The organism is Domibacillus epiphyticus, from assembly GCF_001975785.1.
In the GTDB taxonomy this organism is placed as follows: Bacteria; Bacillota; Bacilli; order Bacillales; family Domibacillaceae; genus Domibacillus; species Domibacillus epiphyticus.
Genome location: NZ_MSFI01000013.1, coordinates 1 through 47,107, shown reverse-complemented (window position 1 = coordinate 47,107; position 47,107 = coordinate 1). Strand labels below are relative to the sequence as shown.

The following is a 47,107-nucleotide window of genomic DNA, read 5'->3' as shown; positions in this document are numbered from 1 at the left end:
CTCCAATTGTCAGATGGTGTCTAACAATTGGGGTGCAGTTCAATTTATAAAAAATCGAAGGGGTTTTTATATTTATTCTTTTATATTAGCAGCACAATACTCTCTTACAAGTTCAATTTCATCATCTTCAAGTTCAAAATCAAGAACACTGTCATCCCCGCGGTTATGGAGAAATAAACCAGCAATTTTTTGTTCAGTTTCTGTTATGACATACAGCACACGAATGTAAAAACCTTCCAGCGAATATAAATCATCTTCTTCATCCACTGTTGCATAGAGATGGCATTCATACCGGTCTCCTTCTAAAATCCCAAATGGGTCTTTAATTTTTTCTGCTTTATGATCGGTTATTTTCATATTGTAACCTCCTTTTTTACTTGGATAGTGCAATTATCAATTTCTTCATTCTCTTTATGCCTTCGTCAAATTGGGCAGGTCCTGCGAATCCATATGAAAGACGGATCGAGCGTGAAGCCCCCCCTGTATAAATACTGCCAGGATGAAATAAAATTCCTTCATTTGCTGCTTCCGCGTATAATTCTTTAATCGAAATGTCTTGTTTTAAACGGAGCCATATGAAAAAGCCTCCGTTTGGTATGTGCCAATCAGCAAGGTTAGATAGATGACGCTGAAGAGAAGACGCTGCATGATTGCGCCGTTTTAAAAGCTCTTTTCGAACATATTTAAAATGTTGCTCATATAAACCCTCCCCAAGCCATTCAGCTGCGACACGCTGCGACAGCGAACTCGTTCCGTAATCTGCTTGCATTTTTATTTCAGAAAGCCGCTCGATAACAGGTTCTGCTCCGGCTATCCAGCCAATCCGCAAACCAGGACTTAGCGTTTTGGATAAGCTGCCTATATACAGAACGTTACCATACACGTCCATTGATTTTATTGAAGGTGGAGGAGGTGAGTCAAGCCAGAGCTCACGATAAATATCATCTTCAATAATTGGCAGCCGGTGAGCTGCACAAAATGAAAGAACTTCTTTTCGTCTTGTTTCACTCATCAGCACACCGGTAGGATTATGAAAACACGGAATCGTATATAGTGCACCCGGCTTTTTTGAATGCCATTTTGTCTCCAAATCAGCTGTAAGCAGCCCTTCTTTATCCATTGCTATTCCTGCAAGTGACATCCCTCGCGATTGAAATGTTTGAATGGAATAAAGATAGGACGGTTCTTCTAAAAAGATGGAAGAACCGTGTTCTAGTAGTCCAGATGCAATTAATTGAAGCCCCTGCATTGCACCTGAAACAATTAAGATTGACGATGGAGAAACGGGTGTACCCTGTCTTGTCATATAACCGGCAACTGCTTCACGGAGCGGTTCATATCCAGTACGTTCTTCGTAGCCGAGTGAATTGATATTTCCTGACAGCCGTCCAATAACATCGTTTAAATAGCCGTCTGGAAATACATCTTCTGCCAGTTCACCTTTACTTAAATCAATGATTCCTGAATCAGCCGGTAGTACAGGCGGTGTTTCTTTTATGCGCGGCAGGGAGGCTAGAAGGGACCATGTATCATTGGCGACAATTGTGCCTTTTCCCATTTCGGCTTTAATTATGCCGTCGGCTTTTAACTGTTCAAGTGCAGCAATGACTGTGCTTCTGTTGACGGAAAAATCATCCGCCAGTACCCGCTGGCTGGGAATTTTTTCACCTGGTGTCCATTTTCCGAGCTTTATTTGTTCTTTAATCCAGTCCACGACAATGTTGGTTTTCGTTCCTGTTTTCATTTAATCTCTTTCCAGTACTGTTGAATAAATTCATCGCGTCCGGATTGTTTCCTGTCAGCTTCGTATTCCTCTTTATGATGCTTATAAAAGTCCTGATGATACGCTTCGGCTGGATAAAACGTGGATACAGGTAAAATTGGTGTAACGATCGGTTTACTAAATCTTCCGCTTTCGTCAAGTTGCTTCCTGGACTTTTCAGCAGTCTCTTTTTGCTGATCATTTGAGTAAAAAATAGCAGTGCGGTAAGAATGGCCTCGATCCTGAAATTGCCCGCCGTCATCCGTTGGGTCAATTTGCTGCCAGTATATGTCCAATAACTGTTCATACGAAAATACGTCAGAATCATATGTGATTTCTACCGCTTCCATATGGCCTGTATCACCACGCTTTACTTGCTCATAGGAAGGATGTTTAACGTGACCCCCTGTATAGCCGGAAATAACCGCTTCGATTCCTTCCCATTGATCAAATGGCTTCACCATACACCAGAAACAGCCTCCGGCAAAAATGGCTTTTTGTTTGTTCATAACTGGACTCCGCTCCTTTCCGGCAAAGCCACCCGCTTCCTAAAGTCTGTATCAGGATAGTAAGCATGTTTGACTAAAATATTTGGTCCGAGGCATCGGACGGACGAACAGTGGCATCCTGTTTCTTTCGCTAGTGTGGAGGTATTCCAAGCTTCATATGCTTCCTGAAATGAATTAGTTTGTATATTACCGAGAGAAGTGGCATCAGCAAAATCCGTCACGATTATATCACCAGAGAAAATATTCACATTTAATCTCGACCGGCCATCCGGATCATTTCGGACTGTAACGAGCTGCTCTTTTTGCAGGCGATAGACAAGATCACGGTCACGTTGGTCTCCGCTGCAAGCGAAAAATGGAAGTGTTCCAAACAACATCCACACATTTGGGTCTCTTACATCGAGCAAATGATGGATAGCTGCACGCATTTCATCAAGTGACAGCGACTCCAATGCACTAGCAAAATTACTCGGATACATCGGGTGTACTTCATGGCGTGCACATTTCATTTCATCGACAATTTGCCGATGAATGGTCTCTAAGTAGGGCAATGTCCGTTTGTTTAACATCGTTTCTGCTGATACCATCACCCCTGAATCAGCGAGAATGCGGCTGTTTTCAATCATACGTGTAAATAATTGTTCGCGCTGTTTGTATGACGGCTTACGCTCCATATTGGCGAATCCAGCTTCGACAAACTCGTCAACAGTTCCCCAGTTATGAGAGATGTGAAGAACGTCAAGATACGGGGAAATGGATTCATACCGTCCTGCCTCAATTGTTAAATTTGAATTCATCTGCGTATAAACGCCTCGTTCATGCGCATAACGGAGAAGGGGGAGTACATAATTTTGTACTGATTTTTTTGACAACATTGGCTCTCCGCCAGTAATACTTAAGGCCCGTAACGAGGGAATTTCATCGAGCTTTGATAAAAGAAGTGAGAGCGGCAGTGCATCAGGATCTTTTGTCTGCAATGTATATCCTACCGCACAATGCTCACAGCGCATATTACATAATGTGGTCGTCGTTAGTTCAATGTTTGAGAGCAGCATTGATTCAGATTCATCAATATCCATATATGGTTCCCAGGGATCAAATGATGGCGTTATATTTCTTTTCATTCGTAAGACACCTCTTTTTCTTTCAACCTCTTATTATACCTGTTTTTTAATTAAATGAAAAAGATTCTATATTTAACAAATACATAAATGAACATTCACATTATCTTTATATTTACTGAGTACAATGAGGAAGGGGGGACTGAGCCAAAATGATGGGTTCGTCGCGGATTATTCGAACGGCACTTTTTTCACCGGTCAAACGCTCATCAGGAGAATCGTTTAGCCTCAATTAACCATTTTCCGTTTACTGTCTTTAGAACGAGTGACACCGAAAATCAGGAAATTTTATGATGCATCAGGATAAAATGAGTTATGACAGATTACCCTATAAAAGGGCTATATACACCGTTAAATTGGGAGAATAGTTCATTTATTCGATAATTTTCAGCATATTGCTTTTCATTAATGGAAAAAACAAGTATGATTTGAGGTAACAACACATGAGGAGGAATTACATAATGAATAAAGCAACTGGTTTTATTGGTGCTGCACTTCTTTCAGGAAGCATTCTTGCCGGATGCTCAGCAGATTCTGAAAATGCGACTCCGGAGGAAAATACAACAAACGAAGTAACAACGCCAGAGGAAACAGACCAAACGGTTGAAAATACCGATCAAGAGCTGGATGATGCGAATCAGGAGTTGCAAGAAACAGGTGATGCTGTTGAGCAGCAGGCGGACACTGTTGAGGATGGTGCATCTGACGTAAAGGAAAACAGCGATAATGCAACAGAGGAAGCAACTGAAGAAGGTCAGGAAGCAACCGGAACATTTAACGGAATTGCCGATCCTCATACAGTGGAAATCGAGGTAAACGGGGAACCTGCTGCATATCAAGTAGATCCTGAAGGCGACATCATGCCTCAGTTTGAACAATTAACGGAAGGCGACAGTGTCACGTTTGTCTATGTTCAAAATGGAGAACAACTCGTTATTAAAGAATTGAAATAATAATAAAGCGCATCTTTTTTAGATGTGCTTTTTCGTTTAAATTAAAATGAACAAGGGAATTGTTAAAGAAATTATACGGGAATAGGGGGCCAGTACATGAACACTTCGGGAATGCTTCGTGGCTATTTAGCAAAAGTAATGGATCAGGAGAGTTTCTTTTTCCATGTCATTAACTGCATGGAAAAACAGCTTGTCGATTGGGGATGTGACACACTTTTGTTATTTAACTGGGGAAAAACATCAACGGTCGTATCCGGTCTTTTTATTATTAATGGTTTTTCGTATCGGTTTGCGTTTGAAAAAGAACAGTTATCATCACAGCAACTGTCACCTTACGCACTTGACCGTATGATCTGGGAAGAGTTGATTGCAGGCGGGTTTATTCTGAAAGAAAGCAATTACATTGACAAGGCATTCATGTAAAAAAGCGTCAGGGCAAATCCTGACGCTTTTTCTTACTTTCTGATTTGGCCATTCCCACGCACGAGCGATTTTACAGTAGTAATTGCTTTTAAACCCATTGGTCCTCTTGCATGAAGCTTTTGTGTACTAATCCCGATCTCTGCACCGTATCCAAACTGTTCTCCATCAGTGAATCTGGTTGAAGCGTTCCGATATAGAACAGCGGCATCAATTCCACGGTAAAATAAATTTGCATTGTCATCATTTTCAGTGATGATTGCTTCTGAATGTTTTGTTCCGTATTGATTGATGTGGGATACAGCCTCTTGCGTATTGTGAACGGTTTTAGCAGACAATGTCATCGCTAAAAATTCCTGACCCCAGTCATCATCGTTGGCCGGTGTAATAAAGGCGTAATTTTCAGTTAATGTTTCATCTCCCCGCACTTCAACATTTGCCTGTTTCAGCGCCTCAAATAGTTCGTTTTTATACGGCCAGTCTTTATGTACAAGAAGACTTTCGGCTGCGTTGCATACAGATGGACGGTGTGTTTTCGCATTCAGGGCAATTTCAATGGCCATGTCCTTTTGAGCGGATTCATCAATATATACGTGACAGTTTCCGACACCCGTTTCAAGAACTGGAACAGTAGCCTGATTTATAACCGATTGTATAAGGCCTGCTCCGCCCCGTGGTATTAGGACGTCTAAGTATTCATTTAATTTAAACATTTCACCCGCTGTTTCACGGCTTGTGTCTTCTAACAGCTGCAAAGCATCAGCTGGAAGTGGAGACAACTCAAGTGCTTCTTTCATGACAGAAACAAGTGCTTTATTTGAATGAAGAGCGGATGTACTTCCGCGAAGAAGAACAGCATTGCCGGCTTTTAAACAAAGAGTGGCAGCATCAACTGTTACGTTTGGGCGCGCCTCATACACCATACCGACAACGCCAAGCGGCACACGAATCGTTTCAATATTCAGGCCATGTTCTGTTGTCCACGATTCTACTGTTTCACCAACAGGATCAGCAAGCTCTGTTAACTGGCGGACTGCACCGGCTATTTGAGCTAGGCGATCTTCAGTTAGTTGAAGCCGGTCAAGAAGAGAATCGGTAAAGCCAGCTTGACGTCCTGATTCCATATCTTTTTCATTCTCAGCTAAAATAAAAGCAGTTTTCTCGATTAACGCATCCGCAATTAATAATAACGCCTGATTTTTTTCTTCTGTCGATTTCATTGCCATCTCAAATGAGGCCTGTTTTAGTAGCGCAGCTTTTTGTACTAATTCACTCATTTAAAGTCACTCCTTAATGATCAAATTTTAATGTTACCCAATTATCACGATGAATCACTTCGGCTCGCTCATTGATTGAATAAGCTTTTGTCTCCAGACTTGGGAGGCCTTTTATTTTTTCGAGGTCAACGGATGAGTAGAAAACCTGTCCACGCCCAAGAAGCTCACCTTTTTCATTTACAACATCGACGACATCAAGGGCATCAAACAAGCCATCTATTGATTTTACACCAGCAGGAAGCAAACTTTTCCCGCCTTTTATCACAGCTTTTTCTGCTCCTGAATCGACCGTAATAGAACCAGCTGGTTTTGCATGGTGTGCAAGCCACTGCTTTTTCCTTTGCATGTGAGGCTGCATAGGCGAACCGATATACGTTCCATCACCTTTTCCTTCTAAAATATCAAGCAATTTGCACTCACCTTTGCCGGTTCCAATGAATACGGAAACACCTAGCGACTGCGCTTTTTCGGCCGCGAGCAGCTTTGACTTCATCCCACCGGTGCCGACAGCTGATCCGCTGCCGCCTGCCATCGATAGCATTTCTTCTGTTATAGAAGGGACAAAATTGAATCGTTTCGCATCTGGATTCGTTTTTGGATTGCTGTCATAAAGCCCGTTTATATCGGTTAGAATGACAAGTGCATCTGCCTGCAAAAAGCCGCTCACGAGTGCAGAAAGCATGTCATTATCACCGTACGTTAATTCCTCGATTGATATCAAATCATTTTCATTAATGATCGGCACTGCATCATGATGTAAAAGTTCCATCATTGCTGTATAAAAATTTTGAAACCGGCCTTTTGAATAAAAATCACTTTTCGTTAAAAGAACTTGAGCAGCCGTTATCCCCTTTGGTGAAAGGTGAGAGATATACCGTTGGATCAATAAGCTTTGACCAACGGCTGCTGAAGCTTGACGCGCCGCCATTAATTTTGGACGGGTGGCATATCCTAGTGACTTGAACCCTGCGGCCACTGCGCCGGATGAAACGACAATCACTTCATGGCCCTGTTCTTTCACTGCAGCGATGGCAGATGTATGATCCGCAACTTTTTCGTCCACAATATTTCCCATGTCATCTGTTAACGAACTGCTGCCTATTTTAACGACAATACGCTGTTTTTTCATCAAATATCATTCCTTTTCAATAAAAAAAAGCACACCTCACCATCCAATAAAGGACGGGGTCTGCTTTCCGTGGTACCACCTTTTTTGACGCTGAAATGCGCCCGCTTTACATCCATAACGCGGAAGTGTCGGCTTATGTTTTCATAAGCATGTGTGTACAGGGCAGGTTCAATGGTGTTTGCCGTGGAGTTTTTCAGCCGATGAACTCCTTCTCTTATCCGGTTGGATGCCATTTACTAATCCCATCATTTTATCTATATATTCCTTTTTATTATCGTATATTCTGACTATTTGTCAAGCACGTCAGGCCGGTCTCGTATTATATCTAAAAAATGTTTCAGAATGCGGGCGGTCAAGCCCCAGATGATTTTGTCTTCATAAAAATAAAAATATTCTTCCATTGATTTTGTCTGCCAGTTATAGTCTTTTCCGCGGGCAATTAAGTGGTATGGAAAGTTTTCTTCTGGTTCTGGCCGGAGACGGACGTAATGAAGAGAGGGTTCCGTATTCAATAAAAAATCCAGCGGTACTGTGAAAATGTTATCCACTTCGGCTTCGTTTAAATTCATTTCTTTTACATCAATGAGGCCGACATAACTGTAAATGATCGTCCCGAATGGCGACAGCATAAAATCCAGTGGAAATAACAAATGAATATCATTTTCTTGAATCCCTAGTTCTTCTTGTGTTTCTCGGACAGCGGCATGATCAGGCCCGTTATCATCTGGATCGATTTTTCCCCCTGGGAAACAAACTTCACCTGGCTGCCGGCGCATGGTAAGTGAACGAACTTCAAACAATACGTGAAGGCCATCCTGTTTTTGTACAAGAGGCAGTAATAATGAAAACTTCACTAGCTTTTCGCTGCCGAGAATATCTGGTGTCCGGTTCTCAAAAATCGTTTTTAATTCATTAACATTCATACAAGCAACCCCAGATCATTTTCTTCTATTATAAAGGAATCGTATGGTATAGTGAAAAAAATTGAATTAATAGTGTAAAAATATTCGAAAAAATTGTAAAATGGTATAAGTACATACATCAGCAAAGCGCTGACGAATTTTTTACAATGAGGAGTCCTGAAAGATGACACAACAAATTACCGTACAATTAGCTGAGACGAAACGAGAAAAACCAGACCAAACGAATCTTGGGTTTGGGCGCGTTTTTACAGATCATATGTTTATGATGGATTATACGGAAGGGACTGGATGGCATGATGCACGAATTGTCCCGTACCAGCCACTTACACTCGATCCGTCGGCTATGGTGTTCCATTACGGACAGACGGTGTTTGAAGGAATGAAAGCATATTTGACAGAAGAAGGGCGCGTCTTTTTATTCCGTCCGGAAAAAAATATGGAGCGTTTAAATTGTTCAAATGAACGGCTGTGCATCCCGCAAATTGATGGAGATTTTATTATTGAAGGATTAAAGCAGCTAATTGAAGTGGATCAGGATTGGATTCCGACAGCAGAAGGCACATCGCTTTATATTCGTCCATTTATCATCGCAACTGAGCCATTCTTAGGCGTCGCACCAGCGAAAAACTACACGTTGATGATCATTATGTCGCCAGTTGGTTTATATTATAAAGAGGGTATTGCTCCTGTTAAGATTTTAGTGGAAAACGACTTTGTACGTGCGGTAAAAGGTGGTACAGGGGAAGCAAAAACAGGCGGAAACTATGCGTCAAGTTTAAAAGCACAGGAGATCGCTAGCGGAAAAGAGTACTCACAAGTTCTATGGCTTGACGGTGTTGAAAAGAAATACATTGAAGAAGTTGGCAGTATGAACGTTTTCTTTAAAATTGATGGAGAAGTGGTTACACCTGCTTTAAACGGCAGTATTTTGCATGGAGTTACACGTGATTCCGTCATTCAATTACTGAAACATTGGAATGTACCTGTATCAGAACGCCGCTTGTCTATAGATGAAATTGCACAGGCTTACCGCGACGGCAAGCTGGAAGAAGCATTCGGTACCGGTACAGCAGCGGTTATTTCACCGATTGGTGAGTTTCTCTGGGGTGAAGAAAAAATAGTTCTTAATAACGGGGAAACAGGTGAGCTGTCGAAAAAAATCTATGATACCATCACAGGAATTCAAAAAGGAAAACTGGAAGATCCATTTGATTGGATCACCGAAGTGCCAGTTTCTGCTGCAAAATAAATTTTTTAAGACGAACTGCCATACGGCTGTTCGTCTATTTTTAAAAAGGGGTGCCTTAAAATGGGAGCGGTTTCATTAGGTTATGATATTTTTTTGGTGGATCTACACGATTCTGGTTTTTCGAAGCGAACGGGATCCTACATATTTCATGAATCAAAAAAAGCCATCATCGAAACGAGCGCAAGTCCTTCAATTCCGTATTTGCTAAAAGGTTTAAAAGAACTCGAAATCGACCCGGATGAGATTGAGTATATCATTGTAACACATATTCACCTTGACCATTCGGGCGGTGCGGGATTGTTTTTAACCTATTGTCCGAACGCAAAAATTATTGTCCATCCAAAAGGGGCTCGTCATCTTTCGGATCCAACCCGGTTAATAGCAAGTGCAAAAACAGTTTATGGCGAAAATTTTACTGAATTGTTTGATCCAATTTTGCCAGTACCGGCTGATCGAATTATTGAAATGGAAGATGGTGGAACAATCGATCTCGGAGGGCGTATATTATCGTTTATCCATACGCCAGGTCACGCCAATCATCATTTTTCCATATATGATGAAAAATCAAACGGGATTTTTACAGGAGATACAGCAGGCATTCGTTATGCCCAGCTGGCAGATGAGGGAGAAGCATTTTACTTACCGACCACATCACCAAATCAGTTTAATCCTGACGAAATGAAAAAGTCGATTAAAACAATGATGTCTTATCACCCAGATAGAATTTACTTTGGGCATTACGGAATGAGTGATGAGCCTGAAGAGGCGATGGCGATGGTGTTAGAATGGCTTGATTTTTTTATGGACACTGCCGAAAATACAGAATCAGTTGAAGAGCTCTCAGAAACACTGTTAGAAAAAATCAAACAATTTTTAACGAAAAAAGAAATTCCATTACATCACCCAGTGTATGACATTCTCAAAGTCGATATGGATATCTGTTCACAGGGAATAATGCTCTATTTAAAAAAATAACACCCGAATCGGGTGTTATTTTTTTTGCATCGAGATGGGGTATTACCCATTTTTTTCGATTTCGATGCACGAGAGAGCGAATCTCAAGCGCGCTTAAAAACGTACATTTTTCAAATGGTCATGCATTCGGTCCTCCTGAATTCGTTCAAGGTATAAATTTCCACCGATATATCATCATGTCCTGCTAAATCTTTTACAACAGCTAACGGAACATCCTGTTCAAGCAGTGATGTTACAAACGTATGGCGAAACCAGTGCGGGCTTAACTTTACCATAAATATATTATGTATAGTAAAGATAATTAATACTTATCTAAACAAAAAAACTGAAACCTTAAAATATCAGGGGTTTCAGCATGTTTTTTTCGTTATATTAATTTTTAGGTGACTGAAAGGGGACCAACGCGAAAAAAACGTTAAAAAATGCCCGATAATTTCGCGACAGCTTCCTGCTCGTTTTCCTTGGTCAAATGTGAATACGTGTCCATTGTCAGCGTAATGCTGCTATGTCCCAATCGTTCTTGTATAACCTTTATATTTACACCCCTCGATAATAAGAGGGAAGCATGGGAATGCCGAAGATCATGAAAACGAATCCTCTTCAGACCATGACGTGTAGTAAATTCTATGAAATATTTTAAATACGCCTGGGGGATGTGTGGATATCCGTCTGCTCGGCAAAATATTAAATCCATACCTTCAATTCCCCGCCATTCAGATCCAAATGCCATCCGGCTTTTTTTCACTTCATTTATATATTTCCGCAATTCAACTATATATTCTTCGGGCATAGGGATAACGCGTGTCTTTTTGTTTTTAGGTGGACCTAATATAAAAGAATCGTCTTTTGCATTATGAATCAATGTTTGCTTTACCGTGATCGTATTCTCTATGAAATTGACGCTGTCTATGGTCATGCCTGTTATTTCACCTAACCGCATGCCGGACAGGATAGCTGTTTTAATCACAAGCCGGTGCTTTGGCAGGGCATCATCTAGCAATTGGAGCAACTGCTTTACTTCCTGCTCATTATAAAACTGCATTTCTTTTTTCTTCTTTTTTTGTTTCTTCACCGCACCAGCGACATTCTCGTTAAGTAAATCCCAATCAACCATCTTTTGAAGCATTACTCGGTTTACTCGCATTTTATATTCAGGTGATTTTTCATCAATAGCGGTTAAATGGTTCATAAACTCCACAATATGAATCTTCTTTATATCTTTCAGCTTCATTTCTCCAAAAAACTCTAATGCTGGCCTGATATTTTGTTCATAGGCTTTTTGTGAATGATGGGTGAGGTGGGACACATGATTTTCAAGCCACAATGCAACGGCTTCACGGTATGTAAGGTTGTTCGTATCTCTCGGTCCACTGGCAGCGACTTCGATTTCAAACTCTGTAATCGCCTTTTTAATTGCACGAGGGGAGAGGGTTTTGAGTGCAACAGTCTTTTTGCGCCGGATCCGTTTGCCGCGCTCGTCATAGCCTAATTCAACTGTTATCTTGATGCGTGGAAGTTCCGTTTTGTCATCGGGATTCTTCTTGTCTAATACGATATAACTCGACATAAGGCACGCTCCTTTCTTTTTGATTCTTGTTAGTTTTATTTTACCTTATTACGAAGGGAATTCCGTCATAAATCCAAATGTTCCAGAATGAACAAAAGAAACACTTTCAAAGTGTTCTTTTGTTCATTAGATAATTCAGCAATGATTAAAACTAACGCATTTTGCTTAGAGTCTCTAACCTATCATTTAAGCTTGATCCGCTATTTGGTCTTGTATTTTAGTTAATTCATTATAACTATGGGAAGTTTCTTGGACTAGGTAATCAGTTGGGAGTTTATCAGTTATTTTTTGTACTTCTCTAAATTATTTATATTTTTATTAGACTTATCAATTTGTAGAGTCATTTGATCATCAATACAATAAAAATCTCCAATATTGTCAATAACCTCATATGTCAAATCCATTTTTTCTACTTCTTTTTCATATTTTTAAATGATTTTTTCTTGTTTTACTGCAATCTTTTCACTGTCTGATTGTGCATGAGCCTCACCATAACCGGTAAGGATAATAAAGATGATTAATAAAACCCCTAAGATTTATTACGTAAAAAATACCTCCTCATATTTTTTTACCATAAAAGCATAACGTAAATTATAGGATAAATTCCTGAAATTTTGTTTTTTTTCTAATATTAAAAGAGCAGCATGTAATGTGTAGGGGGAAAAATGAAATTCTCTATAGAAAACAAATACTTTATAATTTAGAGGGTAAAGTATTCCATAAATAAGACGAGTTAATCTACTAATGATAAAGGAGAATTATTAATGAAATATAACAACATCGTTCTTTTTTCAACTCTTTTCTCTATTTTGATGATTGTATCTGCTTGCCAGTCAACACAAAATCTCTCTGAAAAAGCGACTCAACAAGAAATACCTAATACAAAAAATGGTGTTATTTTAACAACTGAAAAAGAAGAATATAAACTGTCTACCGAAGAAATTACCATAAAAATTGAAAATAAAGGAACGTTTGATTTTGAAAGTGATATTTCTGTGTCTTTACAAAAGAAAGTAGATGGTATTTGGTATGAAATTCCTCATAAAGAACAAGGATTTAGTGAAGTTGGAATAGGCATTATACCAGGGGAAACAGACACTCTAGAGGTAAAGTTAGACGATTATAAGTATAAATTTAATCCAGGTGAATATCGTGTAGTTCAAGACGGTCTTGCTGCTCCTTTTGAAATAACTAATTCATAAATATATTTTTACTTAAAAAGAGCTGTGCATGATTTGCACAGCTCAGCTTGTAGACAAAATTCTTCGTATTAAAGACGAAGTTTACAGGCTTTTTTTTGCCTGTTTTCGTAAATATTGTGGAACAAATGTACGGGAGGTTTCCAATGCGGGAAGCTGTGTATCAAACTTACTTTGATTTGCCAATTGATTAAAAGAAAAAGTTTACTGTGGTTCAACAGCAGTCGTCCGTCACGGAAAGTACCGTGGTCAGTCAACGTTATAAATGATGGGCTCACAACTGCATTTGAAATTGAAAGTGTATTAGGGGATTATATTGAGGCATCCAGCATTTTATGTACTGATACATCTACTAATTACAAGAAATTCGCCAAAATGAAGAAACTGCGGCACGAAACTATAAACACAAGTAAGGGTATCTATGTGAGATAGGTTTCAAGGAGTATCTAGACGATGGTTGGATAATTATCTATATTGGTTCCATTTCCTCCAAATTAACAAGAAGTTGCCATATGGGGAGCAAATTACTTCGCATCTATTGGGATGTTGCAGGAAATTGAATTATACAACTATTGAAGGACTTAGAGTTGCATAAATTACACTTCTGTCAGCTGTTACTTATACATAAAAAAACAGTTTCGCTTTAAGGAAACTGTTTTAATGCTTTTATAGTTTTGCCATTAAAACCTTCGTTAACTGAATAATAATTTTACAGAGTTATCTGTTGTTTATCGCTTCTAGGATTCCTCCTTTAATTTATCTGTGCTTTTCTCGCTTCTTAATGAATTCTCAACTTTAGTCCATCCAACAATGTATTGTAAATGTTCATCTTTCTTAAATAATTCTTCATTCTTTGAATAAATAGGTCTAAACCATTCTGTTCCATTTAGCAATTCAATGTTACGATTAACTTTTTCATCTAAAGGGAGCATCACGATCACTTACAGAAAACTACACTATTAAAAGATAGGTGAAGTCAGTTTTAAAAAGATAAAAATTAGAACAGTTAAAAAGGTCCGTCATTAAATTAATAAATTGGCTAGATAAATTATATGCTTAAAAACACGGATCAAAAACACTGTGCAGGTCATATAATGAAGTTAAAAGTAGAAATATCTGCATCGTTGGTATCGCCTTCTAATCCTAGTTTAGAAAGGAAAGCCTTTACATGATAAAGTTTTTAATGCTTGCGTGGCTAATAATTAGTGAATTTTTTTTAGTTGTTTCGCTAATCTGGTGGGGTATGGCATGGGTATTTGCAACCGAAATGACCTCTTCTTTTTTAATTTTTGTCTCAACCTATCCACTTTTTCTTATTCTTTCAATAATAATTAGCTGGGTTACTTTTTTTAAGAAAAGATACATGAAATCGTTTTTATGGAGTTTATTTCCCTTATTATGGTTTTTTATATTATCCATTTGGATCACAGTATAACAACCTTACTAATTAGAGCTTGCAGTAAAAGCCGTATCAGTCATTACACTGGAACGGCTTTTTACTTTATAAATATTTTTTCTTTTTAAGTTTAAAAGAAAACTCCATCTCATAAAAGAGAGGAGTTGGTTGACATTTGGATTTTACTGATTAAGATTTTTCGCAAGCCCATCCATCTTTATCACGGTCGTGTTTCGCGTCATAAGCTGGGTGGCCTTTTTTCACGCCATCTGGATACTTCTTGCGCAGTTCAGTGCAGTTTTTAAATGACTCTTTCTTAGGTGGAGCTGGCTTAGGCGCCGGTTTCGGAGAAGGAGCAGGTGCCGGCTTTTTCACCGGTGCACACCCGCCATTGGCAGCATTGGTACTCGACCAGATACCGACTTTATTTTTCTTCGCCTTTGCTTCAACAGCCTTCAGTTTCTCTAAATATTTTGTATTCGGTTCGAAAACTGTAATTTTAGCCAATCCATTTTGAAGTAATAGCTCATTAAACATTGTTTCATTCACATAAACATAGGCAAGAAGGCGGCCATATTGATCACGAGAATCTTTATCTAATTCAATACTGACAGTCTTTTTCTTGTCCAATAGATATTTTTTTGTATAAGCCGTAGCTTCAGGGCCATATAACTGTACACATTTATCAGGATGTTTTGTTTCTGGTGTATCGATCAGAATCATGCGGACAGTTTCTTTCTTACCTTTGTATGTAACTTTTATCGTGTCGCCATCTACAACCTCGTTAACCGTCACTTTGGCTGCTGTTTTTGGAAGTGCAGCTTCGGCTGTTTGGTTTGATTCATTGTTAAATGCGGGAGTAAAGGAACCAGCAAGCAACGTAAAGGATAGAAGGGAGGCAGCAAGGGGCTTAAATAATTTCTTCTTCATTATGATTATTCTCCTTTATCAATAAGTAACAGGTTAAATCCTATTTTCTTATGACAAAGGGAAGGTGCCTATCTTTTTCGTTCGACAAATATCGACAATAATTAGAATTGAATGCGATTGTATGTTCTTTTTCATTTTAAAATAAAACATAAAAGAGAACTGGAATTATACATAACGCCATCATTTAATCTCGTAAAGTGCAAGCTGTTCTTCTGCAAAGGAATATTCAACTCCAAAAATATGAGCCACTTCATTGCTTGCGAAAGGGAAGATCCACACAAAAGTGAATAGCAAACGTTTTGCCTTACCATTCCTGCAATTGAATAAAGGGGAAAGATGGTTCCTTGTCTCTTGGAAATTAGCTCTATATCTAGCTGTAAGCAAGGAAATTTTCCGGCTGCACCACCCAATTAATCGTTTAAAATAAGGGCATTTTATTCCGGCATAAATGGAGAGAGTTAACTCGGTATTGACAATTGAATTAGACATTAGTTTTTCATTATAAGCACAGACTACAAATAATCCCTGTTCACAGATCATCCGATTTGCTTCATTTTCAGTTAAACCTTCTCCATGGTCACTCCATTCAGAATATGCCTAGATTCGAAAGGTAACCTTCTTCTCATAGAAAAGAATCGAAATGTGTAGTATTTGTATAGTGTTATGAAGCAATTTGCAAAAGAGTGTATGGGGAAAAATTAATTACTTAATTTATCAATAAACCCTTGTTAAATGTTTAAATGTAGTCTGTTTTACCTAATTGTTAAAGGAAAGTTAAAAAGTTTCATATAGAGGAATTTTTAAGTTGGCTCAAAGAATTGATTTCATTATGGTAGTAATATATTTATGAATACGCTTACAAAAAGGGGAGATCAATCGTGCGAAAAGTAAATGCAGCAGATGTAATGGCTCAAAGTAAGTTTAATCGTTTTCATTTATTAGTTTTTCTCTGGTGTGTTTTTGCCATTGCATTTGATGGATATGACATTGCGATGTATGGTGTCGGACTTCCGATCATGATGGAAGATTTCGGATTGACGGCTGTGGAAGCTGGGGCTGTCGGCAGCTATACGCTTATTGGCATGATGGTGGGCGCATTTGTTTTTGGACCGCTTGCAGATATAGTAGGCCGAAAGAAAGTGCTTGCAATCTGTATGTTTTTATTTAGTGTCTTTACCCTTTTAGCCGGACTTGCACCAACAATCACAATATTCACGATTATGCGTTTTATCGCAGCGCTTGGCATGGGAGGGTTAATGCCCAATGTGATCTCCTTAATGACGGAATATTCACCGAAAAAGAACCGCGCACTCATCGTGGCGACTATGTATTGCGGCTATTCAATTGGAGGTATACTGGCTTCTCTCATTGGAATGTTTGTTATGGAAGAATTCGGGTGGAGAATCTTGTATTGGATTGGCATCATCCCGCTCTTCACATTGCCATTTTTTATGAAAAAATTTCCTGAATCATTATCGTATTATATTGTTCGGAATAAAGGGGAACAGTTAGCAACTATTTTAAATCAAGTGGATCCCGGCGGAAACTATCAAGCAACGGACGATTACGAGTTTGCCAGTGCGAAAGAAAGTGCAAAAGGTTTTCCAGTGAAAAAATTGTTCGCCCAAAATCGCATGATCAGTACATTTGCTTTTTGGACTGCGGTATTCAGCTGCCTGCTAATGGTATATGGACTAAATACGTGGCTTCCAAAAATTATGCAGGCATCGGGCTACGGCTTAACATCCAGCCTTTCGTTTAATCTGATTCTCAGTGTAGGTCAAATAGGGGGATCATTGCTTGGCGGTTATCTTGTGGACCGGATCGGCCACCGGAAAGTTCTTGTTGCCATGTACTTCATTGGGGCTGTCACGTTTGTCGCACTTAGCATGACATCTAATTTGCTATTATTATACATTTTAATTGCCATCGGCGGAGCATGTACAGTGGGTACACAAAACCTGGCGAATCCATACATCTCTGAATTTTATCCGAAAGAAGTGCGCGCAACAGGTATTGGCATTGCACTTGGTTTCGGGCGGATCGGAGCCATATTAGCTCCTGTTCTTGTTGGTCTGCTGCTTGCAGCCAATCTTGCACCGCAAAACGCATTTATGGCTTTTGCCGTGCCAAGTGTCCTGGGCGGCATTGCACTTCTGTTTGTCCAAGAGAAATACGGCAGTTTCGATAAATTAGACATGAAGCCGAAAGAAAACGTCGTTTACAATCAATCGGCTGTCAAGTGATGAAAAGAATCCCTGAAAAAAGGGGTTCTTTTTTAATTTATTAATCCATCAAAAGGATCCTAATAAAAATGAGCATTCCCAACGAATTGTGAATGGTGGCAAATTAGGAGGATTGCTCTTCGATAGCCATTGCCTCACTTAGAAGCTGGATATCATTCTGAATTTGCTCTTTTACAACCAAATCGTCACATCTATAGAAGTCGTCTATTAAACGCCCTAGTTCATTAAAAAGAAAAACCAACTCGTCCAAAAAAAACTCTCCTTTAGGTAATTTATAACACTACAAATGAATTATATACTGTAAATATAATTTTGAAAGAGTTTCGACAAAAGTCCTAAAGAAAAGGGATTGTAATCAAAAATAAGACACATTTCAGCAAAAAAAGTGTCTTCAAATAAACCTTGTTTTTAGGAAACTAGGCTTCAGTGTGGCTATACCAAATTGGTTATGCGGCTCCTAGCAGGTTAATTGGTCAATGTTGAGAAGGACAGGAGTGGAGTTTGAGATGGGGGTCATCCTGTCAGTTTTGGATCATATTTGAAGCAATTCCGTCCGTGGGTCAATGCCGGAATATATTTGGAAAGAGAAGCGAGAGGTAATAACTTTAGGTATTCGGAGAAAACGTTATGGGATAGATTAGAAAACAGCCGGTACTGCTGCATACTGAAATCATGATCTTAAAAAGTCATCTATTCTGGCTAACTAAATTATAAATTGAACTAGCTCATGAATCCTTCTGCTATTTATTTAAAATAGACATAATTAAAATCAGAAAAAAACCTGCTATCACGAACCAATTTTTTTTCTTGTCTTTCTGTGTCATTAGAAAAACCTCCCTTTTACGTATATATTAACATAACAGAAAAGGTGAAAATATAGGGATAATAAAAAAAGCCAGGGGATTCCCCGGCAAACAAAAAACAAAGGAGTATGGTTCATACAACATCAGTTTTGTCCGTTCCAGAAAAAATTTATACATAGAAGGGAAAATATTTTGGAACAAACTTAGTGTTTTATCAGTCAATCTAAACCACAAGCCGGTTGGATTGAGGGAAATTGTCGCGAAACGATGTAGCAAACGCTGCTGCAGGAAGTGACTAGTGTATGAAAAGATATTTCCTCCTTCTCAAATAGATCATAGGAGACAACAAAAAAAGAAGCCCGCAGGCTCCTTATTGAAGATTGATTAATTGAGTATTCGTTCCAAACATGCCGTCTTGTACTTGTACTTGAAGATCTGTAGCATCTGCAATTTCAGGCGCTACGTCAAATACGACTTTACCCGTTACTTCAGATCCCGGGTTAACTTGTTCAAGGAATAAGCTGTTTTGAATAGATCCATCTTCATTTTGGTTAGCGCTCATACTTGCAGCTGCATCTGCTTCAAACGTTTTTTCTCCTTGTTTCAGTTTGAAGAAAGAACTATCAAGTGTGAGAGCTTCATTTGAGTTGTTCTTAACGGTTGCGTTGATCACAACGTATTTGCCGCTTGCTTGTTCCGGTAAAACAGACGGACCAACTTGTGCAGCACTTGTTTTTTCAAGAATTGTAAACATCATATTACCTACTTCAACAGCTTTACCAATGCCATGGATTTTTTCAGCAGGTTTTTCGTCTGAAGCTGGTGCTGACGTTTCTTTCTTATCTGACGCTGTATCCGCTCCAGTATCGGTAGACTCTTCACCGCCGCCAATTGCAGCCAGGATAGCTACTAAAACAATAAGTGCAATAATACCTAAACAACCGAACTTAAAGAATTTTTTCATATGGATATCACCTCCTATTTCTATTAAAGAATACCTTGCAAAGGTTGTTATTTCAAATATAACTTTTAGGAAAAAAAGTTAAGAAATTCAAATAAAAAAGAAGCACACCGGCTCCTTATTTAAACGGAATTTCAACCAATACTATAAACTGCTCTGTTACATGTTTCAGAAGGAGATTATATTAAAAAAAGCGGTAAATTTATTAATAGAATTTAAGATTTACTTTGCACTTGGTATTGAAAAATCAACTTGTCCAGTTCCTGGCTATATTTAAGAGTCTCAACGCTATTAAGACCTTTTTCCATTCCGGTGTAAACCATCAATTCACGGAGGTCATTAATTTGTGAAAGTAGGTTGTTAGAGTTTATTTGACCTTGCTCCATGTGTTCCTCCTATTAGTTTGAACTTGAGATAATATTAGTAAATTATAGGACATATTTATGTAAAAATAAAGGGTTTTTTGTCGGAAGTTGTAAGTTTTTTCAACAAACAAAAAAACACTGGGGTGTGAATGTAACTTAGATTTTTAAGGAGATTAATCTTGGATTATAAAACTTAAAAATAAGTTTGAATTAAAAATAGATTACGAGAGGTTCTTTTTTCTTTGCTCTAATAATTGTATGATTAAAGTGAAAGGAGTGAAGAAATGGATCATAATTTCTTATTATTTATCCCTGCTATAAACGGAATGGCCTTGAATCAAATCATATTATTCGGAATGATTGTTTTTTCCATGATAATAGTTGGAACTATTTTAAAAATTTTTAAGGTGCCAGGAAAAATTATAAATATTGTCATCACAATAGTTGGTTTAGGTTTTGGCTATTACTGGCTCACCACTTTAGACAAGTAGTCACTCATTTGAGTGGCTTTTTTTTGTAAAAGATAATCCCAGAGGTGAGGGAGATGTGACGTGGCGAACTGGAATGATAACAGGTCAGAATGAGCTATATTATCTGAAAAAAATGGCATAAAACTCGGCACATCGAAAAGCCTAAAGCACGTGATTCGGGAAAAAGGAACAACTTAAAGAAGTAATCCGAACGAGACAGTTGAAAACCTTGCTGCATCAGGGGAATTAACTGATAAACAAGGTTTTATTGCATGGAGTCAACAATCGCAGCATTAAAGCGGAGATTTAGGATCAAACGTTGATTTCAATGAATGAATAGCTGCTGATAGGGAAGAGAAAGTATATCCGTCAAACTTAAAAATAAATGGGCTACGGTCTAATGGAAACAGGCGTTCCAATAGGGATTGTTCTAGCAAGCTCTTCTACGTCTTTGTTATACATGCGGACACAGCCTCTTGACACATATTTCCCAATAGAAGAGGGATCATTTGTGCCGTGTATGCCATATCCTTTTTTGGATAAACTCATCCACATTGTTCCATAAGGTCCACCTGGATTGGGGGCTTTATTAATAATAATATAATTCCCTGTAGGCGTTTCATGAAGCATCCGGCCAACTCCGATCGGATATACTTTCCTCCTCTGTCCTTGATATAGCAAAGTCAGTGTTCTATTTGAGATGGAAATACGAATGGAGTAAGGGATAGAAGCGGAGGGTGGAAAGCCTGGAATAAGGATACTCTGCCCTACATAAATCAAATACGGAGTTATTCCGGGATTTGCTGCAATAAGCGACGCTAATGATTTGCGGTAATCTCCAGCAATAGACACCAGCGTTTCTCCTGCTTTAACAGTATGGATTATCATGTTAAACCTCCTTTTTGCACTCTTACTCCATTTTATTCAATCCCCCTACTAATGAAGAGTAAGGTCTAGAGGTTGAATTAACGAATTATTACTCTCCCTATTTGGTTTATGTTCGCTTTTAAAGTATTTTCGTACTTGAATCCACGAATTATGTGCGTTATTATGAAGGAAATAACGTATATTTAGGGGTGTGGAGAATGAGTGGATTGCAGGCAAAAAAGATCATGTTGTTAGGTTCAGGAGAACTCGGCAAAGAAGTTGTGTTGGAAGCGCAGCGTCTAGGGGTGAAAACAGTAGCTGTTGATCGTTATGAACATGCACCAGCTATGCAGGTCGCTCACCAGTCTTACGCGCTGGATATGCTTGATGGAGCAGCATTGCGCGCCATTGTCGAACAGGAAAAACCAGATTATATCATACCTGAGATCGAAGCAATTGCAACGGAGACATTGATTGTACTTGAGAAAGAAGGCTATCATGTTATACCTACCGCGAAAGCAGCGAACTTAACAATGGACCGGGAAGGAATTCGCCGGCTTGCAAATGAAACGCTAGGTCTGCCGACGGCGAAATATGAATTTGCTGATACGCTTACAGAATTATCAGAAGCCGTGCGGAAAATTGGTACACCTTGTGTGATAAAACCAATTATGAGTTCCTCCGGTAAAGGCCAAAGCATCTGCCGCTCCATTGATGACGTGGAAAAGTCTTGGGACGAAGCAATAGAGGGCGGCCGCGCGAAAAAAACACGAGTAATTGTCGAAGAGTTTATTACATTTGAATCAGAAATTACACTGCTCACGGTTCGTTCTGTATCCGGTACTGCATACTGTGCGCCGATCGGCCATATCCAGCAGGATGGCGACTACATTGAATCTTGGCAGCCGCATAATATGACGGACGCACAAATTTCTGAAGCGGAAGACATTGCGAAGAAAATTACCGATGCACTCGGCGGCTACGGATTGTTTGGTGTGGAACTGTTTATTACAGATAATGGCGTTGTGTTCAGCGAGGTCTCGCCGCGCCCGCATGATACAGGGATGGTGACCATGGTGACGCAGGATCTATCCGAGTTTGCGCTCCACATCCGTGCGATTTTAGGCTATCCAATCCCAGCAATCCGCCTCATTTCACCTGGTGCAAGCCGCACCATTAAAGCATGGGAAGAACACACTTCTTACAGCATAAAGGGTGTCGAAAAAGCACTGGAGACACCAGATACACAAGTGCGCTTGTTCGGCAAGCCGGAAACAAAGATCGGACGCCGCATGGCGGTTGTACTGAATACAGCTGATACGGTTGAGAAAGCGCGTGAACAAGCTGAAAAAGCTGCTTCACATATTTCACTAGACTATAATGAATGATTCAAATGGGATCTGGAGGCCTATTTGAAAAAAAGATGCCCGGCTTCATCGCCGGACATCCTTTTTTTATGATGCATTTGAGGTGAGTTCTTTTAATATGGCTTTCGTTTCCGCAATTTTTTGCTCATTTCTTTCCTCCATATATTCATGAAGCACGCTCAAAAAATAATCGATTTCTTTGTATTGCATTTCTTTTGTTAACATCACTGTTTTGGTTTTATTCTCCTGCGTTCTGCTTGCAAAGCGGATCGTGCTATTTAACAATAGCAAAATGTCTTCATCAATCACTTTTGCGTAAATCATTTCCATGGTATCCTTATGGCGTATAAAAGTAAATTGATTATTCGCTTTCGCATGATACACATTTAAAATCATGGTACCCCGGTCGAACCCCCAAAAAATTAAGTAATGCTTCTGGGACATTTCATGGACCATACTCTTTAACTGCTCCTTTGAAACATGAAGAGACAAGTTCTTATGCTCAATCATAATCCCACCTCTTTCATATAAAGTAAGCGTTTTCGCATGTTTATTATATGATGGAACTTGCAGTTAGTTCAACGGTCGGACACCTTTTCACCAGTCCGACCGCTCCTTTTCTTGAATGTCTTCAGCTGCCGTTTGTAAATCGTACATGGTAATTGAAACAAGTGAGTAATTATCCGATTCTACCCGTTTATCAGCTGCCGATTTTATAAACTTTGGCGAACCTTCTTTTTCCTCATCATAGACTAGCAGCAGTGCATCTGTATGATCAAGAGCAAATTCATCTCGTGCTTTAAACTGCCAAGGCGCAATGTACGGTTTTTTTGACACAGCATCTACAAAATCCGCCTGATCAATAATCGTATGATAATACTCTTGACGTTCCTCTTTCCAGTTCTTTTCCTGTTCCAAAAAGGGCATTAACACTCCGAGTTTCAAATCGGGATACTCATCTTTCAATTCAAGCACAACTTCAGCACCCCATAATTCGACACCAGGCTGTCCACCGATGATCACCCATTCAAGTCCTTCTTCTATCAAAGAACGCAATTGCTTTTCGATAGCTGTTTTAATAATGAAAATTCCGGGGTTTTTCTGATCCCAAATGCCGAGTTCATGGCTTTTATACCCGGATAGTAATATCGTTTTATACATTGAAACCACCTCTTAACTGATTATACAGGGAAGTCAGTTAAAATTCTTTGTTGGGTTTTAACCATTGGATGAATATTGTAAAGGTTCTCCTTTTTTTCATCAGTCATATGGTAAAATGAAGAGACTATAGGACGAAGGAGTTTACAATGAAAGTTTATTCGATAGATGGTTTAACAAAAACAATTGGCGAAAAAATGCTGTTTAACGACATTTCCTTTTCTATATCTGAAGGAGATAAAATAGGTGTGCTCGGCATTAACGGAACAGGTAAATCCACGCTGTTAAATGTCATTGCCGGACTTGATGATTATGAAAAAGGAACAAAAGATCACCCGAATGACTACTCGATATCCTATTTATCACAAAATCCTCATTTTGACGAACAGCAAACCATTATAGATTATTTATATGCGAGCAACTCACTTGTTTTTACAACGATTAAACAATATGAACAAGTGCTTATCCAGCTGCAGGATAAGCCGGATCATGTGGATATTCAACAAAAACTAATGAAGTACCAGCAGCAAATGGATGAACTGAATGCTTGGGATACAAGTGCGGATGCGAAAACGATTCTGACGAAACTGGGCCTTCCTGATTTTACAAAAAAGATGTCTGAACTGTCAGGCGGGCAGAAAAAACGAGCTGCGCTGGCCAAGACACTTATTGAAACACCTGATTTGCTCATTTTGGACGAACCAACAAACCACCTTGATTATGACAGTATTAAATGGCTTCAGGAATATTTGCAAAAATATCAAAAGTCGGTTTTATTTGTTACGCATGACCGTTACTTCCTTGATGAAGTAACCGATAAAATATGGGAGCTTGAACGTGGAAAACTGTTCGAATATAAAGGAAACTACGCTGATTTTCTTGAATCAAAAGCAATAAGAGAAGAAAACGAATCGCTGGAGCAGAGCAAAAAAGAAAGTTTGTTTAAAAAAGAACTAGCCTGGATGCGGAAAGGGGCAAAAGCACGGACGACAAAACAGAAAGCCCGTATTCAGCGTTTTGAAGCGCTTGATGAAGATGTAAAAAACAAGACGAAACAGGATGCACTTGAGATTGAACTTGGCGGAGCCCGGCTTGGGAAAAAAGTGCTTGAGTTAAAAAAAATCACAAAATCATTCGGAGGCCAGCAAATTCTTCAAGATTTCACATTTCTTTTCAAAAGGGGGGATCGAATCGGAATCGTCGGCAGCAATGGAAGCGGAAAATCAACGCTGTTAAATATTGTTGCCGGACGTGAGCCGATTGATTCCGGGGAACTTGATACAGGCCAAACTGTAAAGATTGGCTACTATACACAGGAAAATGACGATATGAATGAGAATTTGCGGATGATTGAGTACATCCGCGAGACGGCAGATTCCATTCAATTAAAAGACGGAAGCTACATTTCGGCTGCGCAAATGCTCGAACGGTTTTTGTTTCCTATGCACACGCACGGCACGCCGATTCGCAAGCTGTCCGGCGGGGAAAAGCGAAGATTGTATTTATTGAACATTTTAATGTCTGCACCTAATGTATTGCTATTAGATGAGCCGACCAATGATCTCGATACACAAACATTAACGATTCTTGAAGACTATTTAGAGACATTCCCTGGTGTTGTCGTTACCGTTTCACATGACCGCTATTTTCTAGATAAAGCATGCCACCAGCTGCTTGTCTTTAAAGGAAGCGGCGTCGTTGATTATTATTACGGAAGCTATTCTGAGTTTTTAGAGGAAAAAGAAGAGCCTGGTGAGGCAGTAATAAAAACAGCAGCGGTGCAGCAGACTCGGCCTGAGAAAAAAAAGAAGATGTCTTATTCTGAAACAAGAGAATGGGAAACGATAGAAGATGACATGGAAGCGGCTGAACAAAGGCTGACCGATATTTCTGCTGAAATGGCAGCAGCCGGAAGTGATTTTGAAAAACTTCGCCTGTTGATGGAAGAAGAAACGGAACTGAAATCGAAACTCGACCATATGTTGGAGCGATGGGAGTATTTAGCGGAAAAAGCGGAGGGATAAAAAAAGAAGGCTGCCGGGATTCTGGCTGCCTTCTTTTTTATTAACCAATTTTTATCATCATTATCACATTTTATAAAAAAATCTGCTATTTATTAACCCAGTTTTTGTCGGTGATTGTATATATCTTTTCTGCAATAAAACTTATCAGCAGCCTGATTATGATATGAACAACTGAACCTGTTGAAATAATATAGCCATTTGCAATCTCTGTATATTCGGATCGGAACATTAACAAAGGAATTGTCGGTAAAATATGGCAGTTGTCAGCACAAATGATCCAAAAGCCGCTATGAAGCATATCCGATCCCAAATAACTTTCAGAAAAAAAGGCATCCTATAAAAGAGCGCCTTTTTTCTTTAGATTGAAGCTTATCTATATAATTCCTTACCTAACAATCGTCGCATTCCAGCTGCCGCCTCCGCGATCACATGTATACCGTCCTGACGCGTTTCTGCCATTCTGACTGAGCGTTCCAGTGTAGTTACAATTATTCCCGTCGCTGCTGTTTCGCCGCTCAACTCTGACATTGCTGCCCTGAATGTAAATGGTTAAAACAGCCGTAATATCTCGTTGTCCTTGCCGCGTCCATCGTCCATCAAAGACATTGCTATTACCCCGGCGTGTCCACACGGCCCGCCAACCGTCTTCTTGTACGTCCCAACGTCTACCCAATCTGTCTTGTTGCTGTCCACCCCGGCGTACAATGACCGCACTCCAGCTGCCGCCTCCACGATTACAAATGTTCTGGCCTGAAACGGTTCTTCCGTCACGTCCAACTCTTCCTGTGTAGTTGCAATTATTTCCGTCGCTGCTGTTTCTTCGTTCCACAAAGACAAAATTGCCTGATGTATAAATAGTCAAAACAGCGGTGATATCCCTTTGGCCCGCCATTGACCATCTGCCGTCAAAGACATTGCTGTTTCCTCTTCTCGTCCAAACCGCTTGCCATCCGCCTTCCTGTACAATCCATCTCCGTCCTAAATCCACTTGTTGTTGAGCTAAGACGACATTGGCAGGCAGAACCTCATAAGAAGGAATTCCAACTGGATAAGAAAAGGGATACCAATAGTTATACATATACATCATCCTCCAAACGAACAGATTTAAAAAACACTGCATTTCATCGTATGTATAAAAACAGAAGCTGGTACTTTGTCTCAAGAAATAGGGTAACGGAGAAGAAAAATTGTCCTACTTACAAATAATCAGTAGATGTACGAATGTTGGAGTGTATCATACTTGATTTGATTTACATATGATACTTAAATATGAAAATGTCAAGGAGTTGATGAATTGAGTGAGCGATTCAAAATCAATTTCCCGTTACACAAGTTCTTGTTTTCAGCCATTTATAAGTCCTAGCCCCATTACATCTTTTAATCCTGTTCAGCGTTTTCCCTCCATTGATCGGACTGCTTTTATTAACCCTTTTTCAAGTGTGATAGGGGATGTTTTCATTCGAGATCATGTTTATATTGCGCCCAACGTGAGCATAAGAGCAGATGAAGGAACGCCGTTTTATATAGGTTCAAAAACAAATCTTCAAGATGGCGTTATATTACATGGACTATTAAACAAAAAGGTTTCTGTATGTGGGAAAGCCTTTTCCATTTTCATTGGAAAAGAGGTTTCATTAGCCCATGGAGCGCTTATTCATGGTCCTTGTTACATCGGAAACAATGTATTTGTTGGGTTTAATTCCATTGTCTATAACGCCATTGTGGAAAAAGGGGCGTTCATTTCCTATAATGCCGTCGTAACAAACGAGGTGCGTATAGCAAAAAACAAATTTGTACCACCAGGAGCCCATATAGACTCTCAGGAAAAGGCGGATGCACTTGGAACCGTACCAGAGGATAGTCAAGAGTTTGCATCAGAAGTGCAGCGAGTCAATCAAGAATTTCCATCATCATACAATCTTTTATTTGGAAAAAATCGTTGTTCATGCGGGATTGCACATGGATAATTCGGAATGAAAAGCCCAATTTAGAAAGAAGAAAAAGGTCCTTTTTTTTGTAAAGGACCTTTTATTGTGTAGTTGAACTCTAAGAAACATCATGATTCGTTTATCCAAATGAAAGAGAGTTTGACTATCTTAAAATCGAATTGTTACAATTAATTCCTTATAATGAATTAATATGAATCGTCATTTGCGTATTTTCTTTATTTAATCATTTTAAAAGCAGAGGTGTCTTTATGGAAACAAACCGAGAGCTTGATTTTATAATGAATTGGCTATCTTTCACCCGAATACAAATGAACATTACAAATGAATTAGAACGAGTTCTACAAGAAAAACATCAGCTATCCTTAAATGAATTTTATGTACTCTTATTTTTATCACAAACACCGGATAAAAAATTAAGATTACAACAATTGCAAAACATGGTTGGATTAAGTCAAAGTGCAATGTCTAGACTCGTTGGGAGGCTTGAAGCAAAGAGCTGTGGAGCTCTTGAAAGACAAACATGCCAGGAAGACCGTAGAGGCATTTATACTTCTATAACGGAAGTAGGAGACGAACAACTTGGAAAAGCTGTCAAAACGTTTAACGAGAAGGTTTCAAATTTTCTTTTAAATACGGATCTAGAGCATGAATTATATTCTTTAGTGGATTATTTTAAAAAATAATTTTTTTCCTTGGTCATTTTTCTTGATGTTAATTTTTTTCTTTTTTCCTTAGCGTTCATAAAAATTGACGCTTCAAATGAATGAATGTTATTTTATATGCATGTGCATACATTCATGATAAATCGTTTAGAAAAAATTTCAACGATTTTCCTCTTGCGCTGTTGGAAATAGTATGGAGTAGAATTCATATTGTGTGTTGATTCAGTTGAAGGGGGGTTCACCACTTTCATCTGAATAAATATAGAAAAAGGAGTTTTTTCGATGGATCATTTATTTAGCTCTTACAAAATAAAAGGATTAGAATTAAAAAATCGGGTCGTTATGCCGCCTATGTGTCAATATTCCGTCACAAATAAAGATGGGATTGCGACAGACTGGCATTACACGCATTATGTAAGCCGAGCTGTAGGCGGGGCTGCTTTCATCATCGTTGAAATGACGGATGTTGAGCCTGATGGCCGTATTACAGATTTTGATTTAGGATTGTGGTCCGATGAACAGATTCCTGCCTTAGCACGGATAGTGGACGCTGTTCACCAACACGGAGCCAAAATCGGGATTCAAATTGCCCATGCAGGGCGGAAAGCAGAAGATGCAGATGTACCGGTTGCGCCATCTGCCATCCCTTTTGATGAAAAATCAAAAACACCAAGAGAGCTTTCAACAGATGAAGTAAAACAAATGGTTGAAAAATTTCGCATGGCTGTAAAGCGTGCTGTCAAAGCAGGATTTGATGCGATTGAAATCCATGGCGCCCATGGCTACTTAATTCACCAATTCCTATCACCATATACAAATAAACGTACAGATGAGTATGGTCAAGACCTGAATAAATTCGGACGGGAAGTTATTCAGGCAGCCAAAAGTGAAATGCCTGAAGACATGCCATTGATCATGCGTATATCAGGCAAGGAGTACGTTGAAGGTGGATATGGGCTTAACGAAAGCATCGAGTTTTCGAAAGAGTATCAAAAAGCAGGCGTAGATATTTTTCATGTTAGTGCGGGTGGAGAAGGTCAACTCGCTGCTTGGGGAAGACCAGGTACACACGCGGCTTATCAAGTGCCATTAGCAAGAGGGATTAAAGAGGCTTTAAATGTACCGGTTATAGCAGTTGGTCGATTAGATGATGCAAAGTTGGCAAACGCTGTTATTGGAAACGAAGATGCAGAGCTTGTTGCTGTAGGAAGAGGCATGCTGAGAAATCCATACTGGACATTGGAAGCTGCAGCTGAACTTGGAAGAGAAATTGAAGTGCCGGTACAGTATAAATTTGGATTTTGACGTTTTTTATTAAAAATCAATACTTAAAAATAAGCCTATGTTGGGAAAACAGCCACATAGGCTTATTTTTTATGCCGCTGTAATTTGTTTGTGGTGTGAAAGCGATCATGAAAGACAAAAAAGCAGTAAAACCATTAACTGTTCTTCGGTTAATTCATTTGTAATATGGAAACTTTTAATGTAGGAAGCTCAACGTTTTCTTTATAGTTTATAATAATAGATTCTTCACTTTAAAAATGAATTGAATAACAGGAAAAACCTCTCTTCCCTTTCATATAAATAAATGAGCATAGCCTTACTATATAGAAAGAGGTGGTTTTCCGTTGTATTGGCATAACCCATATTACTCGCAGTACATTGCCCAGCAGTACAAGAAAAATTATCCACCTTCAACATTTTCAGTTGCGCAGCCGTATGGAACAGCATTTTCTCAATTTCGCCCCATACCGCCATCGGATCAAGATGAACTAATCCTTCCGAGAGGATATAAGTACGATATTGTTGCATCGTGGGGGGAAGATTTAGGGAATGGCGAAAAATTTGGATTTAACAATGACTTTACATGTTATTTTGGCAGTAACCCGAACGAAGGCTTGTTGTGGGTCAATCATGAATACATTGGAGATATGAGTATATTTGTCAATGGTTATAAGGAAGAACCCGGGAGAATAAGGACGGCACGTCAAATTGCCACTGAAAAGTATAACCTCGGTGGATCTGTCATTCAGATTCGCAAAGGGGATGAAGGAAAATGGAGTATTGTCAAAGGCTCTCCATATAATCGACGAATCACCGGCAACACACCTATCAATTTCACCGGACCGGCCAGAGGGGACGATGCGGTAGGAGGAGTAACTCAAGTAATCGGAACTTTCGCGAATTGTTCAGGTGGAAAGACACTGTGGAACACGGCGTTTTCTTGTGAAGAGAACTATGCTGATATTGTAAAAGACTGGTCGGAGAATCCCGAAGTTCCTTCTTTGAACCCTACCCATTATGGATGGGTCGTCGAGATTGACCCGAACGATCCAAAGTCTATCCCCAAAAAACATACAATGCTCGGCCGTTTTGCCCATGAAAATGCAGTCATGACACTTGGAAGATCTGGCCGGCTTGTTGTATACAGCGGTGATGATGCAAATGACCAGTGTATATACAAATTTATCAGTGACGAAGTGTATCGCCCAGAGTTAGGAAAACAGAATAGCCGTCTAATGGAAAAGGGCACACTTTATGTTGCTGATATGGGAGCGAACAAGTGGCTTCCGCTCGATTTAAACAAAACGCCAAAATTAAAAGAAGAATTTAAAACACAAGGTGAGGTGCTCGTAAAAACACGGGATGCGGCAAAGTTTATTGGAGGCACTCCTTTAGACAGACCGGAGGATATTGAAATTCATCCGAGAGATGGTTCTGTTTATATCGCTCTTACAAACAATACAAACCATGGGAATTACTTTGGCCAAATATACCGACTTGTTGAAGATGACCATAATCACGAAAGCACCTCCTTCTTTTATGAAATTTTTGTTTCGGGAGGACCTCAAAGCGGTTTTTCCTGTCCCGACAATCTTATGTTTGACCAATCAGGTAATTTATGGGTATGCACGGACATATCATCTGATAAGCTCTCCCAGGGCGTCTACAGGCCGTTTGGAAACAACGGATTATACATGATTCCAACCGAGGGACCTAATCGAGGCAAAGTGATGCGGTTTGCATCGGCACCCGTTCAGGCGGAATTAACAGGAACATGGCTGGCTCCTGACGGAAAGACATTATTCATGTCCGTTCAGCACCCTGGCGAAGAGAGTAAAGATGTGAATAACCCAACAAGCAGATGGCCATACGGAGAGGCTCCTAGACCATCAGTGGTTGCCATTTCAAGACAGTAAGAACGGAGGATGTCATCTATATAGGTAGAGAGTAAACCAGCGGAACTGCTGGTTTTTTTTATTTAGACTAAATGAAAAACAAGGGAAGGCGACGCTTCTTTTCAAAAAATGATAGATGAAGGGTATCTTGAATATTATCAAAATGATATAAAATTCATCCGTGAACACCGAAAAGAGTGGATTGAAAAGTAGGTTTTACAGGGGCTAGAATTCAGCCATCCTCAACAGCTGTGATCTTCAACATTCAGGCTCTTTTCTGAAGTAAGAAGAGTGTCTTTTCTCTATGGATTACAGTAAACCGAAACTATTGAGGAAAGAAAACTATTATTTTTCAGTCTTCTCTGTTTCTTTTCGAAGCAAATCAAGTTTCTCGGAAATTTCATTTAATTGGTCAATTACGTATAAGAGTAATCCGCCAATTAACCCAATTAGCACACCAAGTGGACCGCCAAATATGAAGCCAGGGATTACCCCTGCGGTTAAATAAAAAAGTATTCTCATTTTTATCCCCCCCTAATACAATTCTATCAATAATTAGGTCAGGGAGAAACAGGGAAAGTTACTCAACAGTTCGTCCATACTGTGTATTAACACCAGACAAAGAAGGATGGATTCAAAAATGAAAATAACCAACAATTCTGAAGTTCCTACCTGAGTTCCTATGATAAAACTAAAATGTATCATTATGGAATTTGTTTTTGGAGGGAAATTTAATGCAGGGAAGAATAGTTTATTTTTTTATCAGCATTATTGTCCTGTTTTAATTGGTTCCTCAGAGAAATTTTTGTTACAACAGACATTTGTTTCTTTTCATATTATACTTATTGTCCTCTTTTTAATTGAAAAGAGGGGGAGTATCTTTTTTCTGATTGAAAAAGAAGAAGAGCTAAGGGGAGTTAAGTTAAGGAGAGAACATGCAAAAAGTTTAAAATATCATTTTTAAAAATATATAACGAAGATAGCAAAAGTCACATAATTAACAACGAGATAATTATGTGACTTTTGCCTGCTCAATTATTTTTTCGTTAGACCGACTGGCTGTCCAAAATTACTACACACGCGTTAAAAGTAATTAATATAAATTTTCCATCTGTGCGGCCAAGATTACTTGGGAAGCAGCCTCTACTATTTCCTCTGAGCATTATGATATATTTACCAATATTACGAATCATTGTTCATCTCATTTTGTGAAAGAATGAATGGAATAATTTTATACAGGAGGGTTTTATGATTTTCATACCTTTATTAATGACAATTTATTCATTTATCTTAGCTATTTATGTATGGGTTATCCGGCCTGACGGGGTGACAATAGGATTTCTCGCTAACAGTATTCTAGGCATTTTTATTTGTATTATTTTATCCTTATTTATTAAAGTGCAAAACAAAAAATTAAAATTACTACTTGTATCGGCAAATTTCATACTTATGTTAATTCTAGTTCTCCAATGGGTCGCTTTATTCGGTTTTCAAAACCCCTGATAAATTCACCCGGTTTTACAAAAAACAGCTAAAGTATCAGTTTTACGACACTGTTTAATCTAAAAAGTGTTTTTTAATTGCATATAAACAATGTTAGTGGGTGGGTAATAGTATCAAACCTGCAAAAAAAGTTCATTTTGATAGAAAGGAGGTATGGCAATTTACTAGGCAGTAAATTGGCGTGGTCCAAATGGAGAAAAGATAAATTTTAACCATGTCACTAGGCAAACAATTCTCTGCTCCACGAAGCAATCTGATTTGCTGTCATGCACAATATTTCTATTGTTGTATCAACTGGAAATGAGGGGATGGGAAAGAATCGTTATTAAGAGGCAGCGAGTTTTTAAACTACTCATTTCTAATTTAACTTATAAAAAAGAGGCAGCATGCATAAGCAAGCTGCCTCTAAAGCTATGTATGTAGGATTACCCACTGATGCCGTCTCCTATCTGTTTTGAGAACCCGCATTAGCAGGTGGGTTTCCGCATGTTGATGTTTTTGCGATCCTGTCCCCAGGCATGGCTGTCAACAACAGATATAAGAATCCCGGTCAAAACGTACGGTTCAAAACAAAAAGGCTTAACGCACATCGCAGGAGATAAAAGTCGACTTGTTATCGACAAGATTTATTTTATCGAATCTTTTTATATATGTCATTGGTGTTTATATGGAATAGAAGCCAAAATCTGAAAATCACGACAACGAGGCGGTGAAACATCGGTTTCAAACATAGACCGGCATGAACACACACCAAGTATCCATAATGGTTGTATAGCTATTTTCTTTTCGCCCATTGAGATGGAATAAACAAATGAAAAAGTGTCAATTCGTTATTTTTAAGGTTGGATGTGCCCATGACGATACCCGTGTAAATTAGAGCAAAACTCCTAGTAAAACACGTTTCAATAAAAAAAACGAAAATTAATAATGTTGTGTGTTATTGATGTGTTAAGAGGGTAAAGTCATGATGAATTACCATACATATATTGATTTAAAACCCCAAATAATAAACCAGAGTAAAGATAAACTATTTTCAATTTTCCTGTCTTCTATAAAAAACAGCACTCTTATTTACTAAATTAGGCATGATCAATGCAGGGAGCGAAGCAGTAGATGAAGTTACATACACTTTTAGAGAATGTTACGAATACGATGAATGAATCTTTCCGCCATATCGAGATTGAAGGAATTTCGACTAATTCAGCCTCTGTCCGAGCTAATGAATTATTTGTCGCGATTCCCGGCTACACCGTTGATGGACATGAATTTATCCGGGATGCCATTAAAAATGGAACCATTGCGATCGTAGGTGAAAAAGATATGGAAGATTTGGCTGTTCCTTATATAAAAGTGGCAAGCAGCAGAAAAGCTCTTGCTGAAATCGCCAGTCAATTTTATGGAAACCCATCAAGAAAGCATACAATTATCGGGATAACCGGAACAAATGGAAAGACGACTACCGCGTTTATGCTTAAACATATTCTGGAGTCAAACAACCTAACTTGTTCCTTATTCGGTTCAGTCATGAACATTGTAAACGGACAAATATCGCCATCTGTTAATACAACACTTGATGCCCTTGAATTGCAGCGTCAATTATCATTAAGTCATGATGATATTATCATTATGGAAGTATCTTCTCATGGTCTAACTCAATATCGGGTGCAAGGAATTGAATTCGATTACTGTTTATTCACAAATCTGGATCAGGACCACCTTGATTACCATCGCCATATGGATGAATATTTTGCCGTAAAGGCGCGATTATTTGATCAATTAAAACCAGGAGGAAAAGCAATTATAAATGTATACAACAGCTGGGGGAAAAAATTATACAACCAGCTGCAGCAAAAAAGTATTGATATTTTTACACTAGGTGATGAAGAACATCATGATTTGAGAATTGGCAAGTATATACCATCAGTTGTGAATTCTGCAGAAATATACGAAGGCAAAATAGGCGCTAAATTAAACCTTTTATTATTAGGAAAGCATAATATTTTTAATGCTTCGATGGCTTATTTAACAGCTCGAAAGCTTGGTATTAAAAAAAACACCAGCATTCTTCAAGCATTGGAAACATTCCATGGCGTTCCAGGAAGGTTTGAACTGTTTCATCATCCTAAAGGTGCAGTCTTTGTCGTTGATTATGCTCATACAGCAAACGCGTTAATCAACTGCCTGCAAACCGCAAGAGAATATGGTGCTAACCGAATTTTTCACATCTTTGGCTTTAGAGGGAACCGGGATAAAAAGAAGCGGAAAGAAATGGTTCGCGTATCCCATAAAATAAGTGATCTAACCATTCTCACACTGGATGATTTAAACGATGTGCCGATTCAGGAAATGGAGAGGGATTTATATGTGTTGAATCAACAATACGGTATGGTTATACCTGATCGAACGTTAGCAATAAAACACGCCTGGGAGCAGGTTCAAGAGGGAGACTGGGTAATGATAACCGGAAAAGGGTCCGAAACTTATCAACAACCGTTTCAAATACCAACGAATTCGGATAAAGAAACACTTCTCTACTTGAATGAATCAAGAACCACCAGTAAAACATTAACTGTACTTTGATTTAATAAAGCCGGAAAACTGTATTTGGCATTTAACTGATATACCAAAATGGCAGTATATTTATTCGTTATTAATATAATTTTTTCATTCGGATTTTATCGCTTCACATGGAGCCTCTGCGAATAGATTTAATTGAAATCACCAGAGCAACGAGCTTTTCCGGGCCATTAGCACAACCCATCCGCCATTCCATGTAAAGCGCAACCATCTAGCTTATGAGGGAGATGGACATCGGTACGCTTCATTGATTAGTAAATGCACAGTTTATCTTCCCGTTCGTTATTTAAATGAACGACTAAACATGGACGTCACTTAACAGTATATATTTAAGGCGAAGAACTACTCATTTTTGTGGAATTCCTTCCGATTCACAATATGTAGTCGACAATAAGAAAATCAAATTGACACAAAAACCAACTAAATTCCATGGAAATTTGTATCTTCCGGCTTCATTTGTAAACGCCACAATAGGAGATAAGGTGAAACTCGATTCAAAGCAGAAAACCATCTATGTTAATGCAAAAGTATACGAACCAGAAACATTAAATACGAAAGCGAAATAGTATGTAGCTATTAAACAAAGTTTAGATAGCAATATTATTTTGAATGTATATTCATTGGAAACAAGAAAGGAATCCAATTTTGAGAAGGATTAATCAAAACGGATTCCTTTTTTCTATCTAGCATATATCCAATATAATCAAACTTTCATCGCATTATTCAGAGAATGCTCATATAAGTTTTAACTGCCTTTTCTTATTAAAATGAATAATAATTCTTTTTATTTATTATCGTAATAATTTACGCAATCATCTTCACTATGTTTAGTTGGTTTCTTAGTTTCGAGATCTTTAAGACTATATTTTTCGCAAAATTGCTTTACATCATTCCCTTTTTTTCTTACTCCATAGTAATAAGTAATATCAGGTTCATCCTTGAATTTGACTATATACTGAGTATGAAAATAATCCTTATTTGAAGATTCATTCGGATAACCCGTCTTTTGTTCTAGTATATCTTCGTCTGTATATCCCTTTTTCTCAAGGTAGGGAGGTATATGTTTATTCAGGAGATAATTTTGGTATGGACTTCCATAATTCAGACGGAAGATAATTAGGATAGGTATTAGAATAATAAGTAATAAAATCCCTATACTCATTAGTATTTTCCTTTCTTTTAAAAATTTCACGTTTGTGGCCTCCTTAAAATTAAATATTCTCAAAAAAAATTAGGCTGCAGGGTTATTTTTCAAAAGTTCATCAAAATGTTTCGTCTCTTTCAAACGAACTGAACCAACGATAATTGTCCAAGTCAATGATCCGATAATGCTTGCTTATCATAATTGTTGCAATATAAAGCCTTTTTCTTTCTTAATTTGTTTCCGCCAAATTTTCCACCCAATGTTTTTCCTTTGGTCTATCAATTTTCCCATGTGCTAACATTTCAACTACTTCAAGTGGATCTTCCCCTAACGCTTCCCTGAATTATTTCAGAATCACGAAATAGAGAACAAATGACTACGGCACAGGTCCACGTAACAGCCATTCGTTCTTTTTCGATTTGAACCAATGTCTTTTTTAAAATTACAAGAACTTCTGACATTCGTTCTTGTGTATAACCTTTTTCGCCTTATTAATTTTAATTATTTAGAGATGATTTTGATAAAACCTTTCTCAACAATAAAAATCCTCCACAGTTTCATACATCCAAAATATTACACTATGTGTGATTGTTTGCCGAGGAAATATTTACACAAAAAATAAGAATAACCGAGCTTTTATTATCTGGTTTTGTGTAATAAATAATAAGTCTAGGCGTGTTGATTAACCAAAATTATATAGTTATCTTCGAGTGAAATACCTTGAGAATAATACGTAGTTACCTATATTAAAGTATGATACATTTCTAAGCCTCAATTATTTGTTACTGCTGTACTTTATAGTAAAACTTGGTTATCTAAAACTTTTAATCTTAAAATCTATATTTTGTTTTAGGTATTTAACCGTATCTTCCGATTCAACTTCAACGCCCAAAGACGATATTAATAAATCAGGAGCAACGGTTTCCTCTTCAAGATTTGACTGAAACTTTAATTGAACCTATCCATCTACGAATTCCGCTTTGCGTATGAAAAGAAATGGCTTTTTCTTTTTTTATTTAACCGTTCTCCCCAAAAAAAATGAACTCGCAAGCGTTCCGTGTCCGCAAAAAAGTATTTCTGTAGAAGGAGTAAACAACGGAGCGCCGTCCGGCAATTTTGATTACTAGCGTATTAAAAAAATATACTGCCACCATCTCATTTTTTAGCGTTAAATTCAGGGGACTTTAGAGGGAAAATTGCTTAAATTTGATTGATTTAAAATAGTAAGATAATATATAAATTATGATTTTTTAAAAAAAGGAATGATAACTTATGTCGAAAACTCATCATTTTCCGAATGATATTGTCCATTTTGCGTGGGATGCAAAAAATGAACCAGTGTTAACGATTCAAAGTGGGGATACAGTCATTTTTGAAACGAGAGAAGTGACAGATGGACAATTCAATTTAGATTCGACTACAGAAGCGATCGCTGGACTTGACTGGAACCGTGTATATCCATTAGCAGGACCTGTGTACATTGAGGGAGCGGAACCTGGGGATACGCTGGCAGTTGAAATTCTGGATTTAAAAACAAAAGGGTGGGGATGGACTGCAGTTCTTCCCGGTCTAGGATTATTAGCGGAAGAATTTCCGGATGCTTATCTGCGTACATTTGATTTGTCCGACGGTGAGTACATTCATTTTAGGGATGATATTAAAGTACCGATTGAACCGTTTTTAGGCACAATGGGGGTTTGTCCAAAGAATGCGGACAATGTTGCAATCATGCCTCCTGGAACATTTGGAGGAAACTTGGATACAAGACAGCTCATGATCGGTACGACGTTATATCTTCCTGTACAGGAAGCCGGCGCTCTATTTAGCTGCGGTGACGGTCATGCTTCTCAAGGTGATGGGGAAGTCTGTGTATCAGCTTTAGAATGCCCGATGACTTCAAAACTAAAATTTACGTTAATTAAAGGAAAATCAATTCCTGCACCGCAGTTTCAAACAAAAGGTGCGCTAACTCCGAAAGTAAACCATGCAGGTTTCTATGGTACAACGGGTGTTGGCTCTGATTTATATAAAGCATCACAAGATGCTCTTCGCGGGATGGTAGACCATATTGCCGAAACATACAGCATGACAAAAATAGATGCGTATTTACTTTCAAGTCTATGCGTTGACCTTAAAATATCAGAAATAGTTGACGCTGGACATTACGTGGTCAGTGCGGTCCTCCCATTGGCCGTTTTTGAACGCTAATCTATCTGTAATCCCGTGATCACGCATACGAATATCACGTCAGGGAGAATACGTTTTTTTCTACTAGTTCTACAATCTTTCCAAGCGGTGATCGCACCGCTTGGATTATTTAAAAAGAAAAACAATCACTTATCGTGAAATGCTTTAAAGTGACTATTTTTCTATTCCTCTATTCCTCACGATAATGCTGTAGTAATGATCAGTTCGTTTATTTTGATCAACGCAGGTATTTCGAAAAGTCCTTTCTTGACTTTTCCTTATTAGGATATTCTCACTACAATAGAGTGTGAAAAAATTTTGGAGAAGTGTTAACTAGAAAACCTGGTTCTTCTTCATACACCTTAAACTTACTAGAACGAAAAAATGATGAGGCATAGCTAAAATCAAAAAAAGTGGATTTTTTCCACTTTTTTGTAAAAGCAAGTTTGTTCATTGGTGAGGATGGAGTAAGTTTTCTATTGCTTTTCCTAATAAATTTTGTGGTGTACGTTCTCCAGTAATATAATAAAAAATGGCCATGCCGTTCTCTATCGAAAGAATTGTCCAGGCTAGTTCTTCTGCAGATAAAGTGGCCTCATGACTTTCCTCCGGACTCATCTTCTTAATGATCTTTGTCATTTTGCCTACAGATTCTATTAACAAATCAGCCCATTTCTCGCGAACGGATTCATCTCGCATGGCATATAAGAGAAATTCCATGCTAAGTATGCTCCAAGTGTGATTTTTTTGGCTGACTGATCGTAAATAATCATTCATATTTTCGATAAAACGATCAAATGATTGCTGTTCGCCCCACACTTCGTGAATGTAATTAATATGTGATTGAATCTGCTGCTCAAGCAAAGCAAGAAACAACTCTTCTTTGGAATTAAAGTGGGCGTAGACAGCCCCTTTAGTAAATCCTGCAAACTCTGCTATTTTATCGACAGAGGCTCCATGAAAACCGAGTAGAGCAAAGGTTTCCGCAGCAGAATCCAAAAGCATTTGCCGTGTTTCCTGTTTGCGCTCCTTTTGAGTCAATCTTCGTTTGAGCACTACCATTCCTCTCTTTCTTGACAATTATTCGTGATAGCATTACTATACCATTTAGAATGTAAATACTGTATAGTATATTTATAGAGTTTTTGATTCATATAAATTCAATAGTTAGGAAAAGATCCAATGAATGTAAAGATAAATAAAGTAACAGAAAAGACGTTTTTGCAAAGTGATGCAGTGAAAGATACTAGTGTTCAAAAAACAAATATTGCCGATAAAAATTATTTAGCAATACTGGCGGCAACAATTAAGACGGGCATTATTAAATCGAATCTACTTGCCATGCTTGCTGGTTTAACCTTAGCGTTATATGTAAATGATTTTAGTCCTATAGAGAAGGTTCCGGAAATAGTCTTTGCGATAATTGGCTCTTTTTTAGTGATTGGTGCTGCAGGTGCATTTAATAATCTATATGATCGAGATATTGATGCAATAATGGAGCGAACAAAAAAAAGACCGACCGTAGTAGGGGACATAAAGCTAAAAGCTGTATTGTGGCTCGGTATTTCAATGACCGTCATTGGATTTCTGACACTTTCGTTAGCCACGCCTTTAGCCGCATTTTTAGGGTTTTTAGGTTTATTTTTTTATCTCTTTCCTTATACAATGTGGAGTAAAAGAAGAACAATTTATAATACGGAGATTGGAAGTATTTCTGGCGCAATGCCGCCCCTTATAGGATGGGCGGCTATTCACCCCGATATCATACACCCTGGTATTGTTGGGCTTTTTGTCATTACAGTTATTTGGCAAATGCCTCATTTTTATACAATAGCGATTCGTAAGCACGATGAGTATAAAGCTGCGAATATTCCAATGCTGCCGGTGGTCAAAGGTTTTAAAAGAACATATATACAAACGAATATTTATTTAGTCGTTTTAATTGCAGCGAGCTTGCTATTCAAGCCTTTGAGTATTTTCCTTATGGTCACAGCACTCTTTTTAAGTGTTTCGTGGTTCATGTTAAGTATTTTAGGATATCATAAGATGGATTCAGAGAAATGGGCAAAATCAATGTTTATCTTTTCCCTTATCCATATAACGATTTTATTTTTAACGGTCATTCTTTATTCACTCTTTGGTATTTTCTTCGATTATGCTGCCTGAGACGACTATCTCAGGTTTTTTTTCTGTCTATAAATTTCTTTTACGAATATTCTCTAGAATCCTAGTTCAGACGGCCACTTCTCTCGCTGTAGAATCGAATCAGATTTTTCGCCTATTTAATCCACCATTGAATGGGACGGATAAAATAGATTTTCACAGGACGTTCCCTATATCTCATATGGGAATGTCCTTTTTTTAACTTTAGGAATTTATTATTTTAGGCGCTACTAAACGAAATTGAAGAGCCTATGAAAGTGGAATGGACAAAATTACCTCCTGGCCAATACACACTAAAAATGAAAAATCGATTAATGAAAACTTAAATTTGTTAGAAAACATAATTTAAAGGGAACCGGAAATTGGAGTCTTGTGCAAGAAGCAGATGAAACTTGGAATTTCTATGAAGATGTTTTAAATGATGAGTAATGCTAAAAATAAGCCTCGAAAAAAAGAGGCTTATTTTTTTAATTAAGACAAATCTTGATTTTAAATGTTTTTAGAATAAGTTATAGAGTATCAAAATATATATATATTTATAACGTAAATGTAATACTTTCGATAGAGGTATATAGCTTATGCGTAATTAGTGAGTATTCCATTCGACCGCAGCGGAAAGGAGTATATATGAATTGACTAAAAACAAAGAAGTCAAGTATTTAACTGAAGAAGAACAACAGGAGTTATTAGAAAAATTTGACCCGGAAGCGGGAACAAGGAAATTATCCGGTATTTTAGGGTATGTTGCCTTTTTCGGCCTCTTGGCTTTTTCATTATTTCAATTATATACAGCTATTTTTGGAGTGTTTACTGCGCAAATTCAACGAACCATACATCTAGGTTTTGCTCTTTCATTAATCTTTTTGCTTTTTCCTGCAAACCGAAAGAAACGTCAAAAAGGAAAGCTGCAAATTGCATGGTACGATATGGTTTTAGCGATTGCTAGTATTGGTGTAGGTGCTTATTGGCCATTATATTTTGTAGACCTTGTTATGAGTGTCGGACGTATAAACACATTGGATTTTACTGTTGGGCTCATAGCCATTCTGCTCGTTCTCGAGGCAACTAGGCGTGCAGTTGGCCTCCCCATTATGATAATTGCCTTACTGTTTATTTTATACGGACTTTTCGGGTCAAACATGCCAGGCTTCCTCTCACATCGTGGGTTAACGATAGAACGGTTGGTTCAAACAATGTTTTTCACAACGGAAGGTATTTTAGGGACGCCATTAGCAGTTTCCTCTACTTTTATCTTTTTATTTTTATTGTTTGGTTCATTTTTGATTCGGACAGGTGTTGGCCAATATTTTAATGACCTCTCCATAGCAATTGCCGGAAGAAGTATAGGAGGACCCGCAAAGGTAGCGATTTTTTCGAGTGCTCTTCAAGGAACCATTAGCGGAAGTTCTGTAGCGAATGTGGTTACTTCAGGCGCATTTACAATTCCAATGATGAAAAATCTTGGATATAAGAAGGAATTTGCCGGAGCAGTGGAAGCTTCTGCTTCTACTGGCGGACAATTAATGCCGCCAATAATGGGGGCTGCCGCATTTTTAATGGTGGAGTTTATTGGAAACGGCATTACATATTGGGATATTGCGAAAGCAGCTGCTATTCCAGCAATTCTTTATTTTTCCGGAATATGGATTATGACGCATTTTGAAGCCAAGAAACTTGGATTGCGAGGATTAACAAAAGAGGAAATGCCGAGCAGAAGAGAAGTGTTTGGCAAGGTTTATTTGTTAATCCCGATCATTGCCATCATTCTTTTGCTCATGTCAAATATAACCGTTACACATGCAGCACTGTATTCCATTGTTATTTCGATTATTGTTGGTTTCCTTAATAAAGACGCAGGCATGAAATTCATGGATATTATTTATGCTTTAGTTGATGGAGCCCGTACGGCACTTGCCGTTGCAGCTGCCACGGCAGCTGCAGGTATAATTGTGGGAATTGTTACAAAAACAGGCTTAGGTCTTAAGCTGGCAAATGGCTTAATAGATTTGGCTGGGGGGTATTTAATTCCTACACTTTTTCTCACAATGGTTGCGGCACTCGTACTTGGAATGGGTTCACCAACAACTGCCAACTATGTCATAACATCGACAATCGCTGCACCTGCAATGATTTTGCTTGGTGTACCGGATTTATCTGCCCATTTGTTTGTTTTCTATTTTGGAATTATTGCAGATATTACACCACCGGTTGCTTTAGCAGCATTTGCAGCAGCAGGCGTTTCAGGCGGTGAGCCGATAAAAACAGGAATTGTATCTTCAAAACTGGCAATAGCGGCATTCATCATCCCTTACATTTTTGTTCTTTCTCCTGAATTGCTAATGATTGATACTACCTGGATGGAAACAGCATGGATCGTCTTTACCGCGATGACAGGCATGATTGCCATTGGGGCAGGTGTTATTGGCTACTGGGCTAGAAGCATGCACTGGCTTGAAAGGACCTTTTCTATTGTTGGAGGATTGTTATTGGTTTATCCTGAAACGCTCTCAGACATCACTGGATTAATTATTTTTACCGTGTTGCTTGTTTTACAATATGTATGGAAACAGGATAAAGGTGGCGGCAATAGTACATCAGAAACCAATACCGCTCTAAAAAACGCTGATTATTCAAAAGTAAAACCGTAACCTTTATAAAGTGATGAAAGAAAAAATGCGAATGAATACCCCAAAGATAATGGCAAAATTCGCTTCGTCTTTTGTTCATTTCCTTTGTAAGGATATATGACAAAGCTTGTAAACAATTTTAAAAGGGGGATTTGTTAATGAAAAAAATTCGATTAAGCACCTTGGTTGTCATGATTTTTATGCTAGTAATGGTTATGGCTGCTTGCGGAAACAGTACGAAGGACGGATCCGCCGGCACAGCGAATGAAGATGAAGGAAACGGAGGCAAAAGCAAGGATTTAAGTTTATTAACTGGGGGGACTGGCGGTACATATTATCCACTTGGCGGACAAATCGCAAATATTATTTCCGATAAAACAGAAATGAATATAACACCGCAGACATCAGGTGCTTCAGCTGAAAATATGGAGACATTAAGAGCTGGGGAAGCTGAAATAGCTTTCTCACAAACGGATATCGGAGCCTATGCTCTGGAAGGAAAAGAAATGTTTGAAGGAGAACCAATTAATAACATACAGGCAATTGGATCTTTGTACCCTGAAACAATACAGCTTGTAACGACAGCGAAAAGTGGAATTACATCCGTTGAGGACTTAAAAGGAAAAAAAGTATCAGTAGGTGCGCCAGGATCAGGAGCTTACATTAATGCCATGCAGGTTTTAGAAATTCATGGACTGTCTACTGAAGATATAGAAGCTCAAAACCTTTCTTTTGATGAATCAACTGACGGAATACAAGCAGGTAATATTGATGCAGCATTTATAACTGCGGGTACTCCAACTGGCGCAGTTGAGGCGCTGTCGGCACAAAATGAAGTTGTAATCGTTCCTATTGCAGATGACAAAATTCAGTCGTTAGTTGAAAAATATCCTTACTATGCAGAAGATACAGTTCCAAGTGGCACTTACAAAATCAAATCCGATGTAAAAACAGTGGCTGTAAAAGCAATGTTAGTTGTTACAAGTGATCTGGAAGAAAATTTAGTGTATGAAATGACAAAAGCGTTATATGAAAACACGGACCAGATTACACATGCTAAAGGCGAGTTTATTACACCTGAAACTTCCCTGGAAGGATTAGGAGATATGGAGCTTCATCCTGGCGCAGCTAAATATTTTAAAGAAAAAGGTTTGTCGAACTAAATATTCTTTATAATCGGTAGGCCGCTCTTACGGCCTATCGATTTCATTTTTCCAGGAAGTTCGATTTTTCAGCTTGAAAGAGGGATATGAATGAGACTTAAAGGATTTATATGTATACTGTTATTTTTGTTCATTGCTTTTCTATTTTTATTCCCCTATAAACAAATAATCGCTATTGCCTATGAGGATCAAGGGAATTTACTAGCTTATTTACCGTTAAAAAAAGACAAAACGTTTAACATAAAGTATACACACTCCATCCACCTATCAGATGTGGTTGAATCATATCGTTTGTCGGAAAAGAACATTATTCTAACCAAACTGGCGTATGAGGATTTTGCTGTTGGAATGCCTTCTAATGCGGAAGGGAATGAAGTATTTGAGGAAAAGGACGGTACATACTATATAAAAAATATGAATCGGCAGTTTCCCTTTATTGACTTAAGAATTGGACAAGTGAAAGCAAATCATCAGCTTCTTTACCAGGGTCATACCTATAAATTATCAAAATTCACAGATCCAGGGTCATGGGTTAGAATTTCTATAAAGAACATTTCATTGTGGCAGCAATTGAAAACAACAAACATGTATAGTAACTCGAAAAATGTAAACGAACTTACTTTCTTGAAATTATTAAATTTCCAGTAAATCCATATATATTTTATGTGTTATTGACTCCTTAAATATAGTACACTCATGTAGATTGCCGAAAAAAAACGGAGTTAAGAAGTGATGACGAAAAATATAAAGTTGAAGTCCATTTTTGTACTATCTTTAGTATTGTTAGTGGTTTTTATGATGATGGATATATTTTCTTCTTATATAAGCATTAAAAAATCAGCAGAAAAGTCCATTGCTAATCAAAGTATAGAATCTGCAAAGTCAATAGCTGCGTCCATGGATACAGAAACATATAAACGATTTCTTGAGAACCCTGTAAAGAATAATGAATATACGGAAATAAAACGTTATTTAGAAGATGCGAGAGAAAAGAACGGCGCTTTACATGTATACACACTTGCTGTGGATAATCCCAACGTGTCAAGAGCGATGATTGTCGCAATGCCAGATGAGATAAAAGAAGAATTCCCGATTGGCGGGATATGTACAGTTCCACAAAAGCAAGTTGAAAGGGCATATAAAGGATTAACATTTTCAACTGACATTATTGATGATCCGGTATATGGTGAATATTTAACGGTCGGGGTACCTATTAGGGACCAAACAGGAGGGATTATTGGTTACTTAGGGATTGACATCAGCGCTGATGTCATTAACGAAATCAGCGAGAAGGTTTTAAAAAGCAGTATGTCCAATCTTGTCTTTAACGGGTTATTTGTCATCCTTATGCTAGTCTCTTTTCTTATTCTTCAAAAATGGTATCAAAAAGAACTGAAAAAAGAAGTTGGGGATACAGAGGATACCTATCAATTGGAAATTCAATCATTAATATCATCCGTTCAATCATTAAGACATGATTATTCAAATCACATTCAAGTTCTTCATGGTCTACTTAAGCTTGAGCAGTATGAGAAAGCACTCGAGTACTTAATTACTTTGTCTAAGGAAGTTCATTTGATAGAATCCATAAAACTAGACGTGAGTAATCCAGGGTTATCCGTGCTATTGCAAACAAAAAAGCTCTCTGCTCACAATCATAACATTGATATTTATTTTGATATCTCCCCCGATTCATTTAATACCATAAAAACCACTGATTTAATTAAATTATTGTCAAATTTAATCGACAATGCCATAGAAGCTGCAATAGAACTACCTGAAAAAGAACGAAACATAAACATTGTATGCAAAGCGGATTCAAATAACTATATCTTTGTAGTAACGAATACAGGTCCCGGGATTGATGAAAAAAATAAAGAACTTATTTTTAAAAGTGGTTTCTCAACTAAAAAGGCACGACATGGAAAAATAAGAGGACAGGGACTATTTATCGTGAAGGAAGTAGTTAATAGTTATGGTGGAAAAATATCAATTGATTCAAATAAAAACCAGACCATTATGGCTGTGGAAATTCCAATTAATAATGCGAAAACACCATCTTCCGATTGATAAAGTGACAAAAAAGAAAGCATATTAACATCGATATGATGTTAATATGCTTTTTCCTTGTGTCAAGGCATTTTTTGTTATGGTTATTTATACTTTGAATATAATAGAAATTTACCAACAATAACGCCTGGAATTTTACTAAAAAATCGAAAATATTCTGGTGTTAAGCGAGGGCACTGAAAAACTTACGTTTTTAAATCCCTAATCGTTTT

The 47,107-nt window shown here is 38.2% G+C and carries 42 protein-coding genes, 1 other RNA gene and 3 pseudogenes; 24 read left to right on the top strand and 22 right to left on the bottom strand.

Going from position 1 to position 47,107, the window contains the following annotated elements:
• Positions 1–72: 72 nt before the first annotated feature.
• From BTO28_RS09610 to yfkAB, 4 genes are read right to left on the bottom strand one after another with little or no spacing between them, the layout of a single operon-like run.
• Positions 73–357, bottom strand: a complete 285-nt coding sequence (locus tag BTO28_RS09610; protein ID WP_076765681.1) for a DUF6509 family protein — start codon at positions 355–357, stop codon at positions 73–75.
• 16 nt (positions 358–373) lie between these two features.
• Positions 374–1,744, bottom strand: coding sequence for an aminotransferase-like domain-containing protein (locus BTO28_RS09605; protein WP_076765679.1), 1,371 nt, complete (start codon positions 1,742–1,744; stop codon positions 374–376).
• Positions 1,741–2,271 carry a peptide-methionine (S)-S-oxide reductase MsrA gene (gene msrA / locus BTO28_RS09600; RefSeq protein ID WP_076765677.1) on the bottom strand — a complete coding sequence of 177 codons (531 nt, stop codon included), beginning with the start codon at positions 2,269–2,271 and terminating at the stop codon, positions 1,741–1,743. Before msrA ends, BTO28_RS09605 begins: the two co-directional genes overlap by 4 nt.
• Positions 2,268–3,395, bottom strand: a complete 1,128-nt coding sequence (gene yfkAB, locus BTO28_RS09595) for a radical SAM/CxCxxxxC motif protein YfkAB (protein WP_076765675.1) — start codon at positions 3,393–3,395, stop codon at positions 2,268–2,270. Before yfkAB ends, msrA begins: the two co-directional genes overlap by 4 nt.
• 458 nt (positions 3,396–3,853) lie before the next feature.
• Here yfkAB and BTO28_RS09590 point away from each other — a divergent pair, with 458 nt between their 5' ends.
• The gene (locus BTO28_RS09590) at positions 3,854–4,345 is read left to right on the top strand and encodes a hypothetical protein (RefSeq protein WP_076765673.1); all 492 of its coding nucleotides are present in this window, start codon (positions 3,854–3,856) and stop codon (positions 4,343–4,345) included.
• A gap of 96 nt (positions 4,346–4,441) precedes the next feature.
• A complete protein-coding gene (locus BTO28_RS09585; RefSeq protein WP_076765671.1) occupies positions 4,442–4,768 on the top strand; it encodes a hypothetical protein in 327 nt (108 codons plus the stop codon).
• A gap of 32 nt (positions 4,769–4,800) precedes the next feature.
• On the opposite strand, the gene BTO28_RS09580 is transcribed toward BTO28_RS09585, so the two are convergent.
• The 3 genes from BTO28_RS09580 to BTO28_RS09565 form a co-directional block, all read right to left on the bottom strand.
• Positions 4,801–6,042, bottom strand: a complete 1,242-nt coding sequence (locus BTO28_RS09580; protein ID WP_076765669.1) for a glutamate-5-semialdehyde dehydrogenase — start codon at positions 6,040–6,042, stop codon at positions 4,801–4,803.
• 13 nt (positions 6,043–6,055) lie between these two features.
• Positions 6,056–7,171, bottom strand: a complete 1,116-nt coding sequence (gene proB / locus BTO28_RS09575) for a glutamate 5-kinase (RefSeq protein ID WP_076765667.1) — start codon at positions 7,169–7,171, stop codon at positions 6,056–6,058.
• A 287-nt stretch (positions 7,172–7,458) separates the two neighbouring features.
• Positions 7,459–8,094 carry an NUDIX hydrolase gene (locus BTO28_RS09565; protein WP_076765663.1) on the bottom strand — a complete coding sequence of 212 codons (636 nt, stop codon included), beginning with the start codon at positions 8,092–8,094 and terminating at the stop codon, positions 7,459–7,461.
• 163 nt (positions 8,095–8,257) lie between these two features.
• Between BTO28_RS09565 and BTO28_RS09560 the strand changes: the two genes are divergently transcribed.
• A complete protein-coding gene (locus BTO28_RS09560; protein ID WP_076765661.1) occupies positions 8,258–9,343 on the top strand; it encodes a branched-chain amino acid aminotransferase in 1,086 nt (361 codons plus the stop codon).
• Positions 9,344–9,403: 60 nt separating this feature from the next.
• Positions 9,404–10,318 carry an MBL fold metallo-hydrolase gene (locus tag BTO28_RS09555; protein ID WP_076765659.1) on the top strand — a complete coding sequence of 305 codons (915 nt, stop codon included), beginning with the start codon at positions 9,404–9,406 and terminating at the stop codon, positions 10,316–10,318.
• A gap of 110 nt (positions 10,319–10,428) precedes the next feature.
• Here the strand turns inward: BTO28_RS09555 and BTO28_RS09550 are convergent, their stop codons facing one another.
• Positions 10,429–10,593 (bottom strand): tyrosine-type recombinase/integrase, encoded by a 165-nt coding sequence (locus tag BTO28_RS09550; protein ID WP_233129860.1) that lies wholly within the window; start codon positions 10,591–10,593, stop codon positions 10,429–10,431.
• 140 nt (positions 10,594–10,733) lie between these two features.
• Positions 10,734–11,885: a tyrosine-type recombinase/integrase gene (locus BTO28_RS09545; protein WP_076765657.1), complete on the bottom strand. Its 1,152-nt coding sequence runs from the start codon at positions 11,883–11,885 to the stop codon at positions 10,734–10,736.
• Positions 11,886–12,649: 764 nt separating this feature from the next.
• On the opposite strand from BTO28_RS09545, the gene BTO28_RS09540 reads away from it, so the two are divergent.
• Complete coding sequence (locus tag BTO28_RS09540; protein ID WP_076765655.1) at positions 12,650–13,087, top strand: immunoglobulin-like domain-containing protein; 438 nt, start codon at positions 12,650–12,652, stop codon at positions 13,085–13,087.
• Positions 13,088–13,372: 285 nt separating this feature from the next.
• Positions 13,373–13,679, top strand: a pseudogene (locus tag BTO28_RS17490) (IS1595 family transposase); the annotation flags it as partial.
• Between the two features lie 990 nt (positions 13,680–14,669).
• Here BTO28_RS17490 and BTO28_RS09525 read toward each other — a convergent pair.
• A complete protein-coding gene (locus BTO28_RS09525; RefSeq protein ID WP_076765648.1) occupies positions 14,670–15,410 on the bottom strand; it encodes a thermonuclease family protein in 741 nt (246 codons plus the stop codon).
• Positions 15,411–16,315: 905 nt separating this feature from the next.
• Here BTO28_RS09525 and BTO28_RS09515 point away from each other — a divergent pair.
• Complete coding sequence (locus BTO28_RS09515) at positions 16,316–17,656, top strand: MFS transporter (RefSeq protein ID WP_076765689.1); 1,341 nt, start codon at positions 16,316–16,318, stop codon at positions 17,654–17,656.
• Positions 17,657–17,759: 103 nt separating this feature from the next.
• Here the strand turns inward: BTO28_RS09515 and BTO28_RS17285 are convergent, their stop codons facing one another.
• From BTO28_RS17285 to BTO28_RS09505, 3 genes are all read right to left on the bottom strand, one after another.
• Entirely contained in the window at positions 17,760–17,906 is a 147-nt protein-coding gene (locus BTO28_RS17285; protein ID WP_198936757.1) for a hypothetical protein, read from the bottom strand.
• A gap of 923 nt (positions 17,907–18,829) precedes the next feature.
• Entirely contained in the window at positions 18,830–19,423 is a 594-nt protein-coding gene (locus BTO28_RS09510) for a DUF4352 domain-containing protein (RefSeq protein ID WP_076765644.1), read from the bottom strand.
• 212 nt (positions 19,424–19,635) lie between these two features.
• Positions 19,636–19,806, bottom strand: coding sequence for an aspartyl-phosphate phosphatase Spo0E family protein (locus BTO28_RS09505; protein ID WP_076765642.1), 171 nt, complete (start codon positions 19,804–19,806; stop codon positions 19,636–19,638).
• Positions 19,807–20,069: 263 nt separating this feature from the next.
• On the opposite strand from BTO28_RS09505, the gene BTO28_RS09500 reads away from it, so the two are divergent.
• Positions 20,070–20,276 carry a hypothetical protein gene (locus BTO28_RS09500; RefSeq protein ID WP_076765640.1) on the top strand — a complete coding sequence of 69 codons (207 nt, stop codon included), beginning with the start codon at positions 20,070–20,072 and terminating at the stop codon, positions 20,274–20,276.
• A gap of 369 nt (positions 20,277–20,645) precedes the next feature.
• On the opposite strand, the gene BTO28_RS09495 is transcribed toward BTO28_RS09500, so the two are convergent.
• Positions 20,646–21,140 carry a L,D-transpeptidase family protein gene (locus BTO28_RS09495; RefSeq protein WP_076765687.1) on the bottom strand — a complete coding sequence of 165 codons (495 nt, stop codon included), beginning with the start codon at positions 21,138–21,140 and terminating at the stop codon, positions 20,646–20,648.
• A gap of 200 nt (positions 21,141–21,340) precedes the next feature.
• Here BTO28_RS09495 and purT point away from each other — a divergent pair, with 200 nt between their 5' ends.
• Positions 21,341–22,510 carry a formate-dependent phosphoribosylglycinamide formyltransferase gene (gene purT, locus BTO28_RS09490; RefSeq protein WP_076765638.1) on the top strand — a complete coding sequence of 390 codons (1,170 nt, stop codon included), beginning with the start codon at positions 21,341–21,343 and terminating at the stop codon, positions 22,508–22,510.
• A gap of 66 nt (positions 22,511–22,576) precedes the next feature.
• Here the strand turns inward: purT and BTO28_RS09485 are convergent, their stop codons facing one another.
• Together BTO28_RS09485 and BTO28_RS09480 are read right to left on the bottom strand one after the other, a co-directional pair.
• Complete coding sequence (locus BTO28_RS09485; protein WP_076765637.1) at positions 22,577–22,999, bottom strand: hypothetical protein; 423 nt, start codon at positions 22,997–22,999, stop codon at positions 22,577–22,579.
• Between the two features lie 87 nt (positions 23,000–23,086).
• Entirely contained in the window at positions 23,087–23,650 is a 564-nt protein-coding gene (locus tag BTO28_RS09480) for a DUF1273 domain-containing protein (protein WP_076765635.1), read from the bottom strand.
• Between the two features lie 146 nt (positions 23,651–23,796).
• Between BTO28_RS09480 and BTO28_RS09475 the strand changes: the two genes are divergently transcribed.
• Positions 23,797–25,671: an ABC-F family ATP-binding cassette domain-containing protein gene (locus BTO28_RS09475; protein ID WP_076765633.1), complete on the top strand. Its 1,875-nt coding sequence runs from the start codon at positions 23,797–23,799 to the stop codon at positions 25,669–25,671.
• A gap of 385 nt (positions 25,672–26,056) precedes the next feature.
• Here BTO28_RS09475 and BTO28_RS09465 read toward each other — a convergent pair whose 3' ends face one another.
• Entirely contained in the window at positions 26,057–26,749 is a 693-nt protein-coding gene (locus BTO28_RS09465) for a hypothetical protein (RefSeq protein WP_095532672.1), read from the bottom strand.
• A 220-nt stretch (positions 26,750–26,969) separates the two neighbouring features.
• Here BTO28_RS09465 and BTO28_RS09460 point away from each other — a divergent pair, with 220 nt between their 5' ends.
• The 5 genes and pseudogenes from BTO28_RS09460 to BTO28_RS16910 form a co-directional block, all read left to right on the top strand.
• On the top strand, positions 26,970–27,638 hold the full coding sequence (locus tag BTO28_RS09460; protein WP_076765627.1) for an LbetaH domain-containing protein: 669 nt from the start codon (positions 26,970–26,972) through the stop codon (positions 27,636–27,638).
• A 230-nt stretch (positions 27,639–27,868) separates the two neighbouring features.
• Positions 27,869–28,303 (top strand): MarR family winged helix-turn-helix transcriptional regulator, encoded by a 435-nt coding sequence (locus BTO28_RS09455; protein WP_076765625.1) that lies wholly within the window; start codon positions 27,869–27,871, stop codon positions 28,301–28,303.
• Between the two features lie 261 nt (positions 28,304–28,564).
• Positions 28,565–29,587, top strand: a complete 1,023-nt coding sequence (locus tag BTO28_RS09450; protein WP_076765623.1) for an NADH:flavin oxidoreductase/NADH oxidase — start codon at positions 28,565–28,567, stop codon at positions 29,585–29,587.
• A 323-nt stretch (positions 29,588–29,910) separates the two neighbouring features.
• On the top strand, positions 29,911–31,482 hold the full coding sequence (locus tag BTO28_RS09445; protein WP_076765621.1) for a PhoX family protein: 1,572 nt from the start codon (positions 29,911–29,913) through the stop codon (positions 31,480–31,482).
• 75 nt (positions 31,483–31,557) lie between these two features.
• A pseudogene (locus tag BTO28_RS16910) lies at positions 31,558–31,674 on the top strand (aminoglycoside phosphotransferase); the annotation flags it as partial.
• A 132-nt stretch (positions 31,675–31,806) separates the two neighbouring features.
• Here the strand turns inward: BTO28_RS16910 and BTO28_RS17145 are convergent.
• Positions 31,807–31,983 carry a hypothetical protein gene (locus BTO28_RS17145; protein ID WP_158068811.1) on the bottom strand — a complete coding sequence of 59 codons (177 nt, stop codon included), beginning with the start codon at positions 31,981–31,983 and terminating at the stop codon, positions 31,807–31,809.
• A 184-nt stretch (positions 31,984–32,167) separates the two neighbouring features.
• Here BTO28_RS17145 and BTO28_RS17485 point away from each other — a divergent pair, with 184 nt between their 5' ends.
• Complete coding sequence (locus BTO28_RS17485; RefSeq protein ID WP_076765619.1) at positions 32,168–32,425, top strand: hypothetical protein; 258 nt, start codon at positions 32,168–32,170, stop codon at positions 32,423–32,425.
• 961 nt (positions 32,426–33,386) lie between these two features.
• Here the strand turns inward: BTO28_RS17485 and ssrS are convergent.
• Positions 33,387–33,565: non-coding RNA, 6S RNA (gene ssrS / locus BTO28_RS09430), on the bottom strand.
• A gap of 512 nt (positions 33,566–34,077) precedes the next feature.
• Here ssrS and BTO28_RS09425 point away from each other — a divergent pair.
• A complete protein-coding gene (locus BTO28_RS09425; RefSeq protein ID WP_076765614.1) occupies positions 34,078–35,544 on the top strand; it encodes a UDP-N-acetylmuramoyl-L-alanyl-D-glutamate--2,6-diaminopimelate ligase in 1,467 nt (488 codons plus the stop codon).
• A gap of 320 nt (positions 35,545–35,864) precedes the next feature.
• Positions 35,865–36,107 carry a stalk domain-containing protein gene (locus BTO28_RS17895; RefSeq protein ID WP_083711444.1) on the top strand — a complete coding sequence of 81 codons (243 nt, stop codon included), beginning with the start codon at positions 35,865–35,867 and terminating at the stop codon, positions 36,105–36,107.
• Positions 36,108–36,325: 218 nt separating this feature from the next.
• Here the strand turns inward: BTO28_RS17895 and BTO28_RS09415 are convergent, their stop codons facing one another.
• Positions 36,326–36,733, bottom strand: coding sequence for a DUF3139 domain-containing protein (locus BTO28_RS09415; protein ID WP_083711442.1), 408 nt, complete (start codon positions 36,731–36,733; stop codon positions 36,326–36,328).
• A gap of 70 nt (positions 36,734–36,803) precedes the next feature.
• Positions 36,804–37,170 (bottom strand): annotated as a pseudogene (locus BTO28_RS17480) (transcriptional regulator); the annotation flags it as partial.
• Between the two features lie 787 nt (positions 37,171–37,957).
• On the opposite strand from BTO28_RS17480, the gene BTO28_RS09405 reads away from it, so the two are divergent.
• The gene (locus BTO28_RS09405) at positions 37,958–38,893 is read left to right on the top strand and encodes an acetamidase/formamidase family protein (protein WP_076765612.1); all 936 of its coding nucleotides are present in this window, start codon (positions 37,958–37,960) and stop codon (positions 38,891–38,893) included.
• Positions 38,894–39,322: 429 nt separating this feature from the next.
• On the opposite strand, the gene BTO28_RS09400 is transcribed toward BTO28_RS09405, so the two are convergent.
• The gene (locus BTO28_RS09400) at positions 39,323–39,928 is read right to left on the bottom strand and encodes a TetR/AcrR family transcriptional regulator (protein ID WP_076765610.1); all 606 of its coding nucleotides are present in this window, start codon (positions 39,926–39,928) and stop codon (positions 39,323–39,325) included.
• A gap of 126 nt (positions 39,929–40,054) precedes the next feature.
• Between BTO28_RS09400 and cyoE the strand changes: the two genes are divergently transcribed.
• The 5 genes from cyoE to BTO28_RS09375 all read left to right on the top strand — a co-directional run bounded on the left by cyoE (position 40,055) and on the right by BTO28_RS09375 (position 46,895).
• Complete coding sequence (cyoE, locus tag BTO28_RS09395) at positions 40,055–41,038, top strand: heme o synthase (protein WP_083711440.1); 984 nt, start codon at positions 40,055–40,057, stop codon at positions 41,036–41,038.
• A 629-nt stretch (positions 41,039–41,667) separates the two neighbouring features.
• Positions 41,668–43,683, top strand: coding sequence for a TRAP transporter permease (locus tag BTO28_RS09390; RefSeq protein WP_076765609.1), 2,016 nt, complete (start codon positions 41,668–41,670; stop codon positions 43,681–43,683).
• Between the two features lie 137 nt (positions 43,684–43,820).
• Entirely contained in the window at positions 43,821–44,825 is a 1,005-nt protein-coding gene (locus tag BTO28_RS09385) for a TAXI family TRAP transporter solute-binding subunit (protein ID WP_076765607.1), read from the top strand.
• Between the two features lie 90 nt (positions 44,826–44,915).
• The gene (locus tag BTO28_RS09380; RefSeq protein ID WP_076765605.1) at positions 44,916–45,473 is read left to right on the top strand and encodes a DUF1850 domain-containing protein; all 558 of its coding nucleotides are present in this window, start codon (positions 44,916–44,918) and stop codon (positions 45,471–45,473) included.
• An 84-nt stretch (positions 45,474–45,557) separates the two neighbouring features.
• Positions 45,558–46,895, top strand: coding sequence for a sensor histidine kinase (locus tag BTO28_RS09375; protein WP_076765603.1), 1,338 nt, complete (start codon positions 45,558–45,560; stop codon positions 46,893–46,895).
• Positions 46,896–47,107: the final 212 nt, after the last annotated feature.

Coding starts and splice junctions, on each gene's coding strand:
- BTO28_RS09550 (WP_233129860.1), bottom strand. CDS start 10,593: ATGGTAAAGTTAAGCCCGCACTGGTTTCGCCATACGTTTGTAACATCA.
- BTO28_RS09465 (WP_095532672.1), bottom strand. CDS start 26,749: ATGTATAACTATTGGTATCCCTTTTCTTATCCAGTTGGAATTCCTTCT.
- BTO28_RS09380 (WP_076765605.1), top strand. CDS start 44,916: ATGAGACTTAAAGGATTTATATGTATACTGTTATTTTTGTTCATTGCT.
- BTO28_RS09505 (WP_076765642.1), bottom strand. CDS start 19,806: ATGGAGCAAGGTCAAATAAACTCTAACAACCTACTTTCACAAATTAAT.
- BTO28_RS09405 (WP_076765612.1), top strand. CDS start 37,958: ATGTCGAAAACTCATCATTTTCCGAATGATATTGTCCATTTTGCGTGG.
- BTO28_RS09500 (WP_076765640.1), top strand. CDS start 20,070: ATGGATCATAATTTCTTATTATTTATCCCTGCTATAAACGGAATGGCC.
- BTO28_RS09545 (WP_076765657.1), bottom strand. CDS start 11,885: ATGTCGAGTTATATCGTATTAGACAAGAAGAATCCCGATGACAAAACG.
- BTO28_RS09560 (WP_076765661.1), top strand. CDS start 8,258: ATGACACAACAAATTACCGTACAATTAGCTGAGACGAAACGAGAAAAA.
- BTO28_RS17145 (WP_158068811.1), bottom strand. CDS start 31,983: ATGAGAATACTTTTTTATTTAACCGCAGGGGTAATCCCTGGCTTCATA.
- BTO28_RS09385 (WP_076765607.1), top strand. CDS start 43,821: ATGAAAAAAATTCGATTAAGCACCTTGGTTGTCATGATTTTTATGCTA.
- BTO28_RS09605 (WP_076765679.1), bottom strand. CDS start 1,744: ATGAAAACAGGAACGAAAACCAACATTGTCGTGGACTGGATTAAAGAA.
- msrA (WP_076765677.1), bottom strand. CDS start 2,271: ATGAACAAACAAAAAGCCATTTTTGCCGGAGGCTGTTTCTGGTGTATG.
- BTO28_RS09480 (WP_076765635.1), bottom strand. CDS start 23,650: ATGTATAAAACGATATTACTATCCGGGTATAAAAGCCATGAACTCGGC.
- BTO28_RS09455 (WP_076765625.1), top strand. CDS start 27,869: ATGGAAACAAACCGAGAGCTTGATTTTATAATGAATTGGCTATCTTTC.
- BTO28_RS09515 (WP_076765689.1), top strand. CDS start 16,316: ATGGCTCAAAGTAAGTTTAATCGTTTTCATTTATTAGTTTTTCTCTGG.
- BTO28_RS09565 (WP_076765663.1), bottom strand. CDS start 8,094: ATGAATGTTAATGAATTAAAAACGATTTTTGAGAACCGGACACCAGAT.
- BTO28_RS09425 (WP_076765614.1), top strand. CDS start 34,078: ATGAAGTTACATACACTTTTAGAGAATGTTACGAATACGATGAATGAA.
- BTO28_RS09375 (WP_076765603.1), top strand. CDS start 45,558: ATGACGAAAAATATAAAGTTGAAGTCCATTTTTGTACTATCTTTAGTA.
- BTO28_RS09540 (WP_076765655.1), top strand. CDS start 12,650: ATGAAATATAACAACATCGTTCTTTTTTCAACTCTTTTCTCTATTTTG.
- yfkAB (WP_076765675.1), bottom strand. CDS start 3,395: ATGAAAAGAAATATAACGCCATCATTTGATCCCTGGGAACCATATATG.
- BTO28_RS09585 (WP_076765671.1), top strand. CDS start 4,442: ATGAACACTTCGGGAATGCTTCGTGGCTATTTAGCAAAAGTAATGGAT.
- BTO28_RS09580 (WP_076765669.1), bottom strand. CDS start 6,042: ATGAGTGAATTAGTACAAAAAGCTGCGCTACTAAAACAGGCCTCATTT.
- BTO28_RS09590 (WP_076765673.1), top strand. CDS start 3,854: ATGAATAAAGCAACTGGTTTTATTGGTGCTGCACTTCTTTCAGGAAGC.
- cyoE (WP_083711440.1), top strand. CDS start 40,055: ATGAATGTAAAGATAAATAAAGTAACAGAAAAGACGTTTTTGCAAAGT.
- BTO28_RS09525 (WP_076765648.1), bottom strand. CDS start 15,410: ATGAAGAAGAAATTATTTAAGCCCCTTGCTGCCTCCCTTCTATCCTTT.
- purT (WP_076765638.1), top strand. CDS start 21,341: ATGAGTGGATTGCAGGCAAAAAAGATCATGTTGTTAGGTTCAGGAGAA.
- BTO28_RS09555 (WP_076765659.1), top strand. CDS start 9,404: ATGGGAGCGGTTTCATTAGGTTATGATATTTTTTTGGTGGATCTACAC.
- BTO28_RS09485 (WP_076765637.1), bottom strand. CDS start 22,999: ATGATTGAGCATAAGAACTTGTCTCTTCATGTTTCAAAGGAGCAGTTA.
- BTO28_RS09450 (WP_076765623.1), top strand. CDS start 28,565: ATGGATCATTTATTTAGCTCTTACAAAATAAAAGGATTAGAATTAAAA.
- proB (WP_076765667.1), bottom strand. CDS start 7,171: ATGAAAAAACAGCGTATTGTCGTTAAAATAGGCAGCAGTTCGTTAACA.
- BTO28_RS09475 (WP_076765633.1), top strand. CDS start 23,797: ATGAAAGTTTATTCGATAGATGGTTTAACAAAAACAATTGGCGAAAAA.
- BTO28_RS17485 (WP_076765619.1), top strand. CDS start 32,168: ATGGAATTTGTTTTTGGAGGGAAATTTAATGCAGGGAAGAATAGTTTA.
- BTO28_RS09510 (WP_076765644.1), bottom strand. CDS start 19,423: ATGAAAAAATTCTTTAAGTTCGGTTGTTTAGGTATTATTGCACTTATT.
- BTO28_RS09610 (WP_076765681.1), bottom strand. CDS start 357: ATGAAAATAACCGATCATAAAGCAGAAAAAATTAAAGACCCATTTGGG.